Raw genomic sequence first — 57,671 nt, 5'->3', positions numbered from 1 at the left:
GTTCCGTCAGAACAGCGGAGCGAAAACAAAGCATCCCGGCGAAGCTCGCCCCGCTTCCACGGCACGCCCCACGTCGTCCCCGCGCGCAGGCGGGGCGTAGCTCCGAGCCATCGAAGCGGTACGCCTATTGTTCCTTCCACCCCGACGCCCACAGCCGTCTCTGTGGCGCGCACAGCCGCCGCTCGACCGGGAACAACTTCGTGCACGGCTTCCCCGACGCCCACAGTTGCCTCCTCCGCTTCGCCTCTGCCCGTCCCACGGACCGATTCGGCAGCCCTTGCTTCGCCGTCGGCCGGCTCGCAGCCCGCAGCTGCCTCTTCCGCCGCGCCTTCGACCGGCGCCTCACACGCAGCGGCTTCGCCCGTTCTCCATGCCGAACCGGCCTCCGCCAGGTCGCTTGGCGGCTTTCGTTCCGGCGCCTTCCGTTCCTCCATCGCTGACTCCTCCTTTATTCGCACCAGCGGATGCGGTGCTTACGCCATTTGCACCGACGAATGCGGATGCTACTGCACCGACGGATGCGGTCCGTATAATATTCGCACCGGCGGCGCGGCACTTCTGCCATTCGCACCGGCGGATGCGGTGCGTATGCTATTCGCACCGTCGTACGCGGTGCACCTGCAAGTCCGAATATTCCGCAATAAGCGGCGCCATCTGACGGAACCCGATACTGCCGCCGCCCCATACCGGCCCGAACGATTCATCATCCGCATAGTGAAAGATCGTCAGCCCGTCAATGGAGAAGCGGATGTCCTTCCCGCATTTGATCAACTGCAGCCGGTACGGCGAATCGCAGTCCGCAACCGAAGGAAGCGGATCCGCCCCCTGGGCGACGAGATGAAAGCCGTAGCTCTTGCGCAGATTGCATGTCCGGAAGCGCCTCTCCGAAGCGTACATACGCCGGAAATACGAGACGTGATAGGCGTCGATGTCTCCGTGATGATACTGCTCGTACGGTCCGCAGCGCGCCGCCAACGCCGGGTCGAGCACATGCTCCCCGCCGCGCCCCCGCGCGGCGAAGAACAGAATCGCAAGCCCCGGTTCCCGAATCGGTCGAAAGCTCCAGCTGATCGCGACGCCGTCCGGGAACGGCTCCGGACACCAGAAGACGATGTTGGCGGTCTGGCCTTCCGACAGCTCGCGCACGCTCTCCAGCCGCATGCGGCCGAGCGGAAACGTCGCCGCCCCGTCCCCTTCCATGACGAACCGCTCCGTATCTCGTTCGGACGCCAACGCGCGTTTTATAGATCAAATCGCCCATCTCAAACGCTATCCCGCCCATGTGCCCTCCATGCCCGCCAAAATCTTCATACCTGAATCCGCCTTTCTAAGCTTGAGTACAGTTACGGTCCCGAAACCGCCGGACACTTCATTGCTTGGCCGCTTCGTACAGCTTATTGATTTCGTCGATATACTCCTGCCCGCCGGATTTCAGCCACAGGTTCTCCGCGTCCAGCAGCCCCTGGTCGTCGATCTGCCCGACAATATACTTGATGCGCGCGTCGGCGACGATATTGTCGAGCTGCTGGCCTTTCTGCGCGTAGACTTCGGAGATGAGCGGCTCGGCCGGGTTGGCGACGACGATCGCCTCGTTCGCCTTCTGCACCTCGTCGACCATCGTATTGATCGCCGTCGGCTCGAGCGTCGGCATCTCCGGACCGATAAACATCAGCATCTGGTTCATCGATTCGAGTTCGCTGACCAGCCCCACGTTGTCGGGCGTCGTCAGCACCTTGATATAATCGCCGTTCATCTCGTAATGCCGCCCCTCGACGCCGTAGCTGAGCAGCGTCTGCATCTCGACGTCGTTCAGTTTGTCGAGGAAGTCCAGCACCCGCTTCAGCTGCTCCTCGTTTTTGACCGCCGATTTGGATACGGCCAGTACGCCGGAATATCCCGAAGTCGGCATGTCGCGCTGCCCTTTCGGCCCGGCCGGCGCCTGATAGACGGCCGTATACGGCTCGTCGCGCTTCCCGTACTTCTCCTGCATCGCGCCGTCCAGCCGCCGCGCGTTGTCCGCCACGTCGACGAACGCACCGGCCTGGCCGTTCACGAACGGATCGTTCCAGACGGCCGAGTCCATGACGGCAAAGTCCTCGTTCACGAGCCCTTCCTCATACAGCTTGCGGAAAATTTCAGCGCTTCCTTGTACTCCGGCGTCATATGGGTCGGGACGAGCCGGCCGTCCGCACCTTCTCCCCATTTATTCGGCGCGCCGAACCATACCTGCATAATGTCCCAAGGGCCCGCATACTTCGTCACGACGATGCCGTACGTATCGTCCTTGCCGTTGCCGTCCGGATCGTCTTCCTTGAACGCCTTCAGGATGTTGTAGAATTCGTCGATCGTCTTCGGCGGCTCGAGCCCGAGCTTCTTCATCCAGTCGGCGTTCAGCGTCACGCCCATCCGGCCGAGCACCCGTCCCCGGTAAATCCCGTACGTTTTCCCGTCGATCGAGGAATTGTTCAGCACGATCGGATTCGCCTGGCTGAGGTTCGGATAGTCTTTCAAATACGGCCCAAGCTCCCAGAACGCGCCGTTTCGCGCCGCATTGATGAAGCTGGCCGAAGCGCGGTCGGCGACCATAATATGCGGCAGCTGTCCCGAAGCGAGCGTAATGTTCATTTTGTCGGGGTAGGAGCTGTTCGGCACGAATTGCATCGTAATGTTCGTGTTCGTATACGCTTCCAGCGCCTTCAGCACCGGACTGTCTTCGCCCGGAAGCTCCGTATTGAACGCCGGAACCATAATCGTCAGATCGAGCGGCGGCTCCTCCTTGCTCTGTTCCGGCGGCTGCCCGGACGATCCGCCGTTCTGCGCCGCCGGCTCCCCTCCCGGATCATCCGTCTTGCCGCCGGCGCAGGCCGACAGCAGCGACAGCAGCATCGCCGCCGCGAGCAGAAGCGTGGCCAAGTTGCTTCCCCTTTTCCCGTATCCTTTCATCGATTGTCCTCCCTCTTTTCGCTTGATTTTATATAGATCGCCGCTTGACGGCGCATCTAGCCTTTGACATCTAGCCTTTGACCGAACCAAGCAGCACGCCCTTCGCAAAATGCTTCTGCAAGAACGGATAAACGAGCAGAATCGGAACGGTGCCGACCACGATGACCGCCATCTTGATCGATTGCTCCGGAGGCTCGACGAAGTTCGGATCCATTGCGGACATATCGCCGACGGCCAGCTGCGACAGCATAACGATTTCGCGAAGCAGCACCTGCAGGGGCCACATCGTATGGTCGTTTAAATACAGAAGCGCCGAGAAAAAGTTGTTCCAATGGCCAACCGCGTAAAACAGTCCGAACGTGGCGATGACCGGCTTGGACAGCGGCAGGACGATGCGCCACAGTACCCCAATGTCGGTGCAGCCGTCGATGCGGGCCGACTCCTCCAGACCGGCAGGCAGCTGCTGAAAAATTTTTGATAATGATCAGGTTGAACGCGCTGATCGCCCCCGGCAAAATGACCGCCAAATAATTGTCGAGCAGACCGAGCTCCTTCACGACAAGATAGCCGGGAATCATGCCGCCGCTGAACAGCATCGAGAAAATAACGAGATTCAGCACCGCGTTGCGTCCGATCAGGTCTTTGCGCGACAGCGCGTACGCCATCGATAAGGTAAAGGCAAGATTCGTCAGCGTGCCGAATACGGTGATGAAGACGGATATTCCAATGCTGCGAAATAGCGTGGCGGACGAAAAATATAATAGTACGCGCTGAGCGACGGATCGCGGGGAAACAGGAAAAACTTGCGCTCCATCAGCTCGACCTCGGTTGCGAACGAACCGGCGATAATATAGACGAACGGCAGCACGGTAACCGCCGCGAACAGCGCCAGTACCAAATAGTTCAGAACGTCGAACGTTTTCTCGCCCAATGTATCGTATTTGGAAAGCACTCGCCTTCCCCCTTTCCGGTCTAATAAAGCCCTTCCTGCCCGAACCGCTTGGCAAGCCAGTTGCTCCCGTACACGAGGACGATGCCGACAAGCGATTTGAACAGCCCGATCGCGGTGCTGTAGCTGAACGCCCCTTGCGTAATGCCGACGAAATAGACGTACGTATCGAAGACGTCGGCGACGGTGCGGTTCAGCGAATTCGTCATCAGAAAGATTTGCTCGAATCCGTTGTCCAGGAAATTGCCGAGACGCAGAATGAGCAGGATGACGATCGTGCCCGTGATCGCCGGCAGCGTAATGTGCAGAAGCCGCTGGAAACGGCTGGCCCCGTCGACGACGGCCGCTTCGTATTGCTCGACATCGACCGAAGCGAGCGCCGCCAGAAAGATGATCGTTCCCCAACCCGTTTCTTTCCACATGATCTGCAAAATGATGAGCGGCCGAAACCAATCCGGGTCGGACAGCATGTTGATCCGGTGGCCGGTCAGCTGCACGATCAGCTCCTGCAGGACGCCGCCCGTCGTCAGCAGCACGTACGTCATGCTCGCGACGATGACCATCGAAATGAAGTGCGGGATGTAGATGAACGTCTGAACGAGCCGCTTGAAAATGCCGACCCGGATTTCGTTCAGCAGCAGCGCCGCGATAATCGGAGCCGGGAAGAAAAAGACCAGATCGTATACCGCCAGTATGAACGTGTTGCGCAGCAGCCGGAAAAAGTCGGGGTTCGTGAAAAAGGTTTGAAAATGGCCGAGTCCGACCCAGGGGCTGTTCCAGAAACCGAGAAACGGCGAGTAATTTTGAAAGGCGATCAGAACTCCCCACATCGGCAAATATTTGAAGACGAGAAAATATAGCAGACCGGGCAGCAGCAGCAGGTACAACCAGCGGTCCTTCTTCATTCGGCCAACCCAGCTTCTTTTCGTTTTGGCCCCGCGGTTCGCGGACAGCGTCGGCTGCGGATGTGACAAACGATTTCGCTCCTTTCCCGCGAAAATTCGCTTCCTTGCATGAGCCACAAGCCGATTCGGCGCCGTTGCCGTTTCGGTTGCGCACAGTTCTACTATCACCTCTCGCGAAAGCGATTTCAACTTCACATTTTTGCATTTAAAAAGCCTTGCGCCGCAAGGCTTTTCCGGAAGCGATGCACTTTTTTGGCCGGATATCACTTTATTGCGCTACGCCATTTCGCGGAATTTGCCCGGCGGCACGCCGACATGCTTTTTGAAGATACGGTTGAAATAGCCCGGCTGGTAACCGACCTCCTCCGCAATGTCGGTAATTTTTTTGTCGGACTCGCGAAGCAGCGCCTTTGCCTTCCCGATCCGGATATCCGTCAAATAATCGATAAAGTTGACGCCCGTCGTCTGCTTGAACAGCTTGCTCAGCGTATAGGGCGTCGTACCGGCCAGATCGGCGCACGCCTCCAGCGAAATATCCCGCATATAGTGCGCGTGCATATACTCGATTGTCCGCTCGACCATCCGCTTCTGCTGCGCTTTCGCTCTTGCCTCCGCGGCGCGCGCGTACGAGGCGATGACATGCGTCTCGATCCAGCGCACCATCTTTCCGGGTTCGCGCATTCGGAGCAGCTGCTCGAACCAGTCTTCCCCTTCGGTCATGGCTTCGCTTTCGAGACCGGCTTCCAGGATCATATGGCGGATACCGGCGAGCAACTGCAGCATCCCCTGCTTCACATCGTATTCCGTTCCGCGGTGCGACAGCATCTCCTCCAGGAAGGCGCGCACGGCCCGGCCCGCTTCCTGATATCTTCCCATGCGGAGCGATTGGACGATCTCCTGCTCGAGCGCGAACGGATATTTCGCCTTCTCGCCTCCGGGCTGCCGCTCTCCGCTTACGAGGTCGATCAGCTGGTTCTGGTCGCCGAAGATGCGAAAGCCCGAAGCCCGCACCATTTCCGCGAACAGAGCCGGCACATCCTTGACCATGGCGGCCGGCTTGCCGATCGTGACGGTCAACTGCATCCGAAGGATGCGGTTCACGGCGAGCGTCAGCTCTTCGGCCAACGCATGCAGCCGTCCGCCGTTGTCCGGCTCGTCCGGCATCGCCACCAGCAGGCCGATGGACAAATTGTAGAACGGGATGACGCCGAACTGGCCGAACCGCTCCCGCGCCAGCTCCTCCATAATGTTCGCCGCCGTGAAGGAAACGAGGCTTTCGTCTCCCGAGAACCGGTCGGAGACGCTTCCGTAGCCGGTCAGCTGGATATGAAGCATGCAGAACCGGTGGCCTTCGACATGCCAGCCGTAGCGCTGCAGCCGCTCTCTCAGCTCTTCCTCCGAATATCCGTACAGATGCCCTTGCAGAAGCTGCTGCAAAAATCCGGTCCGCAAATAGGGCAGCTGCCGGTTCAACCGTTCCTGAAGCTGACGGCTTTCCCGGGTGATATGCGTCCAGCGCCGCTCCAAATATTGAAACTCGTTAAGCCGCAGCGCCTCCTCGTCCCCCGCTTTCTCCGGCGAGAACAGCTTGATCAGCCGGGCGACCGGGGAATAAATCCGGTTCGAGGCGAACCACGACAGCCCCAGCGCGGCCAGCAGGCCGAGCATGCTTACGTTGATCAGAATCCGGGACGTGACGACGACCGGCGAGACGATCTCGGTCAGCGGCGCGGCGGAGACGAACGTCCACTCCGTCTGAACGCGCTGCATCGTACCGTACGACACCGAATAGGCGACGCCGTCGTCCTCGAACACGAACGTGCCCGTCTTATCTTCCCGCGCGGCGACGGCATCGCGAAGCCGTTCGTTCGTTTCGGTCTCGGGGCTGTCGGACAGCAGCACATGTCCCTCGCTGTCGAGCAGCATCGTAAACCCTTCATGATACGGCGTGAGCGTCCGCATCAGATTCAGCAGCTTTTCCCGCTTGACCGTCAAGAGCAGCGCGCCGAACGGCGCCGTGCTGTCGCCCGGCACCTTGTGCACCAGCATCAACTGGCCGTTCCGGACGTCCCAATAGACCGTTCGCGGATCGGCAAGCCTGCTCTTGTAGGATGAGATCGCCGCTTCGTCGTTCAGCTCGTAGTAGCCCGGACGGAACAGCACCGGCTGATCCGATTCCCGTTCGACATACAATTCCGCGTCTTTGATCAACGGATGAGAGCCCTGCAGCACGACAAGCGTCTTGCCGATGTCCCAGGTCTGCTGGAAATAATAAACGAAATCAAGCTGACGCAGCCCCGGTCCGAATTGATGGTCGAACGCCCAGTGCGCAAGACCGAGCTCCAGATACTGCAGCTGATCGTCGATGTTTCGGGTCCGCTGCATGATCTGCCGCTGATGGAGCTTGCCGAGATGCTCTTCCATCTGGCCGACGGCGAACCCGTAAACGCTGGCCCCGACAATAAGGCCGGGGAGGCTGGCCGTAATCAGGAACAGGATGAGGCTTTTCCGGTAGAAAATCCCTTTGCGCACTCTGCGTTTCCAAACCTGCGACATGCGGCATCACCTCTCTATTGATAACGCTTACACAAACGAGCGTATGCGGTCTTTCGGTGGCACCATTATACCCGGATATGGAACCCCCCTCCAGCGAAAAATCAGACATCTTTCACCACAAAACCGGCGTTTTCGCAAACGGATGGAACTGCATGGCTGTCCGGACCATGCAATAACGAAAAGGGACCTCGCCAACTTTGGCAAAAGCCCCTCCCCTGGCGCCGCGGCCGGTCAGCTTTGCACGCGCGGCCTGGCCGGATCGCAATCCGGCATCGGCACCGCCCCCGATTCGGCCAGCTTGGTCAAATAGTAGCACTCCTCCCGGTACATATGATCGGGAATAAGCGGTACGATGCGGTCCAGCACTTCGTTCCCCAGTTCCATTTCTTCCAGTTCTTTCAGAAAATGCATGAACACCCGCATCTCCAGGTTGACGTCCCGGTGGAATTTGTGAAACGCCGGAAAATCTTTGAGACGGGTCCGCATAAACCCCGCCATTTCGACCGCCTTTAAATAAAAACTTTCGAAATGGCGTTGAAACTCCATACTTCGGCGAATGAAAGCTTGCTCCGTCAGATCGAAATCGCCGGCCAGCGATGCGGCATGGCCGATCGCGTCCTGCAGCCACAGCACATCGTGATGAAGCGGATGAAACTTCGGCACCGGCTTGCCGGCAAGAAGCTCCTGCAAAATGCGGAGATATTCCTCCAGCTCGTTCACCATATGGTTCAGAAACGTAGGCGTAAAACCGAGCACAACTTTGCCTGTCAGCAGCCGCTCCAGCAAATCCAGCTTGAAAGCGCGAAACGCTTCTGTCGTTTCGTTCGCCTTGCGGTTCAGCTGGCTTAACTGGTAGACCGCATCCGGGCGTCCGGCTTCGGCGAGCAGCCCGTCGAAACGCGCGATGAACGCCTGCGCCCGCTCGGCGTCGTTTCTTTCCTTGGGGGACAAAGCATGAAGGATTAGACGGGCGTGATCGCCCATAATTTGCAGCCAGAACCGATGCTCGAACAGCGCGTCGTTCACAGAATCCCTCCTTTATGAATTGGTGGCAGGTAACCCATTTCGGACGGTTGTCAACTGACAGCCTCTGCGCATCAGCGCATCCAGGAGGCGATAATGACGAAGAGAACGAACAGCGCATAGAGCACCATCGAAATGCGCATCACCGTACGTCTGTCCACGATGCAATCCCCTTCCCGGCACTACTCATCATCTGCTCTCTTCAGCCTGTCGAAGCAGCAGTCTCTTCATCCTATGTAGGCCGCAGCCTACACGTGCCTGTATCGCGGGCTCGCCGTATACGAAACGAAGCGGGCAGCCGTCCGGCCGCCCGCTTCGTTTTATTTAATAATTGCTCCAGAACACTTTGCCCGTCTCGTCCCTGTCGTCGTTCCATTCCTGTTTATAGCGCAGCAAACGTTCCCTCAATTGGGACGTCACGTTCTGATAGCCCGGCTTGCCGAACAAATTGTTCGTTTCCTGCGGATCCTCGTACAGATCGAACAGTTGGGTGACACGGACGTCTTTCCAGCGGTATTCGATAAGCTTGTACCTTCTGTCTTTCGTCCCGCGAATGACATCGGCATAGGCGAAATACAAGCTGTCCCGCATTTGCACCTTATCGTCCTTCAAAGCCGGCATCAAGCTTTTTGCTTCCAGCGACGCCGGAATTTGTACGCCGATCAGATCGCATAACGTCGGAAAAATATCAAAATGATACACGTAGGTGTTCCGGATTTCATTTTTGGGAATCCCCGGTCCGGCGAAAATTAACGGAATCCGGATGCTGTGATCGTACGTATTCTGTTTGCCGAACAAGCCGTGCTGTCCCATGGCGATCCCGTGGTCGGACACAAACACGATAATCGTATTTTCGTATTTCCCCTTGCGTTTCAGCGTATCGATCACTTTCCCGAGCTGATGGTCCATATGGCTGATCATGGCGTAATATTCCGCCATATGCTTGCGTACAATTTCCGGCGTTCTGGGATAGGGCGCCAGCACTTCATCGCGGTGATATTGCATGCTGAAATTAAAAGGATGCGCTTCCGCCAGATTGTCGGGCAAATGAATGCTGTCCGGATCGTACATCTCGATAAATTCATCGGGACAGCTTTTCGGATCATGCGGCGCCATAAATGCGAGATACAGGAAAAAAGGGTCCTCGCGGTCGTAGCTTTCCAGCCATTTGACGGCCGTTTCGCCGAACAGTTCGCTGGAATGTTTGCCCGGTACGATGCGATCGCAGTGCAGCCTCGTCACGGCACTCTCATAAAACGGATTGCTGATGAAATTTTTGACGTTATCGTACGCGCCTGTCGGATCGTAATCACAAACCGGCACGTTCCAATGATCCCACATTCCCGAGAAAAAGATATTGCCTCCGTCCTCAAAGCTTCTCGTGAACGATTCCGTTCCGTTGTGCCATTTGCCGACAGCGAACGTCCGATACCCCTCCCGGCGGAGAACTTCGCCCAGCAAAACATGGTCCTTCGGGATCGTTTCGCCATGATCCTCCCAACGGAACAACGTCTTGCCGGTATGAATCATAGCTCTGCTCGGCATGCAGACAGGATGGGTAGACCCGCCGGGCATATGGGCTTGCACGAAAGATGTCCCGTTTCTTACAATCTCGTCAAGATTGGGCGTCTTCACATCCTTGTTGCCCAGTGCCGCTATGGTGTCAAACCGCTGATCGTCCGTAATGACGAACAAAAGGTTCGGTTTTTTATCCATTTTCACATACACCTCTAGTACGTAGGTCTGCTTGCAGCTTTCAGATCGGGGCAGCCATTTCCGGCAATCGGGTCTGAATCAGCCTTTTACTGCGCCCATTGTCATGCCTTTGACGATATGTTTTTGCACAACGAGAGCGAGGAAAAAATCGGTAAAGAAAAGGTCGTGGCTGCCGCGCTCATACTCCCCCAATTGACGCTGTAAGGCTGCGACAGCCGCGAGATGCCTACCGGGAACGTCATGGCATTCGGCGTAGAGGTGAGAATTAATGCAAGCAGGAACTCGTTCCACGCCAGCATAAAGCAAAAATGACGGATGCCGCCAATCCCGGGCCGACAAGGGGCAGGGCGATTCGCCGGAAGGCGCCGAACTTGGAACAGCCGTCGATTTCGGCCGCCTCTCCGAGGCTTCTGGGCAGCTCGTCGAAAAACGCCTTCATCATCCAGATGGTAAACGGCATGTTCATCGCCGTGTAAATCAAAATAAGAGCAAGCTTCGTATCGTATAAACCAAAACTATTTAAAATAAAGAAAAAAGGAATGGCCAGCGCCATCGGATGAATGATCCGAACGACGAGCAACCAGGAAAGCAGGATGACGTCCAGCTTATAAGGCACCTTGAGCCATGACAGCGCATAAGCCCCCATCGTACCGATCGCGATTGAAAATACGGTCGAAACGGTAGCGACAATTACGCTGTTCCTCAAATATTTCGGATAATCCGATCCCCTGGAAAAAATAGTTCTTTATAGTTGTCCAGCGTAGGGCTGAACAAGATTTTATTGGACATGATGGAGATAAAATCTTTCAAAGAGGTCGCGATAATAAACAGGAACGGCATGATCGTTACGATAATGGCGATAACCAGAATCATATAGCGAATCATGTTGATTTTAGCTTTACTTGTCATTGGAATCTCCTGATCTGATCAGTTTGTTCAAGCTCCAGCTTAACAGCGCGCCGATCATGATAAGCACACCGGCAATGAGCGATCCGTAACCGAGCTCCCAATACCGGAAAGTGATCTTGTATGCGAACAGGCTGGCAAGTTCTGTCGCGTCCCCGGGTCCCCCCTGAGTTAAAATGACCACTTTATCGAAAGCTTTCAACGCGTCCAATGCTCTGAACAAAACTGCGACAAACAAGGTAGGTTTCAACATCGGAAGCGTCACATACCAAAACTGCTGCCATGCGGTGGCGCCGTCCACTTCCGCCGATTCGAACGGCTCGCGGGGCAGCGACTCGAGACCCGCAAGCAGGATCAGGTAGACATATGCGGTCCACTGCCAGATATCGCTCAGAATAATCGCCGCCATCGCGGCATTGGCGTCCGAAAGCCATCCGACTGCCGGAAGCCCTATCGCTTTCAGCGTCGTATTGATCAGGCCGAATTCGGGATTGTACAGCAGTCTCCAGATCAAGCCGACGGCCACCGGCGAGATCATCATCGGCAGCAGCAGTACGGCGCGGAGCGGTCCCGACACTTTAAGCCCTTGACTGACCAGCAAGGCCAGCGTCATGCCGAGAACGACTTCGCCGCCAACGCTTCCGGCCATATAGATCAGCGTTTTGAAAACGGAGGAGATGAACACTTGATCCGAAATCAATCATTTCCAATTTTCAAGTCCGGTGAACTGGATCAGGAATCCGATCTCCGTCAGTTCCACCTGACTGAACATTAAGCCGATTAAATTGAATATAGGATAGGCGGTGAAAACGAGAAGGACTAAACTTGCCGGCGCCAGCATCCAAAAAAGAAATGCCCGGTCCGTGCCGAATTTTTTAGAAAGCATCATGTTCCCCCTGTGTAAAACGGCTGCCTTTTATTTCGCGATTTTCGATGCTTCTTCCGCAATTTTGGCGAGCGCTTCTTCGCCGCTTATTTGCCCGATCAGCGCCTTGTTCAGGTAAAGTCCCAAAATATCTTCGAATTGGGGATAAATCGTGACTCCCGGCCGCGATACGGAATATTTAGCCGCTTCTTTCATTGCTTTCAAGTATCGGAGCTCCGGCAGATCCGCGATTTCGGAGTCGTAGACATCGCTTCGGATCGGTACGGCTCCCGCCTTTGCGTACTCAATTTGCACCTCTTTGGAGGTGATCCATTTCATAAAATCAAGCGCTGCCTCCTTGTTGTCGCTTCCTCTCGGAATGCCCATCAGGAAAGGACCGCTTACGCTTGCGGGGTTGCCGCCTTCTCCCGCTGGCGGTACGACATACCCGATCTTGTTTTGCACCACTGAATATTTCGGATTATCCATAAAGGAGTACTGCGCGGCTACGGTAAGTCCCATCGCCACTTTTCCCGTAGTCAGATAGGACATGACGTCCGCCTGCGTGACATCCCCGATATTGGGAGGCCCGTACTTGGTCATCAAATTCAGCCAGGTGTCGACCGCCCGTTTCCCGGCATCGTTATGAATGGTCACCGTCAAATCGCCGCTTGCGGCATCCGCAAACAGGCTGCCGCCATGCGAATACAGGAAGGGCAAAAAGTCGTACGCTACCCGGTTGCCTGTCTGACCGCCCGTAACAAATCCGTATATATTGTTTTTGGGGTCATGCACCTTTTGGGCAATGCTTTCGACTTCCTCCCACGTCTTCGGCGGAGCTACGCCGAGCTCCTCCAGAATATCGGTCCGATAGAACAGCAGCTGCAAATTGCCGTTAATCGGAAGCGTCATTAAAGTGCCGTCCGCGGTCGGATACTGTTTCTCTTTGTTCCATCTCGTAAAATAATCGTACTCCAGAATTTCCGGGTCCGGATTATAATTCGGATCCACTTCGTTAATCGGCGTTATGTAATCGACGGAATACAGCATTGGCAGCCATCCCTGATCCATAAATACGAGGTCGAATTCGCTGTGTTTTACTGCCGATGCCGTAACAAGCTTCTCGTAAAGCCCGTTATACGGGAAAACGTGCAGGTCGATTTTATGGCCTGTTTGTTGCTCATAGACAGGCGCCATCGCTTGGACCGCCGGCAGCCACGGCGAATCGTGCAGCGCGATGGAAATGACCTGACCGTCGGCAGACTTGCCGCTTCCTGCGGACTGGGCGTTTTGGTCTGCGGGCTTGCCCGCGGCATCCGTCGGTTTCGAAAGCGCGCTCCCTCGTTGCCCCGGCACCGCACACGCGGAGAGCAGCATCGCGAAAGCCAGAATAACCGTAACCACAACATTGATTTTCTTCATGAAGACTCCTCCTGTTGCCATTTTGTCAGCAAAGATTCCGCTCAAAAAGCCGGTTTCCCACGGCGAATTCCGGGAAAATTACCCCGAAAAAACAAAAAACATAGGAAATAAGGGCTGAAAAGCCCATCTCCTATGTCTCCAACGGTTTGGTCGACTTGGTCTATGTTTTTTTGTACCGAAAGGAACGCGGTTCCTTGCTTCGATTAAACCTACTAAAACAATAAGAATAATATAATGTTAGATCTTAACAATTCCTTCTACGCTTGTCAATGTAATTTTTAAAGAGCGAGACCGCCGGGACAAGCCCGGACGGTCTCTTCGCGTTCGATGCAGACTATCTCGCAAGATCATAGAACGGATTCATGATCCTCGCCTTGTAGAACGCCGCGCCCGGAACGGTGCGCATCGAATCGGGCTGGAAGAAATCGACGCTTTCCGTGCATCAATTGTTCCGCGTGCTGCAGCCGCCCTTCGGCGTCTTGGCATCATCGGTCACGGTCTGCACCACCTGACCGGACCATTGGTTGCCGACCGCCTTGACGCCGACGCGGCTGATCATGTCGGCTCCGGAATACGAGAGGTCAAGCGAATTGGTCGATATCACATACTGGTACACTTTGCCGCCGGAAGCGACCCACAACCGGTCAGCATCGCCGTAGACAGGCTGAATGTCGTGACCGTCCAGCCGGTCGACCTGCAGCCGGACGTGGACGCTGATTTCGGGAGCGGCCGCCATTCCGGAAATTTTCAGGCCGGCGATTTCGCTGTTTCCGATCGTCCACAATATTTCTCGGACAGGATCATCCCATAAGGCGCCGTGGGCGCTAGGCTGCTTGTATTCGGCATAGGTCGCGGAATCGCTGCCTTGGGAAGATTTTATCCGGATAAGCGCCAAAAACGCGCCAAAACCCACCTAACAAAAAAAACACTTGCGCGAACGGGCCGTTCGTGTAAATCTACAGTATAGAAATAATCTGCCTATGCGCCTAAGCCGGCTTTTGACTTTCGACACATAGGAAAAAGGGTGCCATTCGTACAAAATGCGGTTCAACTTCAATTTTTCGTTCGGCGGGCAGCTTTCCCCGGACGCCACCAGAAACTTTCAGCTCGATCTGGCGGCCAGCGGCCTGTTCAGCCTGTTTAACGTCGTCTTCAACCAGTTTTATATTCCGATGGCGATCGACGCCGGGGCCAACAGTTTACAGGTCGGCATTCTGTCGGCCGCCCCGGCGGTCGGTCTTATTTTCTCGCCGCTGTGGACCGGCTGGATCGAACAATCCAGCCCCAAAATGTTTACCATCATCCCCAACCTGATCGGCCGGGCGCTTATCCTGTTGCCGGCTTTGTTTGTCTCGCCCTGGGTATTTGTCGTCACGGCGCTCATCTTCCATCTGCTGATGGGCATCCAGGCTCCGGCCTACCCTTCGCTCATGACCCGGGTTTTCCCTGCCCATTACCGCGGAAGGCTGATGGGTTATGTCCGGGTGCTCATGGGTCTCTTGATGATTCCGATCGCTTCGCTTGTCGGGATCTGGTCGGACCGGTACGGTTCGTCCGGACCGCTCGCCTATGCCGCCATCGCCGGCGTCCTTTCGATCCTGATCTACTTCGGGTTGAAAGAAACGGTCGCTCCCGCTGAGCCATCCGGCGACAGGAAACGGCTGGCGCTGCGCGAACAGTGGCAATACGCCCGGCAAAACCGGGCGCTGGTCATTTTCTGATCGCCTCGTCGTTCAGCGGTTTCGGCAATATTCTTTCGCAGCCGCTTTACCAGCTTATCCAGAAAGAGCGGCTGGCGCTCAGTTTTTTTGAAATCGGGATGGCACGCACGACCTATTTCGCCTGTTTGCTGATCGCTTATTTCGTCATCGGCATTCTGATCGACAAATTCGATCCGGAAAAATTATCGTCTACGGCATCGCCGCTTTCGCCGTCGTGCCGATGCTGTACGGATTCTCCGAAAGCTATCCGGTCGTCCTGATCGGCAGCGGCATCCAGGGGATCGGCGACGCCATCTGGGATATCGGCATCATGGCCTATGTGTTCCGCCTCGCGCCCGGCCGGGAAGCGACCGTGTTCGGCCTGCACCTGCTGTTGTTCGGCATTCGCGGCACGATCGGCCCGCTGCTCAGCACCGGCCTGTCCGAGACGCTGCCTTTTTCGATCATGTTGTTTGCGGCTTCGATTTGCGGATGGGTGGGGGTTGTCATCTTCCTGCTTCCGATGATCCGGTCCCGCTTCCCTATCCGTCCCCAATCATCGGTAAATATCCGCCGGAATCATTCGGATAGCTAAAGCGATATCGGAATACGCGCGATATGCGCGGGGCGCCATCCATCATATCCCGGAAATAACCGGTTCGATCCAACTGATGCCGGCGCCGAACGCCGGCCGGTTCAGCCCGGCCGCGCGTCGTTCCGATATTCCGAAGGGGTGCATCCCATCTGCTTTTTGAACGGCTTGGCAAAATAGAATAAATCGCGGCAACCGGTCCGTTCGGCCACCTCGCCGATCGGACAATTCCGCAATAGCTCGCACGCACGCTTTGTCCGCTTCTCGGTCAAATATTTCGTGAACGTAACCTGCAGTTCTTTCTTGAACATCTTTTGGCTTCCTGATCACGAGGCTCGATAAACCCTTCTTCTATCCCATTTTAGATCCATCTTAATTGAACGTAAAGATCGTGCAAATTGTGATGGAAGCCCCAGCCGATTCCCATCGTATTCGAAACAATGGCTCTGATTCTATCCTCATATTGGTCGAACAACCCGGCTGTTTCGTCCTCGTTCACGGTTTTAATGACATCGGAGTACATAGACTCCATACTGTAATAAAACCGTTCATCTATATCGCCATAGGTCAGTGTGAAGGAGACGCCGCTTTCGACATAGATTAACTTCAATTCCAAACTGTACTTGACATTGCCGGTCAATCTTTCAAATTCCGAAATCGCTTTTTTAGCCTCTTGCAGTCTAAGCTTTGCATGACCGCGTTCAGGGAAAAATTCGTTCTCAATCTTTTTGCGATATTCATGAAATAAATTCTCTACCGCTTCATCGCCCAATATTTTTACAGCAAGAAACTTCTCTATGTCTTTGCTGGCACCGTAACACGCTTTGACCAGTTCAACCAGTTCGTCCCGACTCATTTGTTTCAAATGCTTGTTCAGAGCGGATTTGGTCAGTTTAACCGGCTTTTTCAATTCAGGTTGTTGGATTAGCGATTTGGGAATGAGCTTGTTCTTGTGCTTTTTAATATAACGTTCACTTCATCGCAGGAAAAACGTTCGGCATCATATTCCTGTCCAAGCCACTCCGTAAATTCTGCCCGTTCCGGATGATTCGGGGTGGACAGCGCTTCCAACATATGCTGGTATGCCCATGCGCCACCGACATCTTCCGGCGGACAATTGCGGGCTCCTCCCAGACAAACCGGAACAGGGTCGATTACTGTCGAAGAATCGATCCTTACCACAGTTACGGTGTGCCGCCAATCATCGCCGAAATCGTATGTGTAGGAAAAAACCGTATTTTCCTTGGTTACATGTTTCTGAACCGTTTCTCTGCGTGCATCCAGCACCTCGCGGTTTTCCATATATGAAAATGTCGGATCGGGCAACCCGATCGCTCGTTCATTCACGTGAAACTCGTACAAATGGTAATTATCCCAACCCATGATGAACTGGATCATTTCGTGCAGCTGATGAAAAGTCACATCCGGGTGAAATTGAAATTCCCGCCAAATCTTCGGATTAATTTCGTCCAGTTCGATTTTGCACGTATAGATCATTAACATCATCTTCTCCGTATCGTTTTTTTGGGGTAGCCAACTTTTCCAACTTTCAGTCTCTACTTGCATTGTAAACAAATCAATTATAACAGAATTGGTTGACATTACTAACGGTAATTTCATTCTTCCTCGCAAAAAAGACTCCCTATCCGACCGCTTGTCGGTGATAGGAAGTCTCCGGCAGACAACGACATCTCGCTTGGCGCAATGTCGGTTTATTTGGGAGCAAACAGCGTTTTATCCACGAATTGGTTCACATCGACTTTGGCGGGAAGCACCTGCAGCTCGTAAAATATGTCGCTGACCTGCTGGACCCTCTTGATATCGTCGTCGGTCACCGGACGGAAGCTTTGTTCCCCCCGTCCGACTACGGCTTTGGCCACGTCCTCTTCCAGCCGGGTTTGATTCTGGTATACCTTGGCATACTCGTCCAGGTTCCGATTGCTCCAATCCCAGGCTTTGGCGAAACGTTGCAATACATCTTGAATCGCGGCCCTTTTGCCCGGATCCGCCAGCGCTTTGTCGGATGCGGTCAAAAATCCGATGCCCGTATTGATATCCGTGCCGTCCCTGAGTACACGCGCCCCTTGCCCTTGGGCGATGGCATTGTACGGATCGAACGTGGCCCATACCTCGATCTTTCCGGCGGTAAACGCGGCGAGCGCATCCGTCGGCAGCACAAAGCTTATTTTTACGTCATCGACGGTAAGCCCCGCTTCTTTCAGAGCGCCGATGAGCAAATATTGGGCAATGCTGCCCTTGGCGGAAGAGACGACGACGGTTTTCCCTTTAAGATCGGCAATCGATTGAATCGGCGAGTCTTCAGGAACAAGAATCGCTACACTCTTGCTGGAGTTCGTCGTCGTAGCCACAATTTTGATCGGCACGTTGGAACCGGCCGCTTGCAACACAGGCGTATCCCCGGCGGGAGCCGTATCCACTTCACCCGACCTTACCGCTTCGAATAAAGGAGCGGCTCCTTGAAAATTCGCCCACTTGATTTTGTACGGCGTTCCTTCCAATACTTTGGCCGCCTCCACTCTCGCACGGTACCCTCCGGCTTGATCGCCCAACACCAGCGTCACCTGCGAAAGGTCGATTTTATTTTCTTCCGATTTAGTCTTTTCCGCTTGACCGCCAGCCGTACCGTTAACGGGATCATCCGGCTTTTCGCCGCAAGCGGCCAGAACGAGGACGGCAAGCGCCGCAATCGCCAAGGAAGCTATCATCTGCTTTCGTAAAACCGGTTTCTCTTCATCAATCAATCCACTCCCCAATATAAAATCCCGGTATCATGCAAAAGCGCAAATCAGAGAAGCACGTCAGGCTGTTCTTCGACCAGGATTTCATATAACGGCTGAAAATTGTACCACCCGCTGTCCGGCCTGGACAATTGCGAATGCGTAAGCTTCGCGGTCTCATGATCGATCGGTTTCGGATTTCCCGCCGCTTCGGCAAGAAGCTGCGCATGGCAGGCCCGATCCATCGCAATAAACCAGTAAGCCGCCTCATCGACGCTCGTTCCGACCGTCAGCAGCCCGTGATTTCGCAAAATAACCGCTTTATAAGAGCCGAGCGCCTTGGCAATTCGTTCGCCTTCGCTTTGATCCAGCACGACTCCGCCAAAGTTGTCGTATAAGCCGTGGTCCTCATAAAAAACGCATGAATCCTGCGTTAACGGGTCCAGCAATCTTCCCAGGGCAGACCAAGCCTTCCCGTAAAGCGAATGCGAATGCGCGGCGGCGATGACATCCGGCCTCGCCCGGTGGATCTGTGTATGAATGGCAATCGCCGCTTTGTTGATCGGGCGGTTGCCTACGATTACCTCGCCGGCATGATTAACCAAATGCAGATCGCTTACTCTTATTTTTTTGAAATGCACGCCAAGAGGATTGACCCAATAGTGATCCGTTTTTTCCGGATCTCTCACGGTAATGTGACCGGCAACGCCCTCGTTAAAACCGAATCGGTCGAACAGCCGGAACGCGACCGCCAAACGCTCCTTCCGGTGTTGACGCTCCTCCTCGATACTTGTAAACTCCGGCTGTACGTATAGCGGTTGAAGCTCTTTTGCCATAATAGGTTCTCTCCCTTTCTTTAAATAGTCGACAATCCATCTAATATATATGGGTTTACTATGTATTTATCTAACACTTATGATAGCCCAGCGTTCCATATTTGTGAAATTCAAATAAGTGAAGATTCTCATTTAAAAAATGAACATCCGAACAACTGACATGCAAAAAACCGGAATCCGAGTTGCTCGACATCGGATTCCGGTCGCTGCTGCTATTATTTTTCTGCTTGTAAAACTCATGATACAGCTTCATCAGCGCTCGTTTCTCGATCCGCGATACGTAGCTGCGCGAGATGCCGAGCTGTTTGGCAATTTCCCGCTGCGTCCGCTCCTCGCCCCCTTGCTCCAGGCCGAAACGGCCAACGACAACCTCTTTCTCCCGTTCGTCGAGAATGTCCAGGTTGCGGTAAATTTTGCTCTTCTCGATTTTAAGCTGCACCTTCTCCACCACTTCGTCGGGTTCGGAGCCCAAAATATCGATCAATGTAATTTCGTTTCCTTCTTTATCGGTGCCAATCGGATCGTGAAGCGAGACGTCCTTGCGCGTTTTCTTAAGCGATCGCAAATGCATCAAAATTTCATTTTCTATGCAGCGGGCGGCGAATGTCGCCAGCTTCGTCCCTTTGCCGGACTGGAAGCTTTCGATCGCTTTGATCAGGCCGATCGTTCCGATGGAGATCAGGTCCTCCAGGTCTTCGCCGGTATTGTCGAACTTCTTGAAGTTGTGAACACGAAACGATGTCATCTTCATGCTGAATAAACTGTTGGCGTTTCAACTCATCAAGTGCTCCGACTGCTGTAATCTGCACTTCGTTCCCGTCAAAACGGATCAAGATCTCATCAACTAACGTTTGCACGATATGACGCTTATCCTCAAAGGTCAGTTGATCTCCGCCGCTCTCCACAAACATGCGGATGATTTGCGTCAGCTCAGCCATACGGGACGCGGAAAGTTCCTTCTCCAACAGCTCAGATAATTGCTTCTCGTACCCGGCGAGCTCTTGTTGCAGCGACTTTAACCCGGCGTTGATGTGCTGCATTTCGCTTAACATCTCTTGTTCGTCGATGACTTCCCGCTTAAACATGACTTTAATTTTTTCTTTTTCCTTTTCTTTTTGCTCGATTTGCCGTTTGATTTGGTCCGCGGCAGACCGCAACTCCTGATGAATTTCTTGCGATCGGCTGTGTAGCCTTTCGATATAATCATCGGGGTTGGACAGTGTTTCCAAGATTAGCCGCCATACGTAATCATCGAGCATATCGGCGCGCAGCGTTTGAGTTGGACACTTCTCGACGCCTTCGCCATACTTCTTCGGGAATTTATTGGGACACCGATAACAGGTGTAACGGATCTTTTCTCCCGTTTCTTTCTGGACTCGACCCGTGTAAGTCGTTGCTTGCCACATTCGGCCGCAATGTCCGCAACGGATCATAGATTTTAACAAGTAATCATATTTGACATTTCCCGATTTCTTCATGTTTTTCTCTTTCTGCGCTTGCGCCAGTGCAAATAATTGCGGGTCAATGATGGGAGGCACCTCGACCAAGATCCATTCATTTTCACCGCGGAACTTATAGTTTTTTTCGGCGTCCCGTTCTTCGTTTTTTCTCCCCGAATTTTGCGTGTTTCCCGACGATTATAATAAAACTTGCCAATATACACTTCTGACGTTAACACGCGCCGAATGGAACTGGCGCTCCAATTTCGGCTTTCACCGCGTTTCGGTACTGCTCCAAGCGAATACAAACGTTCCCCAATCTCCCTGAACGTATAATGATCGTAGACATACCAATGATACATTTTGCGCACGAATTCAGCTTCCTCTTCATTGATCACCAACGTATGTCCGTTAAAGTCGTATCCGTACGGCGCCACCCTCATCGGCATGATTTTTTCTCTTTCTCCACCGCTTTGAGTCTGCCGCGTACCGTCCGTTTTTTTATTAAAGACAATTCGTATTGAGCAATTGAGCTCATAAGATTGAAGAAGAGCTGTCCCTCCGGCGTATTTCGGTACTCCGTATCCACGAAGATGATCTCAACATCGCTTCTCTCCAATTCCCGGCAGAGGATTAACTTGTCTGTCAAATCTCTGGTTAATCGGTCGGGATGCGTAACAATCAATCGATTGATTATTCCTTGCGTGACATCCCGCCTTAAATCATTCATCGCCGGACGATCGATGTCCTCTCCTGTAAAGCCTTCTTCACGATATACTTTAATCATGCCTTCCGATAGCCCCATGTCTCTCGCTTTTCGAATGCAAATCTCGACTTGCGCGTCAAGACTGGTGCCTTCGGACGCTTGCATGCCCGTTGAAACTCTGGAGTAGATTGCTGTGTACATAAAACAGACTCCCTTCAAATCCTCGCTTATACAACCAAGTATTGACACCCGCGCAACAAAAAAACCGGCTTACTCAGTCGGTTTTAAGATTAATCGTTTTAAAATGTAGTCGATGACTGCGCATTTGGCTTCGTTGGCGGATAAGGCGCTTGAGGGGTTTGGAACTGCAAATTGCTGGGGCACATATACGATTTTGATGGTTGGCATTCGCTCCATACTCCTCACCTCAATACACCTTATTCCGCCAGACGATTGTCCTAACACAAACGATTGATGTTTTCGACAAATTTGTATTCCGCTTGCATCAATTGCGCGAAGCTTGTCTCTTGCTTCGCGCCTACAAATGTGTAGAACCGATACCCTTCAACGACAGACCGATTGATGAACCCATGCCATAAAAAGGGGGAGGATTTTAATACAGTCAGAAGGCGGTCAAGAATTGTCAGATCATGATTGTAAAGATCTACAATCACGGCATTCTCTCTCGCTTCTATTCGGAAATAGCAGTCCATTTCATTGAGCCGAAGAATGTAACCGCCTATGTCTCTGCGATTGCCTGCGGAAGAAATGAGCAAAGGAATCAAATCTTCCAATTTGGACACGACTTCCCCTGCAAACTCAAAATTTTTAAAGTCCCAACGATTCCTCAATTCTTCAGAATATACCCAATCAAAGGGGACACGGTGATGATTCCAAACTTCGCTAGCAATTCATTGTTGAATCTTCTAGGTTTAGACGGATCAAATAAATCGGCGATGGTTGAAGACGATCTGGAAAAGTCGCCCAAAAGCAATCTCCTTAACTCTGCTGTTTTCAATTGTTGAGCTTGAGTTAAGGCTTTCCTGCGATTTGGCAATGAAAGCTTCCTTAATAAAAGGCCAAATGTTTCTGGATTAGCCGAATTCCTGAATTTCGTTCAATAATTGAGAAAGAACCCGAATGAAGCAGCTGTTAAAGTGCTCATTCGGGTTCTTTGTATGAACAATTTATTGCAAGCACAGACTCAGGCTATGCTTTGTCGCATCAAAAGCGGATTGGATACCAAAAAGAATGGGGAGCGGTATCGCATCAAATGCCCTTGGAGACATGATTTGGACCAGAGGATGGCCGCTGATTAGGCTTCAGCTGGGAGCAGAAGCAAAAGATGGATGTTTCAATTGTTATTTTAGTTTGAAAGAAAAGAAAATTCAAGTGCGATTAAGTAGATCTTGTTCCCTATATTTTTCTAAAACTTTAGTGGTTTACTTATTCCTTCTCATTTGCTTCTATAAGCATCCATATACACCATATCCTTTTACAAATGCCTGAAATAAAATTATCGCTTTCAGTTTCATCAATTCCTAAAAAAACTCGTCCAACTTGTCTTCAGTGTGCTGAGAGACGATTGACATTTAATTGTTCTGCGATAATCCATTAATAACATGTCTAGAAACAATACTGATGTCTTGTAATTTGTGCCTACTGAGAATTAAACGTTTTTTAATTCAAATGCATCATTGAAATCGTCTCCAATCACTTTAACAATTTTTGAATATCATTTTCATAAATCCCCAAATCCTTCAACATACGCAAGTTATTAAATTCCATAAAATAGAGAAAATCTATGACTTGCTTAATTTTTGTATCCATTATTTGTATATATCGTTCAACGACCTTTTCACATCTCATGTAATATAGAACAACTGATAATTTTGCATAAAAATCATATTCGATATAGCTTGATTTTAAACGTATAGCGCTAGAGATAACTACATCTAAATCTACGTTTCTAAAATAATGATGAACTTCATTAATAACTGTCTTTAGTTTTGGACGTGATTTATAAAGTAATTTATTGATAATATTACTATATAAACGATTATCTGTTCCCTCAAATATTTTGTAGAGGATCCTTACTAGCGGATACCTTCCTCTTCTAGTGTTCTCAAATTGCTTATGCAGTTCACTTAGAAGATCATGCTTATTTCTCCTATAGCTTTCGTAAAGCGATTCTATAGTCCCAAACCGAAATCTGAAACCAATATTTTCTTTATAATCCTTGTGCGTAATTCCAAGATTGTTTAAAAAAAGTTGATAATTCTGATGTTTGGTATAGTTATCGTTATGGATATCCATATCTTGACTAGTATCTGTCACTTCAAATTGAATATTCTTCACAGCTTCATGTTTAACGTAATGCGGATCACTTGGACCTTTGATATAGTACGCTTTACCTACATAATGTTGAAAAAGCCTGCCTGATCTTCCGACGAGATTATAAAAATCAAATGCATCGAAATTTTCAAGGTCCATTCTCTTTGTACCTCTTGCAGGTTTTGTTATAACTATATTTTTGGCAGAGGTATTTACTCCTTCTAATAACGTAGATGTACATAGGAGTTTGTTATATTTTTTACTGTTTTCATACAAATCAAGTTGAAACAATCGAATGCCCACTGGTAACTGACCATTATGGACTAAATATCCATTTTTCATTGCTTTTACTAAATACCAGTCATCATGAATTTCTTCATTAACCCATTGTATAAACTCGTTGATTTCCGGATTATCAGTATCTATTTCAAATTCCACGTTATCTTTATCTAAATCCTTTACAAAATCGTGAATCCCAGTTACCGTTGGAAAATAAATTAATGTCTTCTCATCTTTGTTAAGAGACTTAACAATTTCATAAACCTTTTTCTTTCGATCCCTCTCATCAATAATTTCGCTCGTTATTACATCATTGACAACAGGGGAAAAGTTAGATCGAATAAATTTGGGTCTCTTTTCAAGTTGATCAAGTTTTTCGACCCCACCTATAAATGGCGCTAAAAGAACATGCTTCTTTGCAATTTGAACCAGATAATAGTAGGCTAGATTTAGTATCAATATCCTGTCGTTATCTAAGTCTTTTTGTAACTTGTAAACTTCGTCAATAACAAGAAAATCAATTTTTTCAAAAGATGTGTAGTAAGACTTATCAACTACCCGATCATGTGTTAATATGAAAATGTTTTTGTTATTAAAGTTATATTTTTTCCCTTCCTGTATGGATAAATAAATATTGTAATTTTGAAATATCTTTTCATAACGCTTAATAATTTTTTCATATACTCATCAACAAGAGCTAGAGTAGGGACGACTAGTACAATATTATCGGGCTGAAACCTTGCAATATATTCGAAAATAACAAATGTTTTTCCGAAGCTTGTTGGAGCGCTAAATATCACCCCTTCTTCTTCAGAAATATATTCTATAATCTGTAACTGTTCAGGATGTAGTGAAACGCGGTCATCCAAGTAGGATAGGGCAAATGAATTATAAATTAATGAATCTAAGCAGAAATTTTTAGAATACATTGTTAAACCTAGAGTGAAGAGTTTATCAGCTAATTGTTCCGCTTTATAAGTTGGATCTTGCGACTCGTCAATTTCCCGAATAAATTGATTTCTAAGAATTTGCGGATTGTAGTTTCCGGTATTGCTCATCATACCAATCCATCCTCAACCTTATTTGTTTAGTAATTCCTTCAACAAAACGTTGCTTATTTATTAAGGGCAAAGAAATCAAATAATACCTGGTTTCCAACCCAAATAATTGCTTACGTGAAATGAGCTGCAGCTTTGAAAAGATATCTTCAAGATTTGTTTCGCTTCCGTGTGCAATAAAAATAGGTATGCCGATTTTATTAATCTGAGCTTTTTAATAAAATCGCTAAAATTAATACAAAACTCTTCTATACCTCCAAATAATTCTCGAAATGTATCTAGCTTAAGATATGGATTGCTAAGGACTAGTATAAATTCCTCTTCTAATTCCTTTTGATAACCGGTAATAGATTTGTTAATTAATTTGATGCCATTATCTAAGTTTTTAGTTACTTTTGACTCGCCTAACAATATCATTTTTTCTTCCTTAGCTAAATGAAGCGTATCAATTCCATTTACACTCATATTCATATCAGTTGTTAACTTAAACTTTGGGATAATGCATTCAAATTTAAAATAATCTGCTAAAAAAACGTGAAAAATATATTCGCCAATCCTGCCGATTTTACTCAATCTTACAACTGATTTTCCGCTTTCTTTTGTTTCTGAATCGTATTCATCTTTTAAGAGTGTTGCCAGATCTTCTTCCAGATCCGAAATATCTTTTTCAATGTGTTCAGAATCAATGTAATAACGCAGTTCTTTGTACAAAGTGGCATAATGTTTAACTGATGGGGAAAATTTTATTCCAAACTTTCCTTGTGCATAAGACAGCAAAGTATCTTCGTTTAGCACAAACTCAAATAGTCCTGAATAGAAATTGTTCTCATCTTTTATGTCTATATAAAAAAAAGAATAACTGCAATCCAAGTTATACACTTGAAAACTTCCATACTCTTCCATTAAATAGATAGCAGAATTAAGAATAACTTTTGCACCTCTTTTCACGATTGCATTACATGCTTTTTCTTGCATTACTTAACAAAATGATACAATACCTGCATTACATGATTCTGTATAAATCTTCCCATATCCTTCTAATGAGGGACGCTTATGATCCATTTTCCTAAGTCATTATTCCCATCTAAATAAATGAAAAACCGTCAACAACAGACGGCTTAACTTTATCTTAAACGAAAAATAATAATTGGTCCGCGTTATGTTATTGTTACTGTTATTGTTACTGTTATTGTTACTGTTATTGTTACTGTTATTGTTACTGTTATTGTTACTGTTACTGTTATTGTTATTGTTATTGTTATTGTTATTGTTATAATTTGTTCGTGCTAAGATAATAATTGTATGATGGGGTGCCGGCCCGTCCTAGGAAAACACCGCGGCTAACTTTTTCAGAAAACAAGCGAGCTTACCGCAAGGCGGTTGGCGGTGAGACTTCGCTTGTTTCATTTACGTGTCAATCTCATATGAAGCGACTATATGACCCAGATCTGATCATTCAATTACCTTAAGCAGCAGGGTATCTAGAAAAAACAAATTCGTACACTTTTTGCCTATAGTAAGTCAGAGATGCATCATCATAGCTTTCCGGCAATTCATTCCATAATGTATCCCGAATTAGGACATCCACAACTGCTTGCGTCTCCTCCTTATCCCTCCAGTGGTCAAGTTCGGCAATTTTAGCTTTAATTTTTTCCAGCAGAACCTTCGACAATTGTTTGATTTTCTTGATCTCATTCGGTGTCAATGACTCTTTCAACAGCAAGTCATATATAGCAAGTTCTTCGTCGCTGTCAAATCCTTCACGGGCGTACCTTTTCTTTTCTTCATCAAGATCTTTGACTAGATTAGCGAGATCAATAAATGTTTTTTCAATTGCTGTCTTATCTTGTTCAGCGTTATATTCCTCAATTATTTCCTGATAACGTTCATAATAGTTTATTCGGGAAGGATTTCGGCTCATCATGTCTGCTAGCCGGTCTTCAACAAGATCTTTTAAGTCTTTCATTAACAAATTTTTGTTACGTGCTTTGGCAAATTCCTGTTGAAGTCTGGAAAAATCGATCTTACTGATATCAAAACGCTTCGACCCTTCAGCAACCTTGAAATCATCGATTACTGTTATATATTCACTTACGATATCGTGGAGCTGAACCATTAAATCCGTTGTGTTGGAATGCTTCCGTTTAACTTGTAATTGTTCATAAACAGCACTTATTGCATTTTTGAAAGCTCTATGATCATCGGTTACTTCATGCCGTTCCACATATTTGAACAATTTGAACAGCTCTCTGGCCATGATTTCGAAGCGCTTTTTTACTTCATCGGATACACACATAGCGTTGGCACCTGCTTGTACCAATGCCAGCTTCTCAAAGCCCGCAGCACGAACAAGCTTTGACAGATCAAATCCGTTCTCATTCATATAGTCCACGATCTGTTTCAACAACTCAAAAATTCGCGCCAATAATTTTTCTTTATCGGGAGCAGGATCGGTAGCTTCCCCGCTTTGCCCTTGCCTTGCAGTGTAGTCGGCAAGCGCTTTTCTAAGCGCTTTTACTACGCCTATATAGTCCACGATCAACCCATTGCTTTTTCCCTCATAAACCCGGTTAGCTCGCGCGATCGTCTGCATCAATGTATGAGCCTTCAATGGTTTATCCAAATATACGACAGATAAAGACTTAACATCAAATCCGGTCAACCACATTGCGCAGACAAAGACGATTCGAAATGGATGATCCGGATCTTTAAAGTCTTTGTCCATCTCGTGTTTTTCCATTTTTCACGATGTGGCTTAATATCCAGTCCCCATTTTTGGAAGGTTGCGATCTCGTTTTGCTCTTGACTGATGATAACGGCCATTTCGGTCTCTTTCATCCATTTTAACTTGCGGCTGATTTCCTGGTGTTCTTGTTGTGTGGCTTTTTCAAGCGTCTTTTCGATCTCATTGATTTTTTTGGACCAATATTTTTGAACCAGGGTATACATTTGTACGGCAGTAATCTTGTTGATGCAAACAAACATGGCTTTCCCGGTTGTCCAGATCTCACTGTAATGGTTAACAAAATCTTGAGCAATTTTATCCAGACGCTTCTTGCTCGTCAGTATATGTATGTCTTTTGCCAAATCACGTTCCAATTTTGCCTGTTGGTTTACATCCAAGTCAGCGGCTTCAATGGCATCAAGCAGTCTATCATTAATCTCGGGATTCGTGATTTCCAGCATGTCAGCCCGATTCTCGTAGTAAAGCGGAACCGTAGCACCATCTTCCACCGCTCGTTTAAAATCATATATGGAAACATAACTTCCAAACGTACGCTCGGTAATATTGTCATAAGAAAAAAGCGGCGTACCGGTAAACCCGATTCGGGAAGCGGTCGGCAATAAAGCAATCATATTTTCAGCAAAAATGCCGTTTTGAGTCCGGTGTGCCTCATCAGATAAAATGATAATGTCATGATCAGGGATAATCGGTTCAACATTCTTCTGATTGAATTTTTGAATCAGCGTAAATATGAAACTGGGATTCCCTTTTAACATTTCAATGAGCTTCGTACTGCTGGTGGGAATGAATTGCTTCGCTTTCAAACTGCCGAGACAGCCGCAAGCTTCAAAGGTATCGCTGATTTGCTTATTCAATTCTTCTCGGTCGGTCAATATGACGAATGTAGGAGAACCGGGAAATTTCCGGCGTATTTTTTGTGCAAGGAAAACCATAGAGTAGCTTTTACCGCTGCCCTGCGTATGCCAAAACACGCCCAATTTCCCTTTCCTGAGCTTACGTTCTTTGTATGATTGAACAGCTTCGTTGACTCCAAGAAATTGATGATTCCGAGCCAAGATTTTTGCCGTTTTGCCGCCCGAATGGTCATAAAGGATGAAATTTTCAAACAGATCCATAAAGTTTGTCTTATCGCAGATCCCGCGAAGCATCGTCTCCAAATCAACGGATCCTATATCTTCTTCCTTCAAACGCTTCCATTCGTGAAAAAACTCATACTTGCTGCCGAGCGTACCTACTTTAGCCTCAAGCCCGTTCGATAACATCAAGAAGGCATTAAAATGAAATAACTGCGGGATGGTATCCAAGTAATCCGTATAGTTAAGGTAATAGGCATCGCTTACGTCTACATTTTGTTTTTTCAGTTCAATAAACAGCAGAGGAATCCCATTCACAAACCCGACAATATCCGTTCTACGGCGATGGAGATTACCATGGATTTTCATTTCTTTAACGGCAAGAAAATGGTTCTTCAACGGGTCATCAAAATTGAAAACCTTTACCAGACGAGGCTCAATTTCACCATTTGGTTTTTTCACATTGACAGGAATCCCGTCTCTTAACATGGCATATTTTTGCTGGTTAATTTGCATGAGCGAATTGGAAGCATTATAGGCGAGCAACGTCTTGATAGCATCCTCGCATAATTCCTCTGTCAGCCAATCGTTATTTTCAAACAAGGCTTTCTTGAGATAACGTTGCAGGACGATTTCACGATATGATTTCCGGCCAAGAGTACCTTGTTCGCCAAGCACTTCCTTGTCGTAAGCGAACACAACATCCCAGCCCAAAACGTCCTTTAGCAGATCGCCTGCGCTGTTTTGAACAAGTATGGTTTCGGAATATTCCCAGCTCAATGGATTTACCCCCTTTATACTTCAATTTCTTCGCTTATTAATCTAGGGAGTAGTTTGTCTCGGGCTTGGCGGAGTAGATAACACTGTTTATTGAGGGTCTTAATTTTATTAAATATGGGTTCCATATGATTAATGCAACTTTCAATTAAGTGATTAGGTGGCAAAAGAAAGTCAGCATTTTTCAGATCTTCTACCTTCACTCTTTGTCGACCGTCTGCCCCTGACATACTTTTAATCGCTAGTTGTCTAAAATTATCATCTCTTGCAAGACAATATACCATGAAAGGATTTAACTTTATTGATCTCATAACGATAAATTCTGTCGACCCAACTGCTTTTTCTTCTGGATTAAGAAAGTTAACAAACGCTGTTTTCCCATTTTCAAGGCATGGGGTAATTCTCGCTAATAATGTATCTCCATTCTGAAATTTGCTGCCAGAGTTAGAAGTAGTCTCGACTATCAATGATTCATCTACTATCATTGTACTTGTATTTAATGCAGCCATAGGAAGAGATTTTTTAGGTTGATTTTTATTTAGTTTTGTTACTGGATTAAACTCAATCACATCTTGTAGTTTGCATAATGTCCATCCCTCCGGAACACCATCTACAATTTTCGTTCTCTCGTATCCCGGAAACCGCAATTTTACAAACCATTCTTTATACAGTCGCATAGCAGCTTCTTCAAGTAATTTGATTTGTTTTTGGTTGTTTTCTATAAGGTCATCGTAGGCTGAGAGAACGTTTGTTATTTTTAATTGAGTAGTCCTGGGGGGATTAGGAATTTGTAACTGACGTAATTGCGTTAAGGACACAAATTGTTGACTAGAGCCCTTTTGATTTCCAAACAATTGTCCTTTCCCCATATTACTACAAAGAAAATAGTATAACCATTTTGCCTTAGTTTCGTCCCCACACTTAAAGAGTGCAATATTTTTTATTGCATAGTCCGGATCATCTTTAACAACTGCAGCTTCACCTATTGTTCCTATCATTGACATTAAAACATCCCATTTTTCTACTTTGCTGCGTTTGTTAATATTTTCAAAGTCTTGTTCGGTAATTAAATAAGCGTGCTCAACCAAAATTTGTCCATTTTTTATATGTTTCGATGTTATAAGAGGCTTGCCGATTGATGCTTGCTTTGGTGTATCATGTGTACCATCCCGTACGGAATCACAAAATTCTGTTGCAGTAATTGTTTCCCATATCATAATCCTAACCTCTCAAAATTAGCCGAAATAGTTTCCATCAAGTCATTCGCCTCTGCCTGCAAAGACCGAAGTTCGTTATGGATTTCAATCATTCTTTCAGCAAAATTTTCATCGTCTTCCTTAATTGGCGCAACACCCACATACGCCCCAGGAGTCAGAGAGTAATTTTTCTCTTCAATGTCTGAAAGCGAAGCTTGCTTACACAGACCAAGCACATCCTGGTAAACCCCATCACCGAATTTGTCCGTCAACCACTTTGCTTCCTTGATAATCGTGCGACATTCTTTGATTTCGGCTACCGTGGATTCAAAAGCAGCGGATACCGTCTTTTTAAACTGTGCCCAGGTTGAGACTGTATCCATGATAACTTTCGCGAAATCTTTTGCTTCCGCTTTTTCCAATCCATCACCATAAGAGAGAAGGGCTTTTGACTGCTCATTCAGAGTAGATACATATTTCTTGAGCAAGTCATTTAATCCATACAAATCCTGTAGTGAATGTGCTTTGTTTACTGCAGATTTAATTTCTTTTATTAATGCCTTGAGCGGATCAGCGAATCGCTCCAACAGTAAAAGGTCATTTTCCATCATCGTCAACAATGTAGAAAGCCGTTCTTGGATTTCTTGTTTATATTCAGCAAGCAGATTTATATATTTCTCCGTTTCACCGCGGTAGAGCCAAACGATTGCAGTCAGGTTTTTAAGCTGCCATCGGCTCCATTCATTTAATGTCCGATCTACCACAGTAAAGTAATTCCGGGCATCAATAAACAATACCTTGTCGCGAATGTCGTCTTTCTTTGATCTGTCAAAGAACCATAAGGTACAAGGCAAAGATTTGGTATAAAAGAAGTTATTACCAACAGAAATCATGACATCAACATCGCCCGTTTCCAGCAATTGTTTGCGGATTTCTCTATCTTTACCGCCGCTATCCGTAGCAGAAGAAGCCATGACAAAACCTGCTCTGCCGGTTTCATTAAGGTAAGCATAAAAATAAGAAATCCACAGATAGTTGGCATTGGAGACTTCCTTTTTATCATTCACCCCTGGAAGTCCAAACGGTAATCGGCCGGCGTTCAAGGTACTCTCGGCTTTCACTTTATCTACATTAAACGGCGGATTTGCCATGACATAGTCGCATTTGCCTTCGAGATTATGTGCGTCGTTATAAAAAGTATTAGCTTCGTCGCCAGATTTGATCTTTCCATTTAATCCATGTACCGCCATATTCATGAGACACAATTTTGCGTTGTATTCTACTTTTTCTTGCCCATAGAAGGTCATGGCACTATTAGCGCTAGTACCACTAGCATTAACAAAATCCCCAGTTTGGACAAACATGCCCCCGCTGCCGCAAGCCGGATCAAGCAGGATGCCGCGCTTCGGTTCAATAACATTGACAATCATCTGTACGAGTGATTTGGGTGTAAAGAACACCCCATCATCTGAGGCTACTGCGGGAGCAAATTTACTTAGAAAATATTCATAAATACGGCCGATAATGTCGCCGCCTACTTCGTCCAGTGTCTTGTTATTAAAAATGCGAAGCAGTTCCCGTAAAAGATCGTTATGGAAAGAGGTATAAGTTTTCGGAAGTACGCCAATGAGTTGGGAGCTCTGCTCTTCAATAAGTTCCATGGCTTCATTTACTGCTTTGCCTAAATCCGCATCATCAGGCAGATTAAGAAGGTAGTCATATCTTGCTTTTTCCGGTAAATACAATGCATTTTTAGTTTTAAAATCGTTAGGCTCAACTGGAAGAACACGTCCCGCGCGAACAGGACGATCCTTCAAGATCTCTGCTTCCACTGCCTTAAAACGGCTGTACGCATAACGCAGGAATATGATCCCGAGAACTGGCATGCAATACTCGTTAGACGTCAGCTTAGAACCTTGACGCAATAGGTCTGCGGATTCCCACAATTCAGATTCAAGTTTTCTAATGTTAATCATCGTTATTCTCCTAAGAAGTCCTTTTTCTATAAAAAAATATAATGTATATTTCCAATGGAATATCCATGAAAATCCTTATAGGAATTTAGACCAAAATGGTCGCAGTTAAATAAGCCTCAAGAACCTATGTTTCGACAAAACATTATTTGATTCCTGCCATTTTGTTCCCACGTATCATACGTTCCTTATTTTATTATATATCGTAAAATGTGAGGGGATATTGTTAGCGAATATATGTTCCAACGGTAATCATTTGATAAAATGCGGAAATTGTTCTGGTGCCTTACGAATCTCCTGCGCTAACTCCTCATACTCTCTCGTCAGTTTTACGGATCGAACTCTTTTTGCTTCTTGGTCTCGAGGTTCGATAAAACCTTCTTCCCGCCAGCGATTAACTTTCTCCCTAATGGATCGATCTGACATTCGAAGCAGTTCCCGCAACTCACTTGTTGTAATAACATTTTGCTTAAAAGTGAGTTGGGCAAATACCATTCTCTGTTGCGGGTCTAGCTTACGAATCAGCTCCGGTTCAACCTTCATTATTTGGGCAGATTTTTCTCCTACAATCGCGGCAGCTTCCTGGAATACTTCTGCCAAACCTTCAATAAAAACTCAAGCCATGGAGTCAAATCCGCCTCATTTCGACCGAAGTAATAATTGTGATGAAGCCCTAATTGGAGCCTGCGATAGTACTCTGCTATATTCCGATCGTAAAAGTTTTCAAGCACAAACAAACCCTTTAATCCAAACCCGCCGCGGCGAAGAAGATAAGTGGCTAACATGCGGGCGGTACGGCCATTCCCATCCATATAAGGATGGATCGTCAAAAATTGCCACATAAAGATTCCTGCTTTGATCGGGACAGGTATTGCGTAGGTTTCCGGCGAGTTAATCCAAGCTACCAGATCCTCCATCAAAGAAGGAACATCCTTCCACTCTGGTGGCAGATAGAATCCGGAAGCATTCCGGCTGCCAACCTGATTTTGCACTTCTCGATATTCACTAATGCGGGGTCTCCGGCCGTGCGAAATGCGAATGATGGCATGCAGTTTTTTAATGAACTCTTCTGTGACTGGTAGTTGTCGTTTTTCAGCTTCGTCAAGGTATTCCAATGCCTTCATTAAGTTGTAAACTTCTTGTTCCTCGTCATGATTGCTGTCTTTATAAAGGTACTTTCGTTTTTCCGCCTCATCAAGTGTATTCCCTTCGATCTTCGTTGAAAGAATAACGGTCTTTTCCATCGACTCTTTTTTTAATAAATCCAAGATTGATGCAGGTAACGGGAGCAAGTCAACAACAGTACAAGCTTGTTGTATGTCCATGAGTTTACAAGCTATGTGATCCGTAATGGAATATTTGGGTTTGAACATCAAATCACCATCCTTAACAACATTGTATCATTGCCGCTATTTTGCCGCAAATTTTATAAAACAAAAAAGCACTGCGCATCACAATGAGATTGCAGTGTTTTTATTGCTAAAAATGACTTTGTCCACGACGAAATGTTTTTCGCAAGCATGTACCGACAGCGAGCATAGAGTTGCGACCTTTGGCGAGGATTTCAGAGCAGTCACCCTAAATATACATTCTCATTATGCCACTCCAAATAATTTGGATCTGGCAATTGTTCTCGCCTTTCCGGCAATATAATCAATTTTTGCCATGGTGCGCGTAATACTCCTTACCATTCCCAAAGTCTTCTTTAATACGGCGACTTACTTCAACAGTAAAATTTTTATCTATGGTTATATATCCTCGATCAAACAAAGTATGAAAATCCCTTCTTAGCAGAAGCCCATTATTAATTTCATGAGGGCCATCAAGGCTATAAGGTTTAATATGAGCGGCTTCTAATACCGGTAACGTTTTTTCTCCAGTTATTGCACATCTTCTACGGTAGGCATCCGTAATTAGAACCTTAAAAGTACCTTGCCCTATTCTTGGTTTAATCATTTGTTTTTTCCCATATCTACTATCCATGGAAACTTCTCTGACTACATATGAGTTAACTTTCTGATTACTTAGCTTTACCTGTACTTGTTGATATAGCAGCATTCCGTAATAATCGGAAGTATCATAAGTCTTACCTTGGACTATGTTCCGACTCCAGTTTCCCGGTACAGGAATCCAGTCATCCTCATCAAAATAAAAAGGCATTGATAAAATGATACATCCAATTTGAGGATCCGGATCTGATAATCGATTCGTCTTTTTGTATTTATAGACTCTGTTATTTAACTCAATCAAACTTCTGGCTCCATTGGCTATTCCAAATGCTTCCCATGCTAATGAAGAAGGTAATATTGAAAACTTTAAAAATATTCCTCCGCCAACTATAAAATCTCGAGGGCTATGTAATTTAAACAGAAATAAATCCCCTTCGTCCAAAGCTTTAAAATTAGTATTTCCACCCGGTTTCCAGAAATTCACTTCATCACAGTGTGCCTGCTTCAAAGTCATAAACCAATCATAATCAGTAACGCCGACGTACATCTTCAATGTTCATCACCGTCTCGATAAAGTATCGGTAAACGAGCGTCTATCACATTAGAAGGTATCTGATGATACGGTATCCTCAACTCGTTATGCAGACAAAGTGACAATTTGTTTTAGATTTAGTTTGATTTACATAATTCCCGATCAACAAAAGCTTGCCATAACGAGTATTGAAACCATCAGCATCGAAAATAGTATGTTTAGAACCTTCTTTCGAAGAGTTTCCAGTAAGAAATCAGCTTTTTGAACTGCCGCCGCATCGACTTGTTCATCCCGCTCATTTGTTGCTTTTATGCTTAAGGATGTATGTTTTAGCCAAGTGGTTTAGATGTCCAACAGCAATTGAATTCGGATCATTCAGGTCATGCTTCCTCTGCATGGCACGTTCAAATCATCAATCATCTTTGCAAAATCGCGTACATTCTGCTCAAGACCAAATAAACATTTCATGTCCCGATAGTGTCGAAAAAAGACTGCTTTGGCTTGATCGTTGGGATAACCTAATTGTTGAAGTTCCGAAATCACCGCTTGAGCATACAGTTTAATCATCGTCCGTCTTGAAGAACGTTTCACCGGTACCCCCTGCCCGAACATTTCTTTATGATTCGATAATCAACTTCACATCAATGGACTCCAACCAATCTGCTCCGCGAACTCCGTTTTGTGATTGATCCGCTGCTCTTTCCGCCTTCTTCGCATCATGCCGCTCCCCTAAATCCATCGGATTTGTGCATGCAGTTCTGCCAAATGGTCATGAAAATCTCTGCCGATCCCTTCTGTTTTCAAAACCACGGCTTCGAGGCGTTCCTCGAATTCGTCAAACAACTCGGCCGTTTCATCTTCATTCACCTGATTGATGATATCTGCATACATGAACATCATGCTGAAGTAGAAGCGTTCATCCATATCCCCGTAGCTTAGGGTGAAATCAACTCCATTTTCAACATAGATCAGTTTCAAATCCAGGGTGTACCTGGCATTTCCAGTCAATCTCTTGAATTCCGAAATCGCTTGTTCCGCTTCCTGGAGTCTCAACTTGCCACCCCCCGAACAGGGAAAACTTCTTCTCAATCTTCTTGCGATACTCTTGAAAGAGAGACTCTACCGCTTCATCACCCAGTAATCTTACGGCGAGAAACTTCTCCATATCTTTGCTGGCGCCGTAACAAGCCTTCACCAAATCGATGAGTTGGTCACTGATGAAACGTCACATCGGGATGAAATTGAAACTCCCTCCAAATCTTCGGGGCAATCTCATCCAGTTCGATTCTGCATCGATAAACCATGATCGTCTGTTCTCCTTTTGGTATTCCGAATATAGAAACAAACCCACTGTATCCCGGGCGGAATAACAATGGGTTGGCTAAATCGTGAATAGCGGCAAACCGAATGCTTCCCGAACAAAACTCATATCGTGGTCCCTTGATACAAGACCAAGCTGGTGCTCAATAGAAGTTGCAATAATAATTGTGTCCGGCGTTTTAAGCTTCCGTCCTTTCGACTTTTGTTCCCTGCGTATGTCCCCGGCAAGTCGGGCAACACTGGAACTTACCTCAATACATCTTCGTGAATTAAACAGCTTGATCCCTTGTAAGCGGTATGCGGATTTCAACCCGCTGAATACTTCGCACTCCGTAATGACGGAGAAATAAATCGACATCCGATCGTCACTGGCTTGCCGAACAAAATCCAACGCGGCATGCTCACCAGCTGCAATGGCGATATTGGTATCGAGTAAATAACCATCCATTTAATTCCATTCTTCCTCGCGCATTTTCTTGACTTCGTCCGTCAATCGTTTAGCTTGTTACGGAGTTAAAACCCCTGCCGACTCAAGGATGTCATCAATGGAATAGTCATCCTCGACTTCAATCGTTTGGTTATCCAAATTGATTTTCACTTTGCTTTGCGTAATATTCATCTTCGTTAAGATGGAACGAATTTCATTAGCCGTTTTTTGATCCATCTTTTTGGGCAAAGACATGGTTAAAACACCAACTTTAAGATTTGCAAAATATTTCAGTATTTTCGACGTACTCAGGGCTTTGCCGGATTGAAATTCCAGTCTGCTCTGTTCAATCATGAATTTCAGCTCCGGATTCGCTTCAAAATCGGCTTGAATGGATCGCTGCTCTTCGATATCATTTCACTCCTATCGGAAGCAATTCTTCTTGTCATAACGGTACGTCCATGTAGTGTTACCAACAGTATAACATAACACACTCAAAATCCAGAAGGAGATAAGCCGGCCCTCTTTCGGAATAGCTTATCAATCCAGATGGCTTGTCCACCCTCACCGCACAAACCGCCCGCTGCACACAAAGCGACCCTCCTTCTGACGTCGGTTCGTGTTCACAACGTGTTGACAATATGCGCGACGAGCCGCAAGTTGTGCTCGATGAGCAGATTGCGCGAGTACTGGTTGCCCTCCGCCATCAACTGCAGATGCTTCAATTCCTCTTCTTCGGAAAGCGGCTGCGGAAAAGCGTTGTTCTTCACATACGAAACGAGCAACGACAGCTGCTTGATGAATAAAGCAATAGCGGCAAACAATCCGGGCATCGTGCCACCCACCCCCATGAAGAATTTGCCGGGAACTGTTCCGGTTCCGGCAACGAAGAAGCCGTTCTTCATTGTATGTAGGCATAAGCCCAGAAGTGCCTGTACGCCGGGATATCGCAGCCGCGACATTTTCCGGAGCGGAAATAACGGAAGGGGCGGAGCGGATGGGCGACCGGTATCATCCCTGCCAAGCGCATAAAAAAACGACCAGAACGATTCTGGTCGCATATAAAACGGAATTTAGCGGACATTCAATGCGGCCAGGTGCATGACTTCCCGGGTCGCCGCAACCAGCGCGGGATACGCGTTCTCCCCGGCCATCGCTTCCGCCGGCGAAACCGGGCGCCGAAGGACGCTGAAAAAGGCGGCGACCCCGGCATCCCGCAATTGGCCGTAATCCCCGGCGAGCGAGCCGGAGAGGCAGACGACGGGTTTGCCGTAACGGGCAGCTCGCCGGGCGACGCCTGACACGACCTTGCCGTGCAGCGTCTGCTCGTCCGTGCAGCCTTCGCCGGTCAGGACGAGGTCCGATGTCGTCAGCATTTCGTCAAATTGTACGGCGTCCAGAATCAAATCGATGCCTTTTTTCAACTTGGCGTTGCAAAAGCGGCGAATCCGGCTCCCAGACCGCCTGCCGCGCCGCCGCCGGGCAACCGGGAAATATCCTTGCCCAAATCCCTTTCGATCGCCGCGGCCAGCCGGGCCAGTCCCCGATCCAGCAATTCGACCGCTTCCGGACCCGCTCCTTTTTGCGGGCCGAATACGCGCGAGGCGCCCGCCGGCCCGCACAATAGGTTTTCCACGTCGCACGCGCACACGATTTCGCACGCATACAGCCTGGGATCGACGCCGGAGGCATCGATGCGCGAGACATTCAGCCAGCCGTTTCCCCCGACGGGGATCGGCGAACCGTCAGCGTCATAAAAACGAAAACCGAGCGCTTGCGCCATGCCGATACCGCCATCGTTCACGGCGCTTCCTCCCAAACCGACGACGATCGTTTTGCTGCCTCGCTTCAACGCTTCCGCGATCAGTTGGCCCGTTCCGTAGCTGGTCGCCGCAAGCGGATTCCGCTCTTCCGGCGAAACAAGCGTTAGCCCCGAAGCGGAAGCAGTATCGATGATGGCCGTTTGCGACTGTTCGATCCATCCGTATTGCACCTGGACGGTACGGCCGAGCGGGTCGGCGGCGACGGCGGGAAACAGTTCCCCCCGGCTCGCTTTGACCAGGGCCGAAACGAATCCCTCCCCGCCGTCGGACAGCGGAACCTTGCGCACAACCGCTTGATTGCTCCAGGCAAGGATTCCTTCAACCATGGCCGAAGCCGCTTCATCCGCGGTCAGCGAACCTTTGAACGAATCCGGCGCTACCAAAATGTTCATGACCGGCATGCCTCCCCGAGTAATGTTGCGGTTCGATCAAATTTTGATCCACATGGCTTGATAAGGCGCCAGCCGGAGACGGATTTGACCGTCCTGAGCGGAAAGAGGCCGGCCGGAAATGAGATCCGCCGGATTTCCCGAATTTGCGGAAACGGCAACGTCAAGCTGCACGTCCTGTTCTTGATCCGATACATTGATCAGGACATAAACGGTTTCCATACCGTCGGGCGATGTGCGAACCAGCCCGAAGACCGAATCGCCGACGTCAAGCACCTGTTGCCCGCCGTTCGGGTGAAACGCCTTTTCCTGACGCCGCAGCTGCAAAAGCCGCTTGTAACCGCCGAAGACTTTGCTGCGCAAGGATGCCGGATCGCGTAGCGCCGCTTCGACGGCTTCCCGCTGCAATTTTCCCGGTTGATGCTGCGGTATCGGCCCGTGGCTTCCACGCCTTTCAAATCGGATCTGGAACCGAGCAGGCTGTGCACATAGATGCCGGGAACCCCCGCAAGGGAAAGAAGGATAGTTTGGGCGGCAAGAAACCGGCTCACTTTCCGATCCTCGTCGTCATCCGCATCCGATAAGGCGTCGAAATAGTTAATGTTCAGTTCGTACGGGCTTTGCGTGCCGTCTCCGTTGTGCTTGTAGGAAACGAATCCTCCCCGGCGCTGAACGAGCTCTACGAGATAATTGATTTCCTCATCGCTCAGGATGCCTTTTGCGGGCACGACCCCGATTCCGTCATGCGAAGCCAGGAAATTGAAAAATGCGGTTTCCTTGGAAATCGGCTCGAGCGAAGAAGCCCAGGACGCCAGCTTACGGACGTTTCCGGTTGCCATCGTATGCAGGGTCAGCGGAGGCAGCGGGAACTGGTATACCATGTGCGCCTCGTTATGGCCGTTCCCGAAATATGAAATATTGTCCTTGTGAGGCACATTCGTTTCCGTGATCACGATCGTGCCGGGCGAAGCGACATCGAGAATATCGCGGAACAGCTGAACGATTTTATGCGCCTCAGGCAAATGAATGCAGCTCTCGCCCAGCCTTTTCCATATATAGCCTATCGCGTCGAAGCGCAACAATCGCGCTCCTTTTCTTGTGTAGAAAAGCAGCAGCTTGGCGATTTCCAAAAACACCTGTTCGTTGGCATAATTCAAATCGATTTGATCGTCGCTGAACGTCGTCCAAAGATGCTTTTTCCCATAAGCCGTATCGAATTCGGTCAACAACGGCAAAGCCCGCGGCCTCGTGACCGAGGAATAGTCCGCATTCGGATCCGCTTCGATAAAATAATTCCGGTACGCCGCATCGCCCTGCAAATAGCGTTGAAACCACGGGCTTTTCGAAGAAATGTGATTGATGACGGCATCGAACATCAGTTCAAAGTTGGCCGAAAACGACTGGATGTCTTCCCACGTGCCGAGTTCCGGATTGATTTGGTAATAGTCGACGACGGAAAAACCGTCGTCCGACGTATAAGGATAAAAAGGCAAGATGTGGACGGCCGATACCGCGTCTTTCAGATGTTCGGCCATAAACGCATTCAGGCTCTGCAGCGGCGGTTTGCCTTCCTCTTTGATCTGATCCCCGTACGTGATGACGACAACGTCGGTTTGATCGAAATGCGGTTTTGCCACGCCAGCCCGGTATGCCGCCATATGGTCGGCAATAATCGTTTCAAGCTGTTCCAATATGGCGTCCGCCTTGTCCTCGCCATACACGAAAGCCAGTTTTTCCAGCATGCTCTTCTTTTTTACTTCAGGAATGGGCATATTAATCCTCTCTCCTCATCTCCATCTTGAACTTTGCGGCTATGAAATCCGAATTGTCGTTGCGGTTCCTTCGGTCAACGGAATCGAAACGGTTTTGGCCCCATGCACGACCTTCAGCGTCAACGGTCCGTCGCTTCGGGCCGTCACCGAGCATGAGCCGTCCGCTTCCGGCACCGCGCGCAAATCGACCGTCCGGCCGTTAAACCAGTAGCGGCTGCAACCCGTTTCGCCCAGTTCGGGATTGAGCGTCCACGCCAATTCGTTCCTGGTCGCATCTCCTTTCAACCCGATGGCGTATTCCAGCAGGAAAAGAATTGGACCGATTCCCGTCCACCCGACGAAATCGGGTTTCCCCTTGTCACCTTTTTGAATGAAATCGGCCGCGTAATTTTCCCAGAACGTCCCGGTTTCCATATAAACTTGCGTAACGCAGTCCAAATGTTCGATGGCGATCTCGCGGGCCAGGCTGCGGTACCCGTACTTTTCCAGTCCGCGAATGACCATCGTGTTCGTCGGCGACCATACCGCACCTTGCCAATACCCGCCGCCCGGCTGGTAACTTGCTTCGTCAGCCGCCAGGGTGGGCACCCGGTGCGTTCTGGCGAATGCAGCCGGGTTCTGCAGCCAATGAACTAGTTTTTCCGCTTGCGAGGCATCGGCCACGCCCGACAGCAACGCCCAGAAAGCGGCGATCGTCTTTACCGGCGCGCGCTCGCCTTTATCGGTGACATCGTAATAAAAACCGCTGGCCGAATCCCACATGTACAGGTTAATCGCCCGGGCGATCTGTGCCGCCTCTCCGGAGACTTCCGTCTGAACGGCGCGCAGTTGACGGACTTTTTCGGACTCGCCCTCCGCCTCGTAAACCGGAACCAGCCATTCGCAGATTTCCGCCAACTGGTTTGCGAACAAGACCATTTCGCAGCTGATGTCGACGCCGCTGCCCAAATAAGCGTTTCTCGGCGAGTTGTCCATGCTGGCCCAATCGGTCACGAACAACCCGAACCGGTTTCGCAAATGGTAATGCAAAGCTTGAAAATACCGGTAGAGCGGTTCCCAGACCAGCTTCAAACGTTCGATATCGCCGGTTTGCCTGAAACTTTCCAGTTCGGCCCAGGCCAATAGCGGATGGTTCAGATTATCCAAGGTCAAATAAGGCGTCTTTTCTACGGTTCTTCCCAAATCCGGTTTGTACATTTCTTCATAGTCCGGTTGTTGGGTTGAGAAAAGGCCGCGAAATTTGTAATGGTTGTGAAAATACGAATGGAGCGGTTTCCGCCGCCAGTTTACCCAGCGATCGAACGGTTCCCCGGTGTCGCGGACAATCTCCCTCGGAATTTCGCCGTCGTCAAACTGTTTGCAATAAAAATTGTCCAGCGAACGGATTCCCGGCACAAAAGGATGCCCCAAATTGCAAAACATCGTAATGAACACCGTATCCCACAAAAAAATGCTGCTGTTGAACGCGGCGTCGACAAAATTGCTGACAAACCCGCTTTCGGGCGAAGGGGTGTACGAATTCCGGAAAACGAGTTCCCACGCTTTCCAGTATGCTTCGAGATAGTCCGGCCGCTTCGGGCATATCGGTTCCGGCAACCGTTTCCGTGCCGTTGCAAAATCGAGCAGCGGATCGTCCCGGTACGATTTTTTTTAGAAAAAACGCCCAGCATCCGGTTTCCATTCTTGTCGGTCGTATTTCGCAACATGTTCATCCCTCGAATTGATCCCCAATCACCTGGTATTTTTTCAAAGCGTCGACAATCTCGCGGGCAATCCAATCGTAGGCGTACCGGCTCGGATGGATATGATCGTTCTGGTCGATGAACCATTGAAGCGGCGTGCCCGAAGCGACCAGTCCGCGAACGCGTTCAAATACGTTGATGAGCGGAATTTGCCGCTCCTTGGCGAAATCGATCGCAGCCAAAAGATATTTTTCGCTGTATTCGCCCCATTCCTGCCGCAAGTCCAAAGCGACTTCCCGGTAGACGGGAGCGTTCTCCAGAAACGTTTCCTTGTCCGGAGGAATGGTCACCATAAACAGCAGCTTGGCCGGCGTCGTCTCCTTGATCACATCCACCAAACGTCCGAGCGTTTGTTTGTAATGCCCGATCCGGTGCATCCCGTCCAGGCGATGATTGTAGGCGAATGATTCCACGATCACGATGTCCGGGCTGACAGCCGACAGGCAAGGATGGCTGCCGCTTCCGAACGGGTCGGGATATTCGTGGGTAACGCGGTAAATGCCGTATTCGGAACGGGTTCCGCTGACGCCAAAATTAAACAGCTCAAACGCGTGCCCGGGAAAACCGCTTTCCAGGCGATCGCGCAGTTCCGGCATGTCCTTTCCCCAAAAAGCGACCATGGAATCGCCAAGACAAGCCAATTTCAATTTTTCCCCATCGGTTTCCCTCCTATTTCGCCGGCCTTTTCTGCCGCAATAAAGCGTGAATGCCCGAATACACGCTGTTCGAACTGTTTTCCGAATAAACGATCCGGATCTCGTTTGGAGAAATCGTTCGTCTGACGGACTTGTCGAATAACGAATGGCTTTTGGCAATCTGGCCTCCGACCACGATGCCGTCAGCCTGAAATTGCACCGCGTAAGGCGCAAGCATCCGTCCCAAACGTTCGCCAAACGTTTCGAACAGCCGTTTTGCCGGGGCGCTTCCCGCCAGCGCTTCGGCGGCCAGTTGATCGACGTCCGTTTCTTCTCCAAATCCGAATTGGCGGGCGAGCCGCAAAATGCCCCGCCGGGAAATATGCTCGTCAACCACGCCGCCTTCGAATGGCTGATTGTACAGCCAGCCGTTGGCCGGAACGTCCGCGCGATGTTTGACCAGCACGCCGTTTTCGAGAAAAGCGGAACCGGTGCCGGTGCCGATCGTGATACAGATGCAACGGCGGAACGGTTTCGCCGATCCCGCCGACCATTCCCCCAACGCAAACAGCCCCGCGTCGTTTTCGAACGCGATCGTAAAATCCTCTGTCAATTTGTTCCTGAACGGCGGCTTGGACAAGCGGGCAAGCAGCTCGTTGCGCACATTCACGCCGTACAGCGACTCAAATTTATCGCCGTTTGCGATATAACAAATGCCGTTTTCATAGTCGAACGGTCCCGGAAACGCAAACCCTGCCCCCGATAACCGCGCTTCGGGGCCGGCGATTTTGCCGGCCTGAAGCACACATAGGGCGGCCAGATGGTCCAGGATTTCTTCTTTCGACTGTTTGGACCGGGAAGGAAAACATCCAGCGTACTCGCAAGCACTGTTCCCCGTTCGTCCAATACGGCCGATTTGATAAACGTCCCGCCTATGTCAAACGCCAGCTCATACGCGCTCATCGACCAATCGCTCATTCCAGTCCGGATAGACGCCCGCTTTGATTATTTTGCACGGCCGTTCGCCCAGATTGATGATCTTGAAACGTCCGAACACAGAAGGCAAAATATAAGACTCCGCGTAGCGCAATTCCACGAATACCGATTCATCCTCGCAGGAGACGATGCGGACATGTTCGCCTTCGACAAGATTGAGCATCATGAATTCTCCGTTTGTATCGTCGACAAATTCGTCCGTCAGGTGGATGCGGTATACGATAAACAGCAGGTCGTCCCGCTTGCCGAGCAAGTATTCCCGATTTTCTCCCTGCTCGCGGACAAGCTGCGGCTGCGGAATAAGATTTTGTCTGACCCAGCCGGTTTTTTCTCGAAGTCGATATTTTCCTCGGCCCAATCGATATTGATCGGTCTCGGCTTGCCGTCCGAATCCTTTCGCACGTAATCATAGATTTTGAATGTAAACCACCAGGTCGTAGAGGAAATCTCCAGGACGAGATTGTCTTTCCCCGATGCATGAACGGTGCCCGTCGGAATCAGGAACAGGTCGCCTTTTTCGCAATCCCACTCCTGGACGTGTTCGGTGTAATCAAACGGTATGCCGGAATCTTGCGCAGTCCGAACGGCGGACAGGAACGATTCTTTCCCGGCGGACTCCGTAAAGCCCAGGTAAACTTTCGAGCCCGGGCGCTTTTCCATAATGTAGTACGATTCCTGCTGTTCCATAAATTCATTGAACTGTTTCCGCAGGAAATCCCGTTTGCCGTGCACCTGGATGGAAAGATTGGACCCGTCGATCGTATCCAGATAGTCAAAGCGGATCGGGAAATAGTCATGGAACAAATCCACGATCCGTTGTCCCAAAATTTCTTTGTAACCCGTCATCATGACCAGCAAAAAGGGGATTTCCATGACGACGCCGCTTTGCGCAATGAGAATTGAGTTCTCCGGGGCGATCGGCTCGAAACTCCAGGCGCAGTTCGGCATGTCCGCCGGCAAGTCGGCCAGCTGTTTCAAATACTGCCCGCCCCAGACGCCCGGGGCAAAAAACGGTTTTACCCGGAGCGGATAGTTGCTGATATCCTTCATCATGCCCAGCAAATCCGAAACGCCAGCTGTTTTCGGTTCATCTTCCGTGTTCATGTCGATGTAGTAATCCATTTCATGCAAATGGCGTTTTCGGTACGTTTCCAGGATCGGCCATTCGACAAAGAGAGCCACTTTATATTTCTCCACCGTATCCAGCCCCGTCAGGCCGCCGAAATTGTTCATGCCCGCCTTATGCTTGATTTGTTGAAGTTCCCTGGAAATGTCCGCGAAAAAACGAAGATCGGCCGCATCTTGACTCAGCCAGTGCGCACCCGTGCCCAGCACGACAGTCAATCGATGTTTGGCCGATTCGATTTCGAGTTGCGCCCGAACAAGCTTTCTCGCTTCCGGTTGAAAATAGCTTTCAATCCCTTCGTTCGTTTTGCGGCCAAAAGCACGGTTGTCCGTAATGTTTTCCTTGAAATGCTCCTTGATTTGCGTTTCCGGTTTCAAGTAAGACTGCGATTCGATAAAGCCGATTTCTTCATGGGCATAGAAATTTTCCAAAGCCTCCCGAAGCCGTTCAAACGACACGCCGTGCGTCCCGTCGATGGCCACGATCAAACGTTTTGTTTCCGAATCTCCCAATCTCCTGTCAATGATTGATAGGAAAGCGTCGTAACCGGCTTGAATACAATCTCGATATTTCGGATCACGAACCAAATTCAGGGGACGTTTGTTAAACATATGGCTCTCTCCTCTATCTCTCCAATATTTACCCTTTCACGGAACCGGCCATCAGTCCCGCCACGAAATGCTTCTGCATGGCCAGAAACAGAATCAGCACAGGCATAAGGGACAGCAAATTCGCCGCCAATATTTTGGACCACGGCGTAGCGACTGTGTCTTGCGACATAAGCGCCAGCTTGAGCGGAATCGTAAATTTGTCTTCGCTCTGCAGCAAGACCAGCGGCATCGTGAACGAGTTCCAGTTTTGCACGAAGTCGATGATAATGAGCGCCGTTAACGCCGGACGAATGAGCGGGATAATGATAGTAAAAAACGTGCGAAAATCGCCGCTGCCGTCAACTTTGGCCGCTTCGAGCATATCGGTCGGAATATCGTCGATATACTGCTTCGTAAAAAAGATGGCGAATACCGTTACGGAGAACGGAATGATCAAGCCGATCAACGAGTCGAACATGCCCATCTTCGTAATAATGAAATAAAGAGGAAGCAAGAGAACGGTCGGAGGAACGGTCATGGTCGCGATCAAAAAGGTAAAAAGCGCCTCTCTTCCTAGAAACCGTTTCTTGGAAAACGCGTAACCCGCCATGCTGGAAAACAGAACGGTAAGGAACACGGTCGGTACTGAAACGATAAAGGAATTCGAGAACGAAACATGGAAGTTAAGCTGTTCCCAAATTTCCGGAAAATTGCTCCATACAAACGTTTCCGGCCAATAGGTGGGCGGAAATCGGGTAATTTCCGAGTCGCTTTTCAAACTCGATACGAATAGCCAGTAAAGGGGCAGGAGGAACAAAATTCCGATTGTCCACAAAACGATCGTTTGCGCAACTTTCGAGGCGTTCATATTCATGTTCCCTCCTTACCCTAATCTTTTGTTTACGATGCTTTTCTGGATAACTGTCACGATAACCACCACGATGAATAATAAATAGGAAATTGCCGCCGCCGGTCCGAATTCATAGTATTTGAACGCGCGATTAAATATCAGGAAAGGAAGGGTTACGGTCGAGTCGCTCGGTCCGCCGCCGGTCATAATGTAGACTTCCTGGAAGACGTTCAAGGAATTGATCATCAGCAAAATCATGACGACCAGGGAAATTCTGCCGAGCAAAGGCCAGGTGATGTACCTGAATTTTTGGAACCCGTTCGCGCCTTCCACGTCGGCTACTTCGTACAAATCTTTCGAAATGTTCTGCAAGCCGGACAGATAGATTAGCATGTAATACCCCATGTTTCTCCAGCACGACATAATCGCGATGACGGGCATCGCCCAGAGCGTGCTGGCCAGCCAATTCGGACCGGCAATTCCGAAATTCGATAGCAGCGCATTGACGAGCCCCCTGTCTCCGTTGAACAGAAACATGAAAATCAGACTCGCGCTGACGACGGAAATGATGTAAGGGATAAAGAAAACAGACCGAAAAAAGTTCGTTCCAGGCAACGCTTTGTTGACGAGCATGGCCAGGAAAACGGAACCGAACATCGTAATCGGAATATAGATGACCGAAAAATAAAGCGTGTTAAACACAGCCTTGATAAACAACGAGTTTTGCAAGGCGTCGGCATAATGTTTGAAACCGACCACTTCGCCGGGAATACTGAACAAACCCGACCTTCGCAATGCGATGGGCGGAATATCCTTGAAGCTGGCAATAATCGACCAAATGACCGGATAAACCAGAAACAATCCCAGGATGACAAAGGACGGCAATATAAACACATATGCACTCAGGTCGCCGAGATGTCTTTTTAGGAATCGCATATTATCCTCCGTAGTTAGGAAGCGCCCGATTTCCACAGGCGCTCCCTCAATCCTGTTTTTTATTTCGCAAGAATTTCGTTACCCATTTTTCGATCAGCTTCAATCCTTCTTCTGCCGACATCCTTCCCGAGACGACCTGATTCAAAGCGCTTTGATAAATTTCGTCGCTCACTTGCTGCCATTCCGGGATCGGAACGAGCGTGAACGGATAGCTCAGGCCTTTTTGGTAAACCAGAAATTCGGGATGTTCCTTGAAATATTGCGTGTCTTCCATGTCGTTGCGAATCGGAATCCGGAACGGATAATAATTGCCGTCTTCCCCGACTTCGCCTTTCATGATCTGTTCTTGCGCCGGTTTGGATCCGAGGAACTCGATCAGTTTTTTCGATGCTTCCAGCTTTTCGCCCTCTACGCCGTCCGGGATGGACAACAGGTACGCCGTCACTTCGGTCGCTTTACCGGCCGGACCTGCCGGCACTTCCGCCACGCCGACCTCAAACGGACTGCCCGCTTTCCAGACATCCGGCACGCCCCAGGGGCCTTGCAATTCCATGGCCACGACCTGATTTCGGAAGTCCGCCATAACCCCGCCGCCGTCCTTATTCAAGGAATCCGGCGGGGACGTTTCTTTCAACAGTTTGGTGTAAAATTCCAGCGCCTGTTTGCCTTCGGGCGAATTGAGCGCCACTTTGTATCCGCCGTTTCCGTCTTCCTCCACCAGTTTGGCTCCGGCTTGCGCCGCGAACATGCCGTACATCCAGGTCAAATCCGGCCCTTGTTTACCCGAGAGGCCAATCCCGAATTGGTCCGGTTTTCCGTCCCCGTTCTTGTCCACCGTCAAAGCTTTGGCGACTTCATATAGCTCTTCCCAAGTGGCAGGCGGTTTCGTGATGCCGGCTTCTTCGAACATCGTTTTATTGTAAACCAGTTGAATCGTGTGACCGAGCCACGGCAAGCCGTACAGTTTGCCGTCCGTTAAGGCCAGTTGCCAAATTTCCGGCACATAGTTGCTTTCATTCGCCGCAAAATCTTCCGTCAAATCGATGAAGGCGCCTTGCGAAGCTAACGCTTTCACTTCGCCGTAAGAGACTTGCAGCACTTCCGGAGCTTGGCCGCTAAGGATCTGCGTGAGCAGTTTCTGACCGTACTGGATGCCGCCCAGCATTTCGACTTTAATATCCGGATTTTGCGCTTCAAACTCATCCAGAATTTCTCTGATCGCTTTTCCGCGCCCGGAATCGCTTGCCCAGGCGATTTGCATCTTGATCGTCGTGACTTTGCCGGAATCGCCGGTTTCGGTGCTGGAATCTCCCGACACGGTTCCGGCATCCCCCGCATTGTTCGTGTTGCCGCAAGCAACCAGGACGATGCTCAGCAGCAAAATCTGACACACATGAAGCCAACTTCTCTTTTTCATTGCAGTACCCTCCTTGAAAATAAATGCCCTTGCAAGAGCTATTCAATCATCAAGCGTGCTTGCACCGGAATGATGCAAGACGCTTGGGATTGATCTGTTTTGCCATCGTTGGCATTTTTGGCGCAAAAAGATTCAGACCGATCCGCGTTCCTTGATGACCGGTGTAATCAGCACGCGCCTGCCGTGGCTGCCGTTTTCCAGCTGCTTGAACAAAATATCAAAAGCATTTTCCACAAACGCGGGAATCGACTGGTCAATCGTCGTGATGGGCGGATGATAGTACTCCCCCATCCGGATATTATCAATCCCCATTACCGCGACATCGTCGGGAATTTTCAAGCCCAATTCCTGGATCGCCCTGTAAGCGCCAAGCGCGCGTTCGTCGCCGGATACGAAGATCGCGTCCGGCCGTTCATCTGCGGGCCCGGTCAACAGCATCCTCGATTTCTCGTAAGCGGCACGGATGCTGCCCACGCCCGTAATCGCTTTCCCGACAGCGTTCTTCTCCATCGCTTCACGGGTTTGGAAAAACTCGAAAAAGCCTGCAGCCCGGTCGGGGTTGTTGTTGAACTCCTCATTGCCGACCAAAAACGCGATTCGTTTTCGTCCCTTCGAGACCAGGTATTGGGCGCCCAAAAACCCGGCGTAACGGTTGTCCAAATCCACATAGGAGGTGTCGAAATAATCCAGGTCCTTACCGATAATGACAAACGGGATTTTCTTTTTCCGCAAATAAGCGGTCCGGGGGTCCCCTTTCATAATATCGAACATGACGGCGCCGTCGGCCATCCCGTGTTTCAGCATGTAGAAACCGTCATTGACGTCATCCTTGTAGTTCTCGGCGGACGAAGATGAGATCACCAGGCGATAATTGCGCCGTTTTGCCTCCTTCATCATTTCGGAAAGAATCTCGTTGTGAAACGCCCCCCAGTAATGATCCTCATGCTGGGCGACAAACACAATCAACGTATTCGTCCGTTTTGCCCGCAACCCTCTTGCCAGGATGTTCGCTTCAAAACCGGTTTCATCAATGACCTTCTGCACGAGTTCGCGCGTAGAGCGTTTGACCTTGGGGTCATGGTTCAGCACTCTTGAAACGGTCCTTACGGAAACCCCCGCCAGTTTTGCGATATCATTGATTGTCAGGTTTTTATCCATCTCGAACATCCCCGAATTCATCTTTTGCTATCGTTAGCAAAATCATTGTATCCGGTTTCTTTTCGTGTGTCAAGGCAATCGATCGCATCAAATTGCGCGTTTAAAACAATTTCGCCAAATGTTCCGCAAGCGCCGGATAAGACCAATGTTTTTCGGCGATTCGGAAATTGTGCTCCACCATCCGGTTGCGATATTCCGGGTCCAACAGCACGCGCAGGCACGCTTCTGCCGCTTTCACCACTTTCTGCCCGTCGACTTGCACCAAGCCGTCCGTTCCCGTTTCATGGGCATTTCCAAGGGAGATAACCTGGAGGCCCAAAGGTTTGATATCCGTCTCATAAACCGGATATTCGTAGAGAACGATCGGTTTTTCGCGAACAAGGCTTCCAGCAATTGATTTCCCCAGCCCTCAAGGATACTCGGATAAGTGATCAGGTCGGCATGCACATAGGCGTCCCACAACGAGTAGTTTTTGATTCCGTTTTGAACGGAACGGGTTGCCTGGATGTTATCGTTGACGAAGACCAGCCTGACGTTTTCCAGCTCCGCTTTCTTGATCAAGGCCGGGATATAGTTCTCGCCGGCTTCCGGCATTCCCGCAAGCGCCAGCACGATTTGACTGTCGTCTCCGAATGTTTTTCCGTTATACAAGCGCTGTCCGGATAACCGCGCTCTAAACTCCGGCCGCTGCAAGGTGGCCGCGACATCGATCGCCAGCTCGATCGCCTTTCGTTCCGTAATCCGCGTCGCTTGCAGTAGCAGGATGTCATTTTCGCCGATGCCGAACCGCTCGCGAAAATCGTAATTGTATTCATCCGTCCTCCACAAAGGAGCGTGAAAATCGAAAACGTTCGGAACGACATGAGAATCCAGTCCTTTTCGAAGGCTTAATTCCTTTCGGGCGATCTGGTTGATCGTGACATGGCGGATCAAGCCGTCGCGCGGCGGGAAAACCTCGTCCAGCAATTGCTTGACGGTTTCATTGGTCGGATGGCTGTACTTTGCGCGTTCCCAGTAAAATCATGATGATGCGCAACCGCCTTGATCCGGCGTTTCCTGACGGCGGCCGCAAATGCGGCGCCGGCCGACAAGCCCCAGCCGAGCGACCAGATATTGTTCGGCACGAGAACATCCAGTTCGTAACGATCGATCGCCCGGATCAACGATTCTTCGATTTTCGCCGCGTATGCAAACACCTCGCGGCGGAATTGCTCTTCCGTTTCATAATCCTGCAGCCGTTCATAGGCGTTAAGGACAAGCTTATCGTTGAGCGGATGTCGATAATGCAATTCGTCGATCTCGATTCCTTCCTGTTCGCCCAGGCTTCCCGCCAGCAAAAACACGTTATGCCCCATGTCTTCCAATACTTTTTTCCATTTTTCCATTTCCAGCGAAACGCCGTCCGTTTCCCCGACCCGAAAATGGCAAAGCGCAATGTTCATCGTTTTCTGACCTCTCTTTTTTGCCATCGTTAGCATTTTTGATTTTACAACAGACAACTCCGAAAGAAAAGTCTTTGGATTGCAAAACATTAAAGCTCGAGCTTAATTATTGTGTTTCCTTTCCTTCAGGATCGGGATGCTTTCCTGCAGCTTTTGCTTCAACAGGATCAAGTCCTGCTTTTCTTGCGATTCGCGAACCGGTTTTTCTTTCAATGACCGGAATGCGTCTTCCAATTCGCTTGGGGTCAGAGGGACCACGTTCAACCCCGCCATACGATAGGCAGGCAAGTGGCAAGCTTGCACAATGGCGCCGGCACCGACGATCCCGATTCCCCGCGTCTTGTCCCTCGGCAATTTCGGCGCGTAATCCAGGTCCAGCCACGCCTTTTCCATATGGTCATGCATGTGTCATCCCTCCGTAACAGGCTGTTTATTTACGATAAGCAGATGCTCGCAAGCCAGCACGGTCTCGTCACGCTGATTGATCACCTCAACGAGTTCGCTAACGATTCACCTGTCCTTGACGCTCGGGATGGTCCTTCTTGGTCTTTTGCCGTTACCTTGACTCGAATCGTATCCCCGATAAATACCGGTTTAATAAACCGGAGACGGTCGTAACCATATGACAAACTATTCGGCATGACAAGTATTCATGAACAACGAATCCGTTGGCTCTGGATCTCCTGAAACCATACTGCGGGGAATCGCCGCTTCAATCCATACTGAACAAAGAGACGGCGCAAGAAATACGAAATATTTGGACTTCCCTTATCCTGTGAAGGTTTGACCGCTTTCCGTCAAACCCGCTTGACACATCGGAATATCCGTCATATGATCGAATCCAAATGACCGGGGTATCCGGCAAAATCGCGTGATTAGGACTCGAACAGGTGATTGTCGCCGACTACGACCGTCCTTTGAACCGCTTTGGAGGTGCGGAAAAGATATGTTCAGGAAGCAACCCTATGCCGGCACGCGCGAGGAGCAATACGAATTGCTGCTCCGCCAGTTGACCGGTCTGATCGAGGACGAGACCAACCGCATCGCCAATCTGGCCAACGCCGCGGCGCTGCTCGGTCAATTTTGGACGATATCAATTGGGTCGGATTTTATTTATTGGAAGGAGACCAGCTTGTGCTCGGACCGTTTCAGGGGCTCCCGGCCTGTGTCCGGATTCCGGTTGGCCGCGGCGTATGCGGGACGGCCGTAAGCCGGGGAGAACCGATTGTCGTCGACGATGTGCATCGGTTCCCCGGCCATATCGCTTGCGACAGCGCGTCCAACTCGGAAATCGTCATCCCGCTGCGCAGCGGGAATGCCATCATCGGCGTGCTGGACATCGACAGCCCCCGTTTCGCCCGTTTCGATCGGACGGATTTGCATTATCTGTCCCGATTCTGCGACACGTTGGCTGCGCATTTGTAAGAGAGCCTATTCGGTCCGGACGAGCGGCCGGTAGACCGCGAACGGCTTGCCGTAGCGGAACGGCTCGCTCATCTCGTCCAGCGCGGCTTTTACTTCCGCATCCAGTCCGATCTCCAGGCTCTTCAAATTTTCCTCCAGCTGCCCGACGCGCGTGGCGCCTACGATGACAGTCGAGACGGCCGGCCGGTCCATCAGCCACGCCAGCGACAAAACGCTTGGCGACCAGCCGCGCTCCGCCGCCAGCCGGCCGACCCGATCCCCGAGCGCAATCGTCTTCTCATCCAGAAACCGGCGGAATGTCGGGTCCGTATCCGCCCTCGATCCTGCAGGCACGCCGTTCGCCGCGCCGTATTTGCCGCTTAGGATGCCGCCGGCCAGCGGAAAATAAGGGATGATGCCCACACCCTGATCCGCGCACAACGGGACCAGCTCCTGCTCGGGTGTACGGTCCGCGAGCGAATAGCTGACTTGCGTGGAAATATACCGGGCATACCCTTGGCGATCGCTGATCGCAAGCGCCTTCATCAATTCCCATGCGGCATAGTTGGACGCTCCGATATACCGCACCTTACCCGAGCGGATCATGTCGTCCAGCGTGCGCAGCGTTTCGTCAAGCGGCGTGTTCGGATCGAAGGTATGGATCTGATACAAATCGACACAGTCGGTTCGGAGGCGCCGCAGGCTGTTTTCCAGTTCCCGCTGCAAATGGTACCGGGAAGAGCCGCTATCGTTCGGCCCTTGCCCTCGCGGCAGCCCGGCTTTCGTCGCAAGCACAACGTCGTGCCGCTTTCCGGCGAGCGCCTGTCCGATGATGCTTTCCGATTCGGTATTCGCATATATATTCGCCGTATCGATGAAATTGATGCCGCGATCCAGCGCATGCTCGATGATGCTGATCGAGGTGTCCCGGTCCGCCCGTTTTCCGAAAGCGTTGGCGCCCAGTCCCAATGCGGAAACTTGCAGCCCGCTGTTTCCAAGACGACGATATTGCATGGTCATTCGCTCCTTTGCCCCTATAGATCGCATCTATTGTACCCCGATTTTCTTCCGGATGAGAAGCCGCACAGTACAATTTTCTCTTAACCTTTGATATGATAGAACATAAACCGAACGAGGAGGATGAAAAATATGGGATTGGATCTAAACCGGCTGCGATATCCGATCGGCCCGTTCACCCCGCCGTCCGGCGGCGACGACGTCGAGCCGTTCATTCGCGGCCTCGAAGAAGCGCCGGCCCGGCTTCGGCAAGCGGTCGACGGACTGAGCGAACCGCAGCTCGATACGCCGTACCGCGAAGGCGGCTGGACGGTCAAACAGGTCGTGCATCATCTGGCGGACGCCAGCATGAACGGTTTTATGCGGACGAAGCTCGCCCTGACGGAGGATACGCCGGTGATCAAGCCTTTCGAAGAGGAAGGCTGGGCGCTGCTCCCCGATGCGAAGGAAGCCGAGGTCGGCCTGTCCCTGGCGATTCACGGCGCGCTGCATGACCGTTGGCTCGTCCTCCTGCGCAGCCTGCGGCCGGAAGACTTCGAACGTTCGTTTCGCCATCCGGCCAGCGGCATCTGGACGTTGCGCAAGGCGATCGCGTTCTTCGACTGGCATAACCGCCATCATACCGCTCATATCACCGGCTTGCGCGAACGAATGAATTGGTGATTGCCGCTCTTATACCGCGGCCAATTCGGCGATTCGCCGATTGCAATCCCCGCGGTACATGCCGCCGTGATAACAAATCACCCGCTCGATATCGAAGGCGGCAAATTTCGTCAACGACCGGACCGCCAGCCCGGGATCGACTGCATGTTCGGGATCGGGTCCGAGCAATTCGCCTCCGGCGACGTTCATCGCATCCGCTGCGATGAGCGTCTTGCTCGGCCTGTGATACAGGCTGATATGGCCCGGCGTATGGCCCGGCGTTTCGATGACCGTCAGCCCGCCGCCGAACGGCAGCTCCTCCCCGTCCGCCACCAGCCTGTCGACCGGTGCCTTCGGCGGATTCTCCAACGTCCGCTTGAACGCCTCTTTCCATTCACCCGGGACGCCTTCCGGCATGGAACGCAAAGCCGACGCGATGCGCTCCGGCGTAACCTTCAGCAGCATTCTGTCCCCTTGTATATACGGCTTCTCCAGCTCGCTTGCAATCACGTTGATTCCGTCCGGACCGTTCTTCAGTATGGTGGCCAGACTGCCGATATGATCGATATCCTGATGGGTGATGATGATGTTCGTCAGCCGATCGACGGAGAACCCTTCGGCTTCAATCGCACGCTTCAGCAACGGGTATTGGCCCGGATATCCGGTATCGATCAGTACAATGCCGTCGTCATCCCATACCATGGCCGGACAGACCGTTTCGGTCCGGCCCATCATGACGGCCGAAAGCTCGAGCATGGCGATTCCTTGACTTGCGATCGTACAATGCCTCCTTCAAAACGGATGTTGGGTTCAGCCGCATTGTACCAGCAAGCAAGATTTTTGTAAATATAAAAACATTTAATATACCATAAAAATTTATTTTTGTCAATAATCTTTTTCGCGATTTATGTTTATCCTCAATGTTGATTTTCAGCTTAAAGAAAAACCGCTCTCACGGGTGATCGATTTGTTCAGCTAACGTGTCCCGTTAGCTTAATTCTCTGTTCTCCTTTAATAGAGTGTTTATACTGCAACTTTCTTATTTGATTGAGTGTTACCTGCGATCCAAAAAGGAGTTCGAATGAACGCACAGTGAGGATTTCATCGAATTTATTTTGAAGTTCTTCAGGAATGATGAATTCTGTATTCTTTTTAAAATTCACTTCCAAACCGGCTTTTTCAACTTCAACGGCTTCATGAATATAGGCTTTCAAGATGGTTTCCATTTCAACTATTTCTCGAACATTGGTGAACCGAATCTGGCGCCCCGCCTGTACATTCTCCGTTTGTTGGATTAGAATACCATGGGCATCCTGTAACAAGGTATCCCGCTCTTTCATCGCTGCTCGGATTTTGCGCAGGCAAGCGGAGAGACAGTGCCGATTTTCCCCGCTTATCATAACAACGATGTCTGTATCTTGCTGTGGTCCATTAGCATTGGCTGATAAGGGAAGAAGTAAAGCAGTTACGATTGAAAGTACCGTTGCTCGCAAAACTTTTCTAGACATAAACCATTCCCCTTCCTATTATTATAATTTGTTTCGTATATATGGTAAAATATACTAAAAAGTGTCTATTGGTAGTGTGATATTATGCATAAAAAAACAGAAGCTATATTGTTTTTGCGCTGCTTGTATGTTTGGCATTCTCATTAACTGTGAACGTTTATCTAATGAAAAAATCTACATATACTGCTGAGGTTGCCAAAGTAATTAGCATTAATCGAGATCAAACAACGATCATAATTAGGAATTTAGGTGGTCAGGAAAGGTTGGTTAAGGTTAGGGCGGTGGACTCTGAGGTTCTTCAATTGGATACAACCTATTGGTTAGAATACAAATCGAACTTCGGTGAAACGCCTCGATTAGTTTCTTACAAGTTGTTGAAGTTCGATGAGTGATGTGAAATGTTGACTTGAGAGTTATTCATGACTTGAACCCTCTGTAAGCTTTTCTTAAATAGCGAATCAAAAGTCCAACAGCCACAAGGGCTTAGGACCTCTTTTGTCGAATTCAAGTGCAAGGAAAACAGGGGCTTACTCGCGAAAAACCTTGCACATGGTGGCATCCAAATTGTATCAGCGAACCGAGAGCCAGATGATCATGCAAGGCGACTTCTTTTTGCCGTTTGGCGGGAAACTCGCAGAAGATAACCGCTGGGTGTTGCTCGCCCAAATGTTTCCGCGGGGGAAGCTCGAAGAGAAGTATGCGAAGAACTTTGAGTCTCAAGGGTCAGAAGGCTGTATCGAATCCGTGTCGCTCTCGGCGCCCTGATCATCCAGGAGCGGCTGGGCACCGATGATCGTGAGACGCTTCGTCAGATTCTGGAGAACCCGTATCTGCAGTACTTCCTCGGTCTGCCCGAATACCAGTACCGTCGCCCGTTTCACCATTCACTCATGACACACTTTCGCAAGCGGCTGGGCGGGGAAATCCTCGATGAAGTCAATGATTGGATCGCTCTGGAAGAAGCGCGTAAGTCGAGTGAAGCGAATGATTCTTCGGACAATGACTACGATTAAGCCTGGCAACGGGGCGGCCGCAGCAACGGACGAGTGCGCAGAACCGCAACTTCGGCAGATGGAACTGACAAACGAGGGGGAACTGTTGCTGGACGCTACCTGCGCGCCGGCGGACATCGCCTACCCGACGGATCTGTCTCTTCTGAATACGGGCATCAATGTGTATAACCGTTCGACAATTAATTCCTTCTTTCTCCCAAACATACAAAGCCTCATCATGATTTTTTATTAAAATGAGCGTTTTGCAATAA

The 57,671-nt window shown here is 49.5% G+C and carries 58 protein-coding genes and 8 pseudogenes (1 of these 66 running past the window's edge); 7 read left to right on the top strand and 59 right to left on the bottom strand.

Annotation, left to right across the window (positions count from 1 at the left end):
* From PACILC2_RS00995 to PACILC2_RS00930, 15 genes and pseudogenes are all read right to left on the bottom strand, one after another.
* Positions 1-434, bottom strand: the 5' portion of a protein-coding gene (locus PACILC2_RS00995; protein WP_244863140.1) for an exo-rhamnogalacturonan lyase family protein. It extends 2,452 nt beyond the left edge of the window; only the first 434 of its 2,886 coding nucleotides appear in the window; it begins with the start codon at positions 432-434; the stop codon falls past the left edge of the window.
* Between the two features lie 157 nt (positions 435-591).
* Positions 592-1,200: a DUF1961 family protein gene (locus PACILC2_RS00990; protein WP_213526892.1), complete on the bottom strand. Its 609-nt coding sequence runs from the start codon at positions 1,198-1,200 to the stop codon at positions 592-594.
* Positions 1,201-1,369: 169 nt separating this feature from the next.
* Entirely contained in the window at positions 1,370-2,104 is a 735-nt protein-coding gene (locus tag PACILC2_RS28305; RefSeq protein ID WP_307860273.1) for a type 2 periplasmic-binding domain-containing protein, read from the bottom strand.
* Entirely contained in the window at positions 2,101-2,943 is an 843-nt protein-coding gene (locus PACILC2_RS28300; RefSeq protein WP_307860272.1) for an extracellular solute-binding protein, read from the bottom strand. The genes PACILC2_RS28305 and PACILC2_RS28300 overlap by 4 nt, the downstream gene beginning before the upstream one ends.
* 70 nt (positions 2,944-3,013) lie before the next feature.
* Positions 3,014-3,895: pseudogene (locus PACILC2_RS00980) on the bottom strand (carbohydrate ABC transporter permease).
* 20 nt (positions 3,896-3,915) lie between these two features.
* Entirely contained in the window at positions 3,916-4,845 is a 930-nt protein-coding gene (locus PACILC2_RS00975) for an ABC transporter permease (protein WP_244863143.1), read from the bottom strand.
* Positions 4,846-5,073: 228 nt separating this feature from the next.
* On the bottom strand, positions 5,074-7,353 hold the full coding sequence (locus PACILC2_RS00970) for a helix-turn-helix domain-containing protein (RefSeq protein ID WP_213526890.1): 2,280 nt from the start codon (positions 7,351-7,353) through the stop codon (positions 5,074-5,076).
* Positions 7,354-7,584: 231 nt separating this feature from the next.
* On the bottom strand, positions 7,585-8,379 hold the full coding sequence (locus tag PACILC2_RS00965; protein ID WP_213526888.1) for a DUF2935 domain-containing protein: 795 nt from the start codon (positions 8,377-8,379) through the stop codon (positions 7,585-7,587).
* A 321-nt stretch (positions 8,380-8,700) separates the two neighbouring features.
* The gene (locus PACILC2_RS00960; protein ID WP_213526887.1) at positions 8,701-10,092 is read right to left on the bottom strand and encodes a sulfatase family protein; all 1,392 of its coding nucleotides are present in this window, start codon (positions 10,090-10,092) and stop codon (positions 8,701-8,703) included.
* Positions 10,093-10,357: 265 nt separating this feature from the next.
* Positions 10,358-10,798, bottom strand: coding sequence for a carbohydrate ABC transporter permease (locus PACILC2_RS00955; protein WP_213526886.1), 441 nt, complete (start codon positions 10,796-10,798; stop codon positions 10,358-10,360).
* On the bottom strand, positions 10,795-11,001 hold the full coding sequence (locus PACILC2_RS00950) for a hypothetical protein (RefSeq protein WP_213526885.1): 207 nt from the start codon (positions 10,999-11,001) through the stop codon (positions 10,795-10,797). Before PACILC2_RS00950 ends, PACILC2_RS00955 begins: the two co-directional genes overlap by 4 nt.
* Positions 10,991-11,698 (bottom strand): carbohydrate ABC transporter permease, encoded by a 708-nt coding sequence (locus tag PACILC2_RS00945; RefSeq protein ID WP_213526884.1) that lies wholly within the window; start codon positions 11,696-11,698, stop codon positions 10,991-10,993. Before PACILC2_RS00945 ends, PACILC2_RS00950 begins: the two co-directional genes overlap by 11 nt.
* On the bottom strand, positions 11,699-11,887 hold the full coding sequence (locus PACILC2_RS00940; protein ID WP_213526883.1) for a hypothetical protein: 189 nt from the start codon (positions 11,885-11,887) through the stop codon (positions 11,699-11,701). It lies immediately after the preceding gene.
* A 27-nt stretch (positions 11,888-11,914) separates the two neighbouring features.
* Complete coding sequence (locus PACILC2_RS00935) at positions 11,915-13,285, bottom strand: extracellular solute-binding protein (protein ID WP_213526881.1); 1,371 nt, start codon at positions 13,283-13,285, stop codon at positions 11,915-11,917.
* 442 nt (positions 13,286-13,727) lie between these two features.
* Entirely contained in the window at positions 13,728-14,180 is a 453-nt protein-coding gene (locus PACILC2_RS00930; protein WP_213526879.1) for a DUF6528 family protein, read from the bottom strand.
* A 145-nt stretch (positions 14,181-14,325) separates the two neighbouring features.
* Between PACILC2_RS00930 and PACILC2_RS26125 the strand changes: the two genes are divergently transcribed.
* The 3 genes from PACILC2_RS26125 to PACILC2_RS26115 are packed head-to-tail and all read left to right on the top strand — an operon-like array spanning position 14,326 to position 15,580.
* A complete protein-coding gene (locus PACILC2_RS26125; RefSeq protein WP_244863139.1) occupies positions 14,326-15,006 on the top strand; it encodes an MFS transporter in 681 nt (226 codons plus the stop codon).
* Positions 14,964-15,266: a hypothetical protein gene (locus PACILC2_RS26120; protein WP_244863138.1), complete on the top strand. Its 303-nt coding sequence runs from the start codon at positions 14,964-14,966 to the stop codon at positions 15,264-15,266. The genes PACILC2_RS26125 and PACILC2_RS26120 overlap by 43 nt, the downstream gene beginning before the upstream one ends.
* Positions 15,221-15,580: an MFS transporter gene (locus PACILC2_RS26115; protein WP_244863137.1), complete on the top strand. Its 360-nt coding sequence runs from the start codon at positions 15,221-15,223 to the stop codon at positions 15,578-15,580. Before PACILC2_RS26120 ends, PACILC2_RS26115 begins: the two co-directional genes overlap by 46 nt.
* Before the next feature lie 101 nt (positions 15,581-15,681).
* Here PACILC2_RS26115 and PACILC2_RS00920 read toward each other — a convergent pair whose 3' ends face one another.
* The 41 genes and pseudogenes from PACILC2_RS00920 to PACILC2_RS00735 form a co-directional block, all read right to left on the bottom strand.
* Entirely contained in the window at positions 15,682-15,888 is a 207-nt protein-coding gene (locus PACILC2_RS00920; protein ID WP_213526877.1) for a helix-turn-helix domain-containing protein, read from the bottom strand.
* Between the two features lie 50 nt (positions 15,889-15,938).
* Complete coding sequence (locus PACILC2_RS26110; RefSeq protein ID WP_244863136.1) at positions 15,939-16,433, bottom strand: DUF6155 family protein; 495 nt, start codon at positions 16,431-16,433, stop codon at positions 15,939-15,941.
* A gap of 68 nt (positions 16,434-16,501) precedes the next feature.
* Positions 16,502-17,074, bottom strand: coding sequence for a plasmid pRiA4b ORF-3 family protein (locus PACILC2_RS26105; RefSeq protein WP_244863135.1), 573 nt, complete (start codon positions 17,072-17,074; stop codon positions 16,502-16,504).
* Between the two features lie 215 nt (positions 17,075-17,289).
* Positions 17,290-18,291: an ABC transporter substrate-binding protein gene (locus tag PACILC2_RS00910; protein ID WP_244863134.1), complete on the bottom strand. Its 1,002-nt coding sequence runs from the start codon at positions 18,289-18,291 to the stop codon at positions 17,290-17,292.
* A gap of 92 nt (positions 18,292-18,383) precedes the next feature.
* Complete coding sequence (locus tag PACILC2_RS00905) at positions 18,384-19,151, bottom strand: class II aldolase/adducin family protein (RefSeq protein WP_062492283.1); 768 nt, start codon at positions 19,149-19,151, stop codon at positions 18,384-18,386.
* Between the two features lie 220 nt (positions 19,152-19,371).
* Positions 19,372-19,878: pseudogene (gene sigK / locus PACILC2_RS00900) on the bottom strand (RNA polymerase sporulation sigma factor SigK); the annotation flags it as partial.
* Positions 19,879-20,440: 562 nt separating this feature from the next.
* Positions 20,441-20,557: pseudogene (locus PACILC2_RS26100) on the bottom strand (hypothetical protein); the annotation flags it as partial.
* Positions 20,558-20,625: 68 nt separating this feature from the next.
* Entirely contained in the window at positions 20,626-20,952 is a 327-nt protein-coding gene (locus PACILC2_RS00895) for a recombinase family protein (RefSeq protein WP_244863142.1), read from the bottom strand.
* A 77-nt stretch (positions 20,953-21,029) separates the two neighbouring features.
* Positions 21,030-21,497 carry a recombinase family protein gene (locus PACILC2_RS00890; protein WP_213526871.1) on the bottom strand — a complete coding sequence of 156 codons (468 nt, stop codon included), beginning with the start codon at positions 21,495-21,497 and terminating at the stop codon, positions 21,030-21,032.
* A 257-nt stretch (positions 21,498-21,754) separates the two neighbouring features.
* Positions 21,755-22,099 (bottom strand): hypothetical protein, encoded by a 345-nt coding sequence (locus tag PACILC2_RS00885; RefSeq protein ID WP_213526869.1) that lies wholly within the window; start codon positions 22,097-22,099, stop codon positions 21,755-21,757.
* A gap of 910 nt (positions 22,100-23,009) precedes the next feature.
* The gene (locus PACILC2_RS00880) at positions 23,010-24,368 is read right to left on the bottom strand and encodes a hypothetical protein (protein ID WP_213526867.1); all 1,359 of its coding nucleotides are present in this window, start codon (positions 24,366-24,368) and stop codon (positions 23,010-23,012) included.
* Between the two features lie 110 nt (positions 24,369-24,478).
* Positions 24,479-24,970: a DEAD/DEAH box helicase gene (locus PACILC2_RS00875; protein WP_213526865.1), complete on the bottom strand. Its 492-nt coding sequence runs from the start codon at positions 24,968-24,970 to the stop codon at positions 24,479-24,481.
* A gap of 75 nt (positions 24,971-25,045) precedes the next feature.
* Positions 25,046-25,915, bottom strand: coding sequence for a Hachiman antiphage defense system protein HamA (locus PACILC2_RS00870; RefSeq protein WP_213526862.1), 870 nt, complete (start codon positions 25,913-25,915; stop codon positions 25,046-25,048).
* 517 nt (positions 25,916-26,432) lie between these two features.
* Complete coding sequence (locus PACILC2_RS00865) at positions 26,433-27,692, bottom strand: type I restriction enzyme endonuclease domain-containing protein (RefSeq protein WP_213526860.1); 1,260 nt, start codon at positions 27,690-27,692, stop codon at positions 26,433-26,435.
* Complete coding sequence (locus PACILC2_RS00860) at positions 27,626-29,566, bottom strand: type I restriction endonuclease subunit R (protein WP_213526858.1); 1,941 nt, start codon at positions 29,564-29,566, stop codon at positions 27,626-27,628. The genes PACILC2_RS00865 and PACILC2_RS00860 overlap by 67 nt, the downstream gene beginning before the upstream one ends.
* 14 nt (positions 29,567-29,580) lie before the next feature.
* A complete protein-coding gene (locus tag PACILC2_RS00855; RefSeq protein WP_213526855.1) occupies positions 29,581-30,780 on the bottom strand; it encodes a restriction endonuclease subunit S in 1,200 nt (399 codons plus the stop codon).
* Positions 30,777-32,735: a type I restriction-modification system subunit M gene (locus tag PACILC2_RS00850; protein ID WP_213526853.1), complete on the bottom strand. Its 1,959-nt coding sequence runs from the start codon at positions 32,733-32,735 to the stop codon at positions 30,777-30,779. The genes PACILC2_RS00855 and PACILC2_RS00850 overlap by 4 nt, the downstream gene beginning before the upstream one ends.
* A gap of 249 nt (positions 32,736-32,984) precedes the next feature.
* A pseudogene (locus PACILC2_RS00845) lies at positions 32,985-34,105 on the bottom strand (Fic family protein).
* Positions 34,106-34,385: 280 nt separating this feature from the next.
* Positions 34,386-35,228, bottom strand: a complete 843-nt coding sequence (locus PACILC2_RS00840) for an HNH endonuclease (protein ID WP_244863141.1) — start codon at positions 35,226-35,228, stop codon at positions 34,386-34,388.
* Positions 35,229-35,588: 360 nt separating this feature from the next.
* Positions 35,589-35,804, bottom strand: a complete 216-nt coding sequence (locus PACILC2_RS00835) for a hypothetical protein (RefSeq protein WP_213526849.1) — start codon at positions 35,802-35,804, stop codon at positions 35,589-35,591.
* Positions 35,805-35,942: 138 nt separating this feature from the next.
* A complete protein-coding gene (locus tag PACILC2_RS00830; protein ID WP_244863131.1) occupies positions 35,943-36,266 on the bottom strand; it encodes a hypothetical protein in 324 nt (107 codons plus the stop codon).
* Between the two features lie 328 nt (positions 36,267-36,594).
* Positions 36,595-36,981, bottom strand: a complete 387-nt coding sequence (locus PACILC2_RS00825; protein WP_213526847.1) for a type II toxin-antitoxin system VapC family toxin — start codon at positions 36,979-36,981, stop codon at positions 36,595-36,597.
* A gap of 57 nt (positions 36,982-37,038) precedes the next feature.
* A complete protein-coding gene (locus tag PACILC2_RS00820) occupies positions 37,039-37,314 on the bottom strand; it encodes a hypothetical protein (protein WP_213526902.1) in 276 nt (91 codons plus the stop codon).
* A 281-nt stretch (positions 37,315-37,595) separates the two neighbouring features.
* Positions 37,596-37,793: pseudogene (locus tag PACILC2_RS00815) on the bottom strand (RNA polymerase subunit sigma-70); the annotation flags it as partial.
* 240 nt (positions 37,794-38,033) lie between these two features.
* Complete coding sequence (locus PACILC2_RS29090) at positions 38,034-38,384, bottom strand: glycerate kinase (protein ID WP_213526845.1); 351 nt, start codon at positions 38,382-38,384, stop codon at positions 38,034-38,036.
* A complete protein-coding gene (locus PACILC2_RS26090) occupies positions 38,381-39,175 on the bottom strand; it encodes a glycerate kinase (RefSeq protein WP_213526843.1) in 795 nt (264 codons plus the stop codon). The genes PACILC2_RS29090 and PACILC2_RS26090 overlap by 4 nt, the downstream gene beginning before the upstream one ends.
* Before the next feature lie 36 nt (positions 39,176-39,211).
* Complete coding sequence (locus tag PACILC2_RS29085; RefSeq protein ID WP_504739374.1) at positions 39,212-39,394, bottom strand: alpha-glucosidase C-terminal domain-containing protein; 183 nt, start codon at positions 39,392-39,394, stop codon at positions 39,212-39,214.
* The gene (locus PACILC2_RS00800) at positions 39,373-40,944 is read right to left on the bottom strand and encodes a sugar phosphorylase (protein ID WP_213526841.1); all 1,572 of its coding nucleotides are present in this window, start codon (positions 40,942-40,944) and stop codon (positions 39,373-39,375) included. The genes PACILC2_RS29085 and PACILC2_RS00800 overlap by 22 nt, the downstream gene beginning before the upstream one ends.
* A 39-nt stretch (positions 40,945-40,983) precedes the next feature.
* Positions 40,984-42,540, bottom strand: a complete 1,557-nt coding sequence (locus PACILC2_RS00795; protein ID WP_213526839.1) for an MGH1-like glycoside hydrolase domain-containing protein — start codon at positions 42,538-42,540, stop codon at positions 40,984-40,986.
* Between the two features lie 112 nt (positions 42,541-42,652).
* Positions 42,653-43,333 (bottom strand): SGNH/GDSL hydrolase family protein, encoded by a 681-nt coding sequence (locus tag PACILC2_RS00790; protein ID WP_213526837.1) that lies wholly within the window; start codon positions 43,331-43,333, stop codon positions 42,653-42,655.
* A 22-nt stretch (positions 43,334-43,355) separates the two neighbouring features.
* Positions 43,356-44,126: an ROK family protein gene (locus tag PACILC2_RS00785; protein WP_213526835.1), complete on the bottom strand. Its 771-nt coding sequence runs from the start codon at positions 44,124-44,126 to the stop codon at positions 43,356-43,358.
* Positions 44,127-44,270: 144 nt separating this feature from the next.
* Positions 44,271-44,570, bottom strand: a complete 300-nt coding sequence (locus tag PACILC2_RS00780; protein WP_213526833.1) for a hypothetical protein — start codon at positions 44,568-44,570, stop codon at positions 44,271-44,273.
* The gene (locus PACILC2_RS00775; RefSeq protein ID WP_213526831.1) at positions 44,519-45,931 is read right to left on the bottom strand and encodes a class I mannose-6-phosphate isomerase; all 1,413 of its coding nucleotides are present in this window, start codon (positions 45,929-45,931) and stop codon (positions 44,519-44,521) included. Before PACILC2_RS00775 ends, PACILC2_RS00780 begins: the two co-directional genes overlap by 52 nt.
* Before the next feature lie 151 nt (positions 45,932-46,082).
* On the bottom strand, positions 46,083-46,901 hold the full coding sequence (locus tag PACILC2_RS00770) for a carbohydrate ABC transporter permease (RefSeq protein WP_062492161.1): 819 nt from the start codon (positions 46,899-46,901) through the stop codon (positions 46,083-46,085).
* 15 nt (positions 46,902-46,916) lie between these two features.
* Positions 46,917-47,819, bottom strand: coding sequence for a carbohydrate ABC transporter permease (locus PACILC2_RS00765; RefSeq protein ID WP_062492159.1), 903 nt, complete (start codon positions 47,817-47,819; stop codon positions 46,917-46,919).
* Between the two features lie 46 nt (positions 47,820-47,865).
* Positions 47,866-49,236, bottom strand: a complete 1,371-nt coding sequence (locus PACILC2_RS00760) for an ABC transporter substrate-binding protein (RefSeq protein ID WP_213526829.1) — start codon at positions 49,234-49,236, stop codon at positions 47,866-47,868.
* Between the two features lie 132 nt (positions 49,237-49,368).
* Entirely contained in the window at positions 49,369-50,394 is a 1,026-nt protein-coding gene (locus tag PACILC2_RS00755; RefSeq protein WP_213526827.1) for a LacI family DNA-binding transcriptional regulator, read from the bottom strand.
* Positions 50,395-50,494: 100 nt separating this feature from the next.
* Positions 50,495-50,659 carry a hypothetical protein gene (locus tag PACILC2_RS00750; RefSeq protein ID WP_213526825.1) on the bottom strand — a complete coding sequence of 55 codons (165 nt, stop codon included), beginning with the start codon at positions 50,657-50,659 and terminating at the stop codon, positions 50,495-50,497.
* A complete protein-coding gene (locus PACILC2_RS00745; RefSeq protein ID WP_213526823.1) occupies positions 50,629-51,360 on the bottom strand; it encodes a glycosyltransferase in 732 nt (243 codons plus the stop codon). The genes PACILC2_RS00750 and PACILC2_RS00745 overlap by 31 nt, the downstream gene beginning before the upstream one ends.
* The gene (locus tag PACILC2_RS00740; protein WP_213526821.1) at positions 51,324-51,836 is read right to left on the bottom strand and encodes a hypothetical protein; all 513 of its coding nucleotides are present in this window, start codon (positions 51,834-51,836) and stop codon (positions 51,324-51,326) included. The genes PACILC2_RS00745 and PACILC2_RS00740 overlap by 37 nt, the downstream gene beginning before the upstream one ends.
* A gap of 102 nt (positions 51,837-51,938) precedes the next feature.
* Positions 51,939-52,241, bottom strand: coding sequence for a hypothetical protein (locus PACILC2_RS00735; protein WP_062492151.1), 303 nt, complete (start codon positions 52,239-52,241; stop codon positions 51,939-51,941).
* A 541-nt stretch (positions 52,242-52,782) separates the two neighbouring features.
* On the opposite strand from PACILC2_RS00735, the pseudogene msrC reads away from it, so the two are divergent.
* A pseudogene (gene msrC, locus PACILC2_RS00725) lies at positions 52,783-53,261 on the top strand (free L-methionine (R)-S-oxide reductase MsrC).
* 6 nt (positions 53,262-53,267) lie between these two features.
* Here the strand turns inward: msrC and PACILC2_RS00720 are convergent.
* Positions 53,268-54,254 carry an aldo/keto reductase gene (locus PACILC2_RS00720; protein WP_213526819.1) on the bottom strand — a complete coding sequence of 329 codons (987 nt, stop codon included), beginning with the start codon at positions 54,252-54,254 and terminating at the stop codon, positions 53,268-53,270.
* 135 nt (positions 54,255-54,389) lie between these two features.
* On the opposite strand from PACILC2_RS00720, the gene PACILC2_RS00715 reads away from it, so the two are divergent.
* Positions 54,390-54,920 carry a YfiT family bacillithiol transferase gene (locus PACILC2_RS00715; protein ID WP_213526817.1) on the top strand — a complete coding sequence of 177 codons (531 nt, stop codon included), beginning with the start codon at positions 54,390-54,392 and terminating at the stop codon, positions 54,918-54,920.
* Between the two features lie 9 nt (positions 54,921-54,929).
* Here the strand turns inward: PACILC2_RS00715 and PACILC2_RS00710 are convergent, their stop codons facing one another.
* Together PACILC2_RS00710 and PACILC2_RS29080 are read right to left on the bottom strand one after the other, a co-directional pair.
* On the bottom strand, positions 54,930-55,655 hold the full coding sequence (locus tag PACILC2_RS00710; RefSeq protein ID WP_213526815.1) for an MBL fold metallo-hydrolase: 726 nt from the start codon (positions 55,653-55,655) through the stop codon (positions 54,930-54,932).
* 337 nt (positions 55,656-55,992) lie between these two features.
* A pseudogene (locus PACILC2_RS29080) lies at positions 55,993-56,224 on the bottom strand (YdeI/OmpD-associated family protein); the annotation flags it as partial.
* Positions 56,225-56,971: 747 nt separating this feature from the next.
* Here PACILC2_RS29080 and PACILC2_RS29075 point away from each other — a divergent pair.
* Positions 56,972-57,417 (top strand): annotated as a pseudogene (locus tag PACILC2_RS29075) (transposase); the annotation flags it as partial.
* The gene (locus tag PACILC2_RS00690; protein WP_062492138.1) at positions 57,338-57,652 is read left to right on the top strand and encodes a hypothetical protein; all 315 of its coding nucleotides are present in this window, start codon (positions 57,338-57,340) and stop codon (positions 57,650-57,652) included. The pseudogene PACILC2_RS29075 and the gene PACILC2_RS00690, both read left to right, overlap by 80 nt.
* The last annotated feature ends 19 nt before the right edge of the window (positions 57,653-57,671 follow it).

This window comes from Paenibacillus cisolokensis, assembly GCF_018403665.1.
Lineage (GTDB): Bacteria > Bacillota > Bacilli > Paenibacillales > Paenibacillaceae > Paenibacillus_AH > Paenibacillus_AH cisolokensis.
Note: the sequence above shows the minus strand (reverse complement) of the source record. Positions and strands in the feature narration are given on the sequence as shown.

Coding starts and splice junctions, on each gene's coding strand:
- PACILC2_RS00990 (WP_213526892.1), bottom strand. CDS start 1,200: ATGGAAGGGGACGGGGCGGCGACGTTTCCGCTCGGCCGCATGCGGCTG.
- PACILC2_RS28300 (WP_307860272.1), bottom strand. CDS start 2,943: ATGAAAGGATACGGGAAAAGGGGAAGCAACTTGGCCACGCTTCTGCTC.
- PACILC2_RS00970 (WP_213526890.1), bottom strand. CDS start 7,353: ATGTCGCAGGTTTGGAAACGCAGAGTGCGCAAAGGGATTTTCTACCGG.
- PACILC2_RS00960 (WP_213526887.1), bottom strand. CDS start 10,092: ATGGATAAAAAACCGAACCTTTTGTTCGTCATTACGGACGATCAGCGG.
- PACILC2_RS00950 (WP_213526885.1), bottom strand. CDS start 11,001: ATGACAAGTAAAGCTAAAATCAACATGATTCGCTATATGATTCTGGTT.
- PACILC2_RS00940 (WP_213526883.1), bottom strand. CDS start 11,887: ATGATGCTTTCTAAAAAATTCGGCACGGACCGGGCATTTCTTTTTTGG.
- PACILC2_RS00935 (WP_213526881.1), bottom strand. CDS start 13,285: ATGAAGAAAATCAATGTTGTGGTTACGGTTATTCTGGCTTTCGCGATG.
- PACILC2_RS26125 (WP_244863139.1), top strand. CDS start 14,326: ATGCGGTTCAACTTCAATTTTTCGTTCGGCGGGCAGCTTTCCCCGGAC.
- PACILC2_RS00920 (WP_213526877.1), bottom strand. CDS start 15,888: ATGTTCAAGAAAGAACTGCAGGTTACGTTCACGAAATATTTGACCGAG.
- PACILC2_RS26110 (WP_244863136.1), bottom strand. CDS start 16,433: ATGAGTCGGGACGAACTGGTTGAACTGGTCAAAGCGTGTTACGGTGCC.
- PACILC2_RS26105 (WP_244863135.1), bottom strand. CDS start 17,074: ATGATCTATACGTGCAAAATCGAACTGGACGAAATTAATCCGAAGATT.
- PACILC2_RS00905 (WP_062492283.1), bottom strand. CDS start 19,151: ATGGCAAAAGAGCTTCAACCGCTATACGTACAGCCGGAGTTTACAAGT.
- PACILC2_RS00895 (WP_244863142.1), bottom strand. CDS start 20,952: ATGTATCATTGGTATGTCTACGATCATTATACGTTCAGGGAGATTGGG.
- PACILC2_RS00890 (WP_213526871.1), bottom strand. CDS start 21,497: ATGTACACAGCAATCTACTCCAGAGTTTCAACGGGCATGCAAGCGTCC.
- PACILC2_RS00875 (WP_213526865.1), bottom strand. CDS start 24,970: ATGATGAGCAATACCGGAAACTACAATCCGCAAATTCTTAGAAATCAA.
- PACILC2_RS00865 (WP_213526860.1), bottom strand. CDS start 27,692: ATGGACAAAGACTTTAAAGATCCGGATCATCCATTTCGAATCGTCTTT.
- PACILC2_RS00855 (WP_213526855.1), bottom strand. CDS start 30,780: ATGATATGGGAAACAATTACTGCAACAGAATTTTGTGATTCCGTACGG.
- PACILC2_RS00850 (WP_213526853.1), bottom strand. CDS start 32,735: ATGATTAACATTAGAAAACTTGAATCTGAATTGTGGGAATCCGCAGAC.
- PACILC2_RS00840 (WP_244863141.1), bottom strand. CDS start 35,228: ATGTACGTCGGCGTTACTGATTATGATTGGTTTATGACTTTGAAGCAG.
- PACILC2_RS00825 (WP_213526847.1), bottom strand. CDS start 36,981: ATGGATGGTTATTTACTCGATACCAATATCGCCATTGCAGCTGGTGAG.
- PACILC2_RS00820 (WP_213526902.1), bottom strand. CDS start 37,314: ATGATTGAACAGAGCAGACTGGAATTTCAATCCGGCAAAGCCCTGAGT.
- PACILC2_RS26090 (WP_213526843.1), bottom strand. CDS start 39,175: ATGAACATTTTGGTAGCGCCGGATTCGTTCAAAGGTTCGCTGACCGCG.
- PACILC2_RS29085 (WP_504739374.1), bottom strand. CDS start 39,394: ATGGAAACCGTTTATGTCCTGATCAATGTATCGGATCAAGAACAGGAC.
- PACILC2_RS00800 (WP_213526841.1), bottom strand. CDS start 40,944: ATGCCCATTCCTGAAGTAAAAAAGAAGAGCATGCTGGAAAAACTGGCT.
- PACILC2_RS00770 (WP_062492161.1), bottom strand. CDS start 46,901: ATGAACGCCTCGAAAGTTGCGCAAACGATCGTTTTGTGGACAATCGGA.
- PACILC2_RS00765 (WP_062492159.1), bottom strand. CDS start 47,819: ATGCGATTCCTAAAAAGACATCTCGGCGACCTGAGTGCATATGTGTTT.
- PACILC2_RS00760 (WP_213526829.1), bottom strand. CDS start 49,236: ATGAAAAAGAGAAGTTGGCTTCATGTGTGTCAGATTTTGCTGCTGAGC.
- PACILC2_RS00755 (WP_213526827.1), bottom strand. CDS start 50,394: ATGGATAAAAACCTGACAATCAATGATATCGCAAAACTGGCGGGGGTT.
- PACILC2_RS00740 (WP_213526821.1), bottom strand. CDS start 51,836: ATGAACATTGCGCTTTGCCATTTTCGGGTCGGGGAAACGGACGGCGTT.
- PACILC2_RS00735 (WP_062492151.1), bottom strand. CDS start 52,241: ATGCATGACCATATGGAAAAGGCGTGGCTGGACCTGGATTACGCGCCG.
- PACILC2_RS00720 (WP_213526819.1), bottom strand. CDS start 54,254: ATGCAATATCGTCGTCTTGGAAACAGCGGGCTGCAAGTTTCCGCATTG.
- PACILC2_RS00715 (WP_213526817.1), top strand. CDS start 54,390: ATGGGATTGGATCTAAACCGGCTGCGATATCCGATCGGCCCGTTCACC.
- PACILC2_RS00710 (WP_213526815.1), bottom strand. CDS start 55,655: ATGCTCGAGCTTTCGGCCGTCATGATGGGCCGGACCGAAACGGTCTGT.
- PACILC2_RS00690 (WP_062492138.1), top strand. CDS start 57,338: ATGAAGTCAATGATTGGATCGCTCTGGAAGAAGCGCGTAAGTCGAGTG.